At 71.0% G+C, this 57,374-nt stretch carries 48 protein-coding genes, 1 pseudogene and 1 riboswitch (2 of these 50 only partly in view); of the genes and pseudogenes, 15 read left to right on the forward strand and 34 right to left on the reverse strand.

What is annotated here, in order from left to right:
* Window positions 1-406: the 3' portion of a VOC family protein gene (locus ACIBVL_RS29495; protein WP_399101620.1), read on the forward strand. 398 nt of this gene lie to the left of the window's left edge; 406 of the gene's 804 nt are visible here — the last part of the coding sequence; the start codon falls outside the window, past its left edge; its stop codon occupies window positions 404-406.
* A 14-nt stretch (window positions 407-420) separates the two neighbouring features.
* Here the strand turns inward: ACIBVL_RS29495 and ACIBVL_RS29500 are convergent, their stop codons facing one another.
* The 4 genes from ACIBVL_RS29500 to ACIBVL_RS29515 all read right to left on the reverse strand — a co-directional run bounded on the left by ACIBVL_RS29500 (window position 421) and on the right by ACIBVL_RS29515 (window position 6,044).
* On the reverse strand, window positions 421-1,068 hold the full coding sequence (locus ACIBVL_RS29500; protein ID WP_399101622.1) for a thymidine kinase: 648 nt from the start codon (window positions 1,066-1,068) through the stop codon (window positions 421-423).
* A gap of 53 nt (window positions 1,069-1,121) precedes the next feature.
* On the reverse strand, window positions 1,122-2,309 hold the full coding sequence (locus tag ACIBVL_RS29505; RefSeq protein ID WP_399101624.1) for an alkaline phosphatase family protein: 1,188 nt from the start codon (window positions 2,307-2,309) through the stop codon (window positions 1,122-1,124).
* The gene (locus ACIBVL_RS29510) at window positions 2,309-2,905 is read right to left on the reverse strand and encodes a DUF5998 family protein (protein ID WP_399101626.1); all 597 of its coding nucleotides are present in this window, start codon (window positions 2,903-2,905) and stop codon (window positions 2,309-2,311) included. The genes ACIBVL_RS29505 and ACIBVL_RS29510 overlap by 1 nt, the downstream gene beginning before the upstream one ends.
* A 325-nt stretch (window positions 2,906-3,230) precedes the next feature.
* Entirely contained in the window at window positions 3,231-6,044 is a 2,814-nt protein-coding gene (locus tag ACIBVL_RS29515) for a GNAT family N-acetyltransferase (protein ID WP_399101628.1), read from the reverse strand.
* Window positions 6,045-6,222: 178 nt separating this feature from the next.
* On the opposite strand from ACIBVL_RS29515, the gene ACIBVL_RS29520 reads away from it, so the two are divergent.
* Window positions 6,223-6,504: an HPr family phosphocarrier protein gene (locus ACIBVL_RS29520; RefSeq protein ID WP_053655224.1), complete on the forward strand. Its 282-nt coding sequence runs from the start codon at window positions 6,223-6,225 to the stop codon at window positions 6,502-6,504.
* 217 nt (window positions 6,505-6,721) lie between these two features.
* On the opposite strand, the gene ACIBVL_RS29525 is transcribed toward ACIBVL_RS29520, so the two are convergent.
* The 4 genes from ACIBVL_RS29525 to ACIBVL_RS29540 all read right to left on the reverse strand — a co-directional run bounded on the left by ACIBVL_RS29525 (window position 6,722) and on the right by ACIBVL_RS29540 (window position 11,470).
* Window positions 6,722-7,417, reverse strand: a complete 696-nt coding sequence (locus ACIBVL_RS29525; RefSeq protein WP_399101631.1) for a GntR family transcriptional regulator — start codon at window positions 7,415-7,417, stop codon at window positions 6,722-6,724.
* A gap of 188 nt (window positions 7,418-7,605) precedes the next feature.
* Window positions 7,606-8,349: a M23 family metallopeptidase gene (locus ACIBVL_RS29530; protein WP_399101633.1), complete on the reverse strand. Its 744-nt coding sequence runs from the start codon at window positions 8,347-8,349 to the stop codon at window positions 7,606-7,608.
* Window positions 8,350-8,362: 13 nt separating this feature from the next.
* A riboswitch (cyclic di-AMP (ydaO/yuaA leader) is annotated at window positions 8,363-8,528 on the reverse strand.
* A gap of 213 nt (window positions 8,529-8,741) precedes the next feature.
* Window positions 8,742-10,130, reverse strand: a complete 1,389-nt coding sequence (locus ACIBVL_RS29535) for a M16 family metallopeptidase (RefSeq protein ID WP_399101635.1) — start codon at window positions 10,128-10,130, stop codon at window positions 8,742-8,744.
* Window positions 10,127-11,470: a M16 family metallopeptidase gene (locus ACIBVL_RS29540; RefSeq protein WP_399101637.1), complete on the reverse strand. Its 1,344-nt coding sequence runs from the start codon at window positions 11,468-11,470 to the stop codon at window positions 10,127-10,129. Before ACIBVL_RS29540 ends, ACIBVL_RS29535 begins: the two co-directional genes overlap by 4 nt.
* A gap of 342 nt (window positions 11,471-11,812) precedes the next feature.
* Between ACIBVL_RS29540 and ACIBVL_RS29545 the strand changes: the two genes are divergently transcribed.
* Window positions 11,813-14,269 carry a DNA topoisomerase (ATP-hydrolyzing) subunit A gene (locus tag ACIBVL_RS29545; protein WP_399101639.1) on the forward strand — a complete coding sequence of 819 codons (2,457 nt, stop codon included), beginning with the start codon at window positions 11,813-11,815 and terminating at the stop codon, window positions 14,267-14,269.
* A gap of 161 nt (window positions 14,270-14,430) precedes the next feature.
* On the opposite strand, the gene ACIBVL_RS29550 is transcribed toward ACIBVL_RS29545, so the two are convergent.
* A complete protein-coding gene (locus tag ACIBVL_RS29550) occupies window positions 14,431-15,504 on the reverse strand; it encodes a CobW family GTP-binding protein (protein ID WP_399101640.1) in 1,074 nt (357 codons plus the stop codon).
* 323 nt (window positions 15,505-15,827) lie between these two features.
* Here ACIBVL_RS29550 and ACIBVL_RS29555 point away from each other — a divergent pair, with 323 nt between their 5' ends.
* The 7 genes from ACIBVL_RS29555 (at window position 15,828) to ACIBVL_RS29585 (ending at window position 22,229) form a co-directional block, all read left to right on the forward strand.
* Complete coding sequence (locus tag ACIBVL_RS29555; RefSeq protein ID WP_399101642.1) at window positions 15,828-16,385, forward strand: DUF6082 family protein; 558 nt, start codon at window positions 15,828-15,830, stop codon at window positions 16,383-16,385.
* 268 nt (window positions 16,386-16,653) lie between these two features.
* Complete coding sequence (locus ACIBVL_RS29560; protein WP_399101644.1) at window positions 16,654-16,893, forward strand: hypothetical protein; 240 nt, start codon at window positions 16,654-16,656, stop codon at window positions 16,891-16,893.
* A gap of 26 nt (window positions 16,894-16,919) precedes the next feature.
* Window positions 16,920-17,063: a hypothetical protein gene (locus ACIBVL_RS29565; protein ID WP_399101646.1), complete on the forward strand. Its 144-nt coding sequence runs from the start codon at window positions 16,920-16,922 to the stop codon at window positions 17,061-17,063.
* A gap of 325 nt (window positions 17,064-17,388) precedes the next feature.
* Entirely contained in the window at window positions 17,389-18,654 is a 1,266-nt protein-coding gene (locus tag ACIBVL_RS29570) for a citrate synthase (RefSeq protein WP_399101648.1), read from the forward strand.
* Window positions 18,655-18,789: 135 nt separating this feature from the next.
* Window positions 18,790-19,731, forward strand: a complete 942-nt coding sequence (locus ACIBVL_RS29575; RefSeq protein ID WP_399101650.1) for a sucrase ferredoxin — start codon at window positions 18,790-18,792, stop codon at window positions 19,729-19,731.
* A gap of 150 nt (window positions 19,732-19,881) precedes the next feature.
* Window positions 19,882-21,552 (forward strand): ATP-binding protein, encoded by a 1,671-nt coding sequence (locus tag ACIBVL_RS29580; RefSeq protein WP_399101652.1) that lies wholly within the window; start codon window positions 19,882-19,884, stop codon window positions 21,550-21,552.
* Complete coding sequence (locus ACIBVL_RS29585; RefSeq protein WP_399101655.1) at window positions 21,549-22,229, forward strand: response regulator; 681 nt, start codon at window positions 21,549-21,551, stop codon at window positions 22,227-22,229. The genes ACIBVL_RS29580 and ACIBVL_RS29585 overlap by 4 nt, the downstream gene beginning before the upstream one ends.
* Before the next feature lie 21 nt (window positions 22,230-22,250).
* On the opposite strand, the gene ACIBVL_RS29590 is transcribed toward ACIBVL_RS29585, so the two are convergent.
* Genes ACIBVL_RS29590 through ACIBVL_RS29600 form a run of 3 tightly spaced genes read right to left on the reverse strand, consistent with a single transcriptional unit; the run spans window position 22,251 to window position 25,032 of the window.
* Window positions 22,251-23,306: an ABC transporter substrate-binding protein gene (locus ACIBVL_RS29590; RefSeq protein ID WP_399101657.1), complete on the reverse strand. Its 1,056-nt coding sequence runs from the start codon at window positions 23,304-23,306 to the stop codon at window positions 22,251-22,253.
* A 57-nt stretch (window positions 23,307-23,363) separates the two neighbouring features.
* Window positions 23,364-24,227, reverse strand: a complete 864-nt coding sequence (locus ACIBVL_RS29595; RefSeq protein ID WP_399101659.1) for an ABC transporter permease — start codon at window positions 24,225-24,227, stop codon at window positions 23,364-23,366.
* Window positions 24,217-25,032, reverse strand: a complete 816-nt coding sequence (locus tag ACIBVL_RS29600; protein WP_399101661.1) for an ABC transporter ATP-binding protein — start codon at window positions 25,030-25,032, stop codon at window positions 24,217-24,219. Before ACIBVL_RS29600 ends, ACIBVL_RS29595 begins: the two co-directional genes overlap by 11 nt.
* 161 nt (window positions 25,033-25,193) lie before the next feature.
* On the opposite strand from ACIBVL_RS29600, the gene ACIBVL_RS29605 reads away from it, so the two are divergent.
* Window positions 25,194-25,886: a response regulator gene (locus ACIBVL_RS29605; RefSeq protein ID WP_399101663.1), complete on the forward strand. Its 693-nt coding sequence runs from the start codon at window positions 25,194-25,196 to the stop codon at window positions 25,884-25,886.
* A gap of 91 nt (window positions 25,887-25,977) precedes the next feature.
* Here the strand turns inward: ACIBVL_RS29605 and ACIBVL_RS29610 are convergent, their stop codons facing one another.
* The 6 genes from ACIBVL_RS29610 to ACIBVL_RS29635 all read right to left on the reverse strand — a co-directional run bounded on the left by ACIBVL_RS29610 (window position 25,978) and on the right by ACIBVL_RS29635 (window position 32,903).
* Window positions 25,978-27,570: a cation acetate symporter gene (locus tag ACIBVL_RS29610; RefSeq protein ID WP_399101665.1), complete on the reverse strand. Its 1,593-nt coding sequence runs from the start codon at window positions 27,568-27,570 to the stop codon at window positions 25,978-25,980.
* The gene (locus tag ACIBVL_RS29615) at window positions 27,567-28,127 is read right to left on the reverse strand and encodes a DUF485 domain-containing protein (RefSeq protein WP_399101667.1); all 561 of its coding nucleotides are present in this window, start codon (window positions 28,125-28,127) and stop codon (window positions 27,567-27,569) included. Before ACIBVL_RS29615 ends, ACIBVL_RS29610 begins: the two co-directional genes overlap by 4 nt.
* A 47-nt stretch (window positions 28,128-28,174) precedes the next feature.
* A complete protein-coding gene (locus ACIBVL_RS29620; RefSeq protein ID WP_399101669.1) occupies window positions 28,175-28,891 on the reverse strand; it encodes a response regulator in 717 nt (238 codons plus the stop codon).
* The gene (locus ACIBVL_RS29625) at window positions 28,888-30,036 is read right to left on the reverse strand and encodes a sensor histidine kinase (protein ID WP_399101671.1); all 1,149 of its coding nucleotides are present in this window, start codon (window positions 30,034-30,036) and stop codon (window positions 28,888-28,890) included. Before ACIBVL_RS29625 ends, ACIBVL_RS29620 begins: the two co-directional genes overlap by 4 nt.
* Window positions 30,033-30,554, reverse strand: coding sequence for a DUF1453 domain-containing protein (locus ACIBVL_RS29630; RefSeq protein WP_399101674.1), 522 nt, complete (start codon window positions 30,552-30,554; stop codon window positions 30,033-30,035). Before ACIBVL_RS29630 ends, ACIBVL_RS29625 begins: the two co-directional genes overlap by 4 nt.
* Before the next feature lie 225 nt (window positions 30,555-30,779).
* Complete coding sequence (locus tag ACIBVL_RS29635; RefSeq protein WP_399101676.1) at window positions 30,780-32,903, reverse strand: type IIA DNA topoisomerase subunit B; 2,124 nt, start codon at window positions 32,901-32,903, stop codon at window positions 30,780-30,782.
* A 443-nt stretch (window positions 32,904-33,346) separates the two neighbouring features.
* Between ACIBVL_RS29635 and ACIBVL_RS29640 the strand changes: the two genes are divergently transcribed.
* Complete coding sequence (locus ACIBVL_RS29640; RefSeq protein ID WP_399101678.1) at window positions 33,347-33,577, forward strand: hypothetical protein; 231 nt, start codon at window positions 33,347-33,349, stop codon at window positions 33,575-33,577.
* Between the two features lie 139 nt (window positions 33,578-33,716).
* Here ACIBVL_RS29640 and ACIBVL_RS29645 read toward each other — a convergent pair whose 3' ends face one another.
* The 8 genes from ACIBVL_RS29645 to ACIBVL_RS29680 all read right to left on the reverse strand — a co-directional run bounded on the left by ACIBVL_RS29645 (window position 33,717) and on the right by ACIBVL_RS29680 (window position 47,510).
* On the reverse strand, window positions 33,717-34,571 hold the full coding sequence (locus ACIBVL_RS29645) for a S1 family serine peptidase (RefSeq protein ID WP_399101680.1): 855 nt from the start codon (window positions 34,569-34,571) through the stop codon (window positions 33,717-33,719).
* A gap of 146 nt (window positions 34,572-34,717) precedes the next feature.
* Complete coding sequence (locus tag ACIBVL_RS29650) at window positions 34,718-36,268, reverse strand: RNA polymerase sigma factor (RefSeq protein ID WP_399101682.1); 1,551 nt, start codon at window positions 36,266-36,268, stop codon at window positions 34,718-34,720.
* Window positions 36,269-36,697: 429 nt separating this feature from the next.
* Window positions 36,698-37,585, reverse strand: coding sequence for a FadR/GntR family transcriptional regulator (locus tag ACIBVL_RS29655; RefSeq protein ID WP_399101684.1), 888 nt, complete (start codon window positions 37,583-37,585; stop codon window positions 36,698-36,700).
* 162 nt (window positions 37,586-37,747) lie between these two features.
* Entirely contained in the window at window positions 37,748-40,246 is a 2,499-nt protein-coding gene (locus tag ACIBVL_RS29660; RefSeq protein ID WP_399101686.1) for an ATP-binding cassette domain-containing protein, read from the reverse strand.
* A gap of 143 nt (window positions 40,247-40,389) precedes the next feature.
* Window positions 40,390-41,148, reverse strand: coding sequence for an NUDIX domain-containing protein (locus tag ACIBVL_RS29665; RefSeq protein ID WP_399101688.1), 759 nt, complete (start codon window positions 41,146-41,148; stop codon window positions 40,390-40,392).
* A 131-nt stretch (window positions 41,149-41,279) separates the two neighbouring features.
* Window positions 41,280-43,199 carry a glycogen debranching N-terminal domain-containing protein gene (locus ACIBVL_RS29670; RefSeq protein ID WP_399101834.1) on the reverse strand — a complete coding sequence of 640 codons (1,920 nt, stop codon included), beginning with the start codon at window positions 43,197-43,199 and terminating at the stop codon, window positions 41,280-41,282.
* Window positions 43,200-43,510: 311 nt separating this feature from the next.
* On the reverse strand, window positions 43,511-45,151 hold the full coding sequence (locus tag ACIBVL_RS29675) for a DUF4192 domain-containing protein (protein WP_399101690.1): 1,641 nt from the start codon (window positions 45,149-45,151) through the stop codon (window positions 43,511-43,513).
* A gap of 199 nt (window positions 45,152-45,350) precedes the next feature.
* On the reverse strand, window positions 45,351-47,510 hold the full coding sequence (locus tag ACIBVL_RS29680) for a DEAD/DEAH box helicase (RefSeq protein WP_399101692.1): 2,160 nt from the start codon (window positions 47,508-47,510) through the stop codon (window positions 45,351-45,353).
* Between the two features lie 466 nt (window positions 47,511-47,976).
* Between ACIBVL_RS29680 and ACIBVL_RS29685 the strand changes: the two genes are divergently transcribed.
* A complete protein-coding gene (locus ACIBVL_RS29685; protein ID WP_399101694.1) occupies window positions 47,977-48,597 on the forward strand; it encodes a hypothetical protein in 621 nt (206 codons plus the stop codon).
* A 643-nt stretch (window positions 48,598-49,240) separates the two neighbouring features.
* Here ACIBVL_RS29685 and ACIBVL_RS29690 read toward each other — a convergent pair.
* The 3 genes from ACIBVL_RS29690 to ACIBVL_RS29700 all read right to left on the reverse strand — a co-directional run bounded on the left by ACIBVL_RS29690 (window position 49,241) and on the right by ACIBVL_RS29700 (window position 51,354).
* Window positions 49,241-49,867: a hypothetical protein gene (locus ACIBVL_RS29690; RefSeq protein WP_399101696.1), complete on the reverse strand. Its 627-nt coding sequence runs from the start codon at window positions 49,865-49,867 to the stop codon at window positions 49,241-49,243.
* Window positions 49,868-49,935: 68 nt separating this feature from the next.
* Window positions 49,936-50,637: a ribonuclease HII gene (locus ACIBVL_RS29695; RefSeq protein ID WP_399101698.1), complete on the reverse strand. Its 702-nt coding sequence runs from the start codon at window positions 50,635-50,637 to the stop codon at window positions 49,936-49,938.
* Window positions 50,638-50,730: 93 nt separating this feature from the next.
* Window positions 50,731-51,354, reverse strand: a complete 624-nt coding sequence (locus ACIBVL_RS29700) for a TetR/AcrR family transcriptional regulator (protein ID WP_399101701.1) — start codon at window positions 51,352-51,354, stop codon at window positions 50,731-50,733.
* Window positions 51,355-51,541: 187 nt separating this feature from the next.
* Between ACIBVL_RS29700 and ACIBVL_RS29705 the strand changes: the two genes are divergently transcribed.
* Entirely contained in the window at window positions 51,542-53,089 is a 1,548-nt protein-coding gene (locus ACIBVL_RS29705; protein ID WP_399101703.1) for an MFS transporter, read from the forward strand.
* Window positions 53,090-53,445: 356 nt separating this feature from the next.
* Here ACIBVL_RS29705 and ACIBVL_RS29710 read toward each other — a convergent pair whose 3' ends face one another.
* The 4 genes and pseudogenes from ACIBVL_RS29710 to ACIBVL_RS29725 form a co-directional block, all read right to left on the reverse strand.
* Window positions 53,446-54,351, reverse strand: coding sequence for an ADP-ribosylglycohydrolase family protein (locus ACIBVL_RS29710; RefSeq protein ID WP_399101706.1), 906 nt, complete (start codon window positions 54,349-54,351; stop codon window positions 53,446-53,448).
* Window positions 54,352-54,756: 405 nt separating this feature from the next.
* A pseudogene (locus ACIBVL_RS29715) lies at window positions 54,757-54,999 on the reverse strand (helix-turn-helix domain-containing protein); the annotation flags it as partial.
* 197 nt (window positions 55,000-55,196) lie between these two features.
* Window positions 55,197-55,856 carry a histidine phosphatase family protein gene (locus ACIBVL_RS29720; protein ID WP_399101708.1) on the reverse strand — a complete coding sequence of 220 codons (660 nt, stop codon included), beginning with the start codon at window positions 55,854-55,856 and terminating at the stop codon, window positions 55,197-55,199.
* Window positions 55,857-55,987: 131 nt separating this feature from the next.
* Window positions 55,988-56,593, reverse strand: a complete 606-nt coding sequence (locus ACIBVL_RS29725) for a YdbC family protein (protein WP_399101710.1) — start codon at window positions 56,591-56,593, stop codon at window positions 55,988-55,990.
* Window positions 56,594-56,746: 153 nt separating this feature from the next.
* On the opposite strand from ACIBVL_RS29725, the gene ACIBVL_RS29730 reads away from it, so the two are divergent.
* Window positions 56,747-57,280 (forward strand): TerD family protein, encoded by a 534-nt coding sequence (locus ACIBVL_RS29730; RefSeq protein WP_399101712.1) that lies wholly within the window; start codon window positions 56,747-56,749, stop codon window positions 57,278-57,280.
* 81 nt (window positions 57,281-57,361) lie between these two features.
* Here the strand turns inward: ACIBVL_RS29730 and ACIBVL_RS29735 are convergent, their stop codons facing one another.
* Window positions 57,362-57,374 carry the final stretch of a vitamin B12-dependent ribonucleotide reductase gene (locus ACIBVL_RS29735; protein WP_399101714.1) on the reverse strand. Its footprint extends 2,882 nt past the window's final position, so 13 of the gene's 2,895 nt are visible here — the last part of the coding sequence; its start codon lies beyond the right edge, outside the window; the stop codon is at window positions 57,362-57,364.

Consider the following 57,374-nt stretch of genomic DNA (forward strand, 5'->3'; position numbering starts at 1 on the left):
CTGGCAGGCGGCGGCCCACCGCGGCACGACCATCACCGGGGTGCCCGGCACGCCCGCCTGGAACGAGCTGCTGACCTACGAGACCGCGAGCGTCGGCAAGTTCTACGAGACCGTGTTCGGCTACGCGCAGGAGGCGGAGGCGTCCGCCGACTTCGACTACGTGACGCTGCGCATCGGAGGGCGACCCGTCGCCGGCATCCATGGTGTGGGTGCCGCGCTGTCCCGGGACCGGGGACCGCACTGGGTGACGTACTTCGAGGTGGCCGACGCGGACGCCGCGCTCACCCTTCTCACCGACCTCGGCGGGCACGTCCTCGCACCGGTCCGCGACAGCGCACACGGCCGCGTGGCCACGGTGTCCGATCCCGAGGGCGCCCGCTTCGCCCTGATCCAGGGACCTCGCTGAGGGGCGGACGGGCTTCAGGCCTGCTGCACCGGCAGCACGTCCGGCGACAGGGCCGCGGCCCGGGCCGACGCGGCCGTCATCCGGCGCCGGTGGTGGCGGCGGCACAGGACCTCGTAGCCGATGGTGTCCGCCTGGTCGACGTCGCCGACGACGACCTGGGCGCCCTCGACGACCATGACGCCGCCCACCGTGCGAGCGTTGTGCGTGGCGCGGGCGCCGCACCAGCACAGTGCCTCGACCTGGAGGACCTCGACGCGGTCGGCGAGTTCGACGAGCCGCTGGGAGCCGGGGAACAGCTTGGAACGGAAGTCGGTGGTGATACCGAAGGCGTAGACGTCGATGCCGAGGTCGTCGACCACGCGCGCGAGCTGGTCGATCTGCTCCTCGGCGAGGAACTGCGCCTCGTCCGCGATCACATAGTCCGCGCGGCCGCCCTGCGAGAGGTGGTCGACGAGATACCCGTACAGGTCCTGGCCGTCCTCGACCTCGACCGCGTCGGTGACCAGGCCGAGCCGGGAGGACAGCTTGCCCTCCCCCGCGCGGTCGTCGCGGGTGAAGATCATGCCCTGCAGGCCCCGTGCGGAGCGGTTGTGCTCGATCTGCAGAGCCAGCGTCGACTTCCCGCAGTCCATCGTTCCGGAGAAGAACACCAGCTCGGGCATGGTGAGTTGAGCACCTTTCGGTGAAAAGGGAAGGACGGGAGCGGGACGTGGCTTCAGGAGCGTACTTCGAGCAGCGGGACCAGCTGCTCGGCAGGGGTCATCGAGCCGTGGTTGCCGACCATGGCCGACTCCTTGGGCTCCCGCTCGGAGGCGATGATCAGGACGTCGTCCCGGGCGGCCGCGATCACGTCGCCGAGACGGTCGTACACCCGCTCGTCGATCCGTGGCCCGAACCAGCCGGCCGCGATCGCCTCGTCCCGCGAGGCCACCCAGAACTGCTCGCCGAGCACCTCGCGCCAGCAGGTCAGCACGTCGCTCTCGGCGCCCGGTACGGCGTAGACGTGGCGGGCGCGGCCCTCGCCGCCCAGCAGGGCGACCCCGGCACGCAGTTCCCAGTCCTCGTCGAAGTCGATGCGGTGCTGCTCGTCGAAGGGCACGTCGACCATGCCGTGGTCGGCGGTGACGTAGAGCGCGCTGCGCGGAGGCAGTTGTTCGGCCAGTCGCTGGACCAGCCGGTCGACGTACATGAGCTGGCCGCGCCAGGTGTCGGAGGCGACGCCGTAGCGGTGGCCCGCGCCGTCCAGTTCGGAGTAGTACGTGTAGACCAGGGAGCGGTCGCCGGCGGCGAGCTGCTCGGCGGCGAGGTCCATGCGCTCCTCGCCGGTCAGCCGCCCGTGGAACGTTCCGCCGCTGAGCGCGACCTTCGTCAGCGGGGTGTTCTGGAAGGTGGGCGAGGTCACCTGCGCGGCGTGCACGCCGGCCGCGTCGGCGAGCTGGAAGACCGTGGGGTACGGCTGCCAGGGGGCCGGCGGGGCCCAGGGTTGCCAGCGGAGCTGGTTCATGAGCTGGCCGGTGGCGGGGTTGCGCACGGTGTAGCCGGGCAGCCCGTGGGCGCCCGGCGGGAGGCCGGTGCCGACGGAGGCGAGGGAGGTCGCGGTGGTCGCCGGGTAGCCGGCGGTGAGCGGGCGTCCGCTGCCGCCGCGCGAGCTGCCGAGGAGCGAGTGCAGGTACGGCGCCTCGTCGGGGTGGGCGCCGATCTGCTCCCAGCCGAGGCCGTCGATCAGGAAGACGCAGTTGCGGTCGGCCGGGGTCAGCTCCGGGATCGCGGCGGTCATGCCGGGTACGCCGAGGCCGGCTGCCAGGGTGGGCAGCAGGTCGGCGAGGGAGCCGGAGCCGTACTCGGGGACGGGGGCGGAGGAGACGGCCAACGGCTCCACGTGGTCCCAGGCGGGCTGTGCCATCAGCGGTTGGGGTCCGCGGTCGCCTCGGAGAGCGACTGCGCGAAGGCGAGCGCCTGGCGCACCGTCTCCGGACCGTCGCCCGCCTCGCTGACGCGCAGGCTGAGGTCGTCCGCCGTCGAGCTGCCCGTGTAGCCGTGGTCGGCGTCGCAGTTGGGGTCGCCGCAGGCGGCCGGCTCCAGGTCGATACGGGAGACGGCGCCCCAGCCGATGGTCAGCACCACCTCGCGCGGCAGCGTGCCCGGCGTGTACGACTCCGGGTTGGCGACCACGCGGCTGACGACGACCGAGGAGATCCGGCCGAGCTTCACGGACTCCGTGGAGGTCGTGGCGTACGGCGTCGGGGAGGTGGTGTCGGCGGCCTGCTCGTCGGTGTGGCTGACGATGAAGCGGTTGCCGGTGAGGATCAGCACGGTCACGTGCCGGCGCACCTCGTTCTGGTCGAACGTGGTCTCCTGGTGGACCAGGTACGACCGGATGGGCTCGCCGCCCACGGCGGCCTCCACCGCCTCGGCCACGAGGGCCGGGTAGTAGCCGCTGCGCTCGATCGCCGCGCGCAGCCCCTGGGTCGTCGTACTGGTCTTGGCCATGCCGTCCATCCTACGGGGACCGGCTGACTGCGAGGCACCGCTCGCGGGCGCTTCCGTACGGCGGGGGCGCCCCCGGCTTCTCCCCTCACCGCTGGTCCGGAGGAGTGCCCAGGGAGCGAGCCGCACGCCGGGCGGCTCGAAGCCGACGGCGAGGGGCGGTCCGCCGAGGTGGCGGCCCGGCCGCGGCAGCTCGGGGCCGTGGGGGTACGTGAGCTCGCGGCCCGGCCGCCGGCCGGAACTGCCGGGCGCTCCCGGGCGGTCATGTCCCAGTCGCACCAGGCCCCCGCGGGGAGGCGGCAGGGGGCCGCTGCCTCACGACCGTCCTCGGCCGTCCTCAGTACGCCGGGAGCGTGCGGGGGCCGAGGTCGTCGCGGGCCGGTGGCGGGGCGAGGCGGACCGAGGCGCCGAGGACGCTCAGGCCGTGCGGGGCGACGACCACCGGTTCCAGGGTGACGGCGACGACCTCGGGGTGGTCGTCGACCAGGCGGGAGACGCGCAGGAGGAGCTCTTCCAGGGCGGGGGTGTCGACGGGGGTGGAGCCGCGCCAGCCGAAGAGGAGCGGGGCGGTCCGGATCGAGCGGATCAGGGAGGTGGCGTCGCGGTCGGTGACCGGGACCAGGCGGTGTGCCATGTCGCCGAGCAGCTGGGAGGCCGCTCCGGCGAGTCCGAAGGACAGCACGGCGCCGGCCGCCGGGTCGATGACCGCGCGGACGACGGTGTCGACCCCGCGCGGGGCCATCGCCTGGACGACCGGGCGGACCTCCTCGGGCTTCCCGAACAGCTCGGTCAACTCGGCGTACGACCGGCGCAGTTGCTCCTCGTCGGCGAGGTCGAGGCGTACGCCTCCCAGATCGGCGCGGTGGCGCAGGTGCGGGGCGGTGGCCTTGAGGGCGACGGGGTAGCCGAGGACGGCGGCCGCGCGTGCCGCCTCGTCGGGGGTGGGCGCGGGGATGGCCCGGCGGGTGCGGATGCCGTAGTGGCCGAGCAGCTCGCAGGTCTCCTCGGTGCCGAGGGTGAGGCCCTGGCCCCGGGAGAGCAGCCCGTCGATCAGCCGGGCGGCGGCCTTCTCGTCGATGTCCTCGTACGCGGGCACCTTGCCGGGGTCGGCGGCCTCGCGCCGCCACCGCGCGTAGTGCACCGCTTCGGCGAGGGCGCGGACGGCGCGTTCGGCGGCGGGGTAGGCCGGGATGAGGTGGGCGCCCTCGGGGGCCGCGACGGCGGCCTGCGCCGGCGTCCGGCCGTCGGGTGCCGCGCCACGCGCGCGTGCGGCGGCCTCGGCGCGCGGTGCGGTGCTCGTCGCGGCGGACAGCGCCGCCGCCAGTCCGCCGAGCTCGACGTGGACGACGAGCACCGGCTTGGCGGGGGCCGCCGCGGCGGCCGAGCGCAGCGCCTCCGCGAGCTGCGCGTCACTCGGCGAGGTCTCGCCGATGGCCGGTATCGCCGTCACCACCACCGCGTCGCACGTCTCGTCGGCCAGCGCCCGCGCCAGGGCCGCGTGGAAGTCCTCCGCCGTCGCCTCCGTCGTCAGGTCCAGCGGCGGGAGCGGCCGCAGTCCCTCGGAGAGGCACGCGTCGTACGTCAGCAGCCCCAGCGACTCGGAGTTGCCGAGGATCGCCACACGTGGTCCGGTCGGCAGGGGCTGGCGGGCGAGCAGCAGGCCCGCGTCGACCAGTTCGGTGATGGTGTCGACGCGGATCACGCCGGCCTGGCGCAGCAGCGCCGACACCGTGGCGTGCGGGAGCCGGGTCGCGCGGACGGCGTGCCCCTGCGGGGCGGAGCCGGAGCCCTGGACGACCACCAGGGGCTTGGCCGCCGCCGTGCGCCGCGCGAGGCGGGTGAACTTGCGCGGGTTGCCGATGGATTCCAGGTACATCAGGGCGACGTCGGTGTCCGGGTCGTCGTACCAGTACTGCAGGACGTCGTTGCCGGAGACGTCCGCGCGGTTGCCGGAGGAGACGAAGGTGGACACGCCGGTGACGCCGGTGACGCCGCCGCCGCGCCGGTGCAGACGGGAGAGCAGCGCGATGCCGATGGCGCCGGACTGGGCGAACAGACCGATGCGGCCGGGGCGTGGCATCTCCGGGGCCAGCGAGGCGTTGAGCCGCACCTGCGGTGAGGTGTTGATGACGCCGAAGGCGTTGGGGCCGATGATGCGCATGCCGTACGCACGCGCGTGCCGCACGAGTGCGCGCTGGCGCTCGCGGCCGTCGGGGCCGCTCTCGGCGTATCCGGCGGAGAGGACGACGAGTCCCTGGACGCCGTGTTCGCCGCACTCGGTGACGACCTCGGGCACGTGCTCGGCGGGGACGGCGACGATCGCGAGGTCGACGGGCTCGGCGATGTCGCGCACGGAGCGGTGGGCGGGGATCCCGTCGATCTCCTTCAGGTCCTCGGGGAACGCCCGGTTCACGGCGTGGAGAGGTCCGGTGAAGCCGGCTTCCCGGAGGTTGCCGAGGACGCTGCGGCCGACGCCGCCGGGGGCGCGGCCGGTGCCGACGACGGCGACGGAGCCGGGCGCCAGCAGTCGCCGTACGGAGTGGGACTCGGCGCGCTGTTCCCGCGCGCGCTGCACGGCCAGGGAGCGTTCGGTGGGTTCGAGGTCGAACTCCAGGCGGACGACGCCGTCCTCGAAGCTGCGCTGCTGGGTGTAGCCGGCGTCCGTGAAGACCTTGATCATCTTGGTGTTGGCGGGGAGCACCTCGGCGGCGAAACGGCGGATGCCGCGCTCGCGTGCGACGGCCGCGATGTGTTCGAGGAGCGCGGAGGCGACGCCGCGCCCCTGGTGGGCGTCCTGGACGAGGAAGGCGACCTCGGCCTCGTCGGCGGGCGCGGAGGCGGCCATGCCGTCGGCGCCAATGCGGTCATAGCGTACGGTTGCGATGAACTCGCCGCCGACCGTGGCCGCGAGTCCCACCCGGTCCACAAAGTCGTGGTGCGTGAAGCGGTGGACGTCCTTGGCGGACAGTCGCGGGTAGGGCGCGAAGAAGCGGTAGTACTTCGACTCGTCCGAGACCTGCTCGTAGAAGCTGACCAGGCGCTCGGCGTCATCAACGGTGATGGGGCGGATGCGCGCGGTGCCGCCGTCGCGCAGCACCACGTCGGCCTCCCAGTGGGCGGGGTACTCGTGCCGGTCCGAGGCGCTCTGCATGGGGCCCAGAGTACGGCTCGCGTACGACAACGGCGCGAGGCAGTCTGTGGAGGACGGAAGCCGGATCGAGGCCGCGATCAGGCGACCGCACGAGGGACGGGACGTATGACCCGTTCCTCCCACGCTTCACGTGTGGAACACTGGTCTAGACAACATGAGAACCGAAGGGCAGCAACACATGGCTGAGCGCCGCGTCAACGTCGGCTGGGCCGAGGGCCTCCACGCCCGCCCCGCCTCCATCTTCGTCCGAGCCGCCACGGCCGCAGGCGTCCCGGTGACGATCGCCAAGGCAGACGGCAATCCCGTCAACGCGGCCTCCATGCTGGCCGTCCTCGGCCTCGGCGCCCAGGGCGGCGAGGAGATCGTCCTCGCCTCCGACGCCGAGGGCGCGGACGTCGCCCTCGACCGGCTGGCGAAGCTGGTCGCCGAGGGTCTCGAGGAACTCCCCGAGACCGTCTGAGTCACACGCGAAGCCGCGTCGCCCTCCCGGGCGGCGCGGCTTCGCCATTTTTCGCACGGACTTTCGCAGCGGCTCCACGGGAATTACCGGCGGCATAACCGGAAATCCGCCTCCGGGCACACGAAGAGCGCACCACCGGAAATTCGCGGCGCGCGAGCGTAAGGGCAGCGGAAATATCTCTCCGCCGAATATCCCTTCTTTGTATACGGCCCCCGTGTTAATGCCGCAGACCCGTCATGTTTACGGGAGGTTGCGAAGTCCTCACGCGGTCGACGCGCTCCGCGCCGCCGGAGAAACGCAACCGGTGAGCGGCCGTCGCACGCTCGGTGTGCAGCGCCGTGACCGTCCGGGCGCGCTCCTGGTCGCCGCGCGCCACCGCGTCCACGATCGCGCCGTGCTCGGCCCAGGACTCCACGGGGTTGGCCGGCGCCTCCACCGTGTACATCCAGGCGATCTTGTGGCGCAGCTGGGTGAGCATCGACGTCAGGGCGTGGCTTCCGGAGGCCTGGGCGAGCGTCTCGTGGAACCAGCCGCCCAGGGAGCGCAGATCCTCACTGCTGCCCCTCCTGGCCCGCTCCTGGCCCAGCCGGACGAGGCCGCGCAGCACCTTGAGATGGGCCTCGGTGCGCCGCTGCGCGGCCCGGGCGGCGCCGAGCGGCTCCAGGAGCATGCGCATCTCCAGCAGGTCGGCGGCCTCCTGCTCGGTCGGTTCCGCGACGCAGGCGCCCGCGTGGCGCCGGGTGACGACGAAGCCCTCGGCCTCCAGAGTGCGCAGCGCCTCCCGGACGGGGACACGGGAAACGCCGTAGCGGCGGGCGAGGAGTTCCTCGGTGAGGCGGCTGCCGCGCTCGTAGACACCCGCGACGATGTCGTCCCGGATGGCCGTGCACACCGAGTGCGCCGGAATACGCATGACCGACCTCCGCCTTAATCCCCGTGAAACGTCGACGATTGACGTGTAGTCCGTGACTCTATTGCAATGAGCCGGAATTTCCGACGGCGGACCGGAATCCGGGGATATTTTTTGGCCAGCGGGGCGTCCGAAACGGCGAAAGCCCCGGCCGAGTGGGCCGGGGCTGGACGATCTGTCGCCGTGTGTCGTCAGACGTTCACGCCGTGCTTGCGGAGGTAGGCGACCGGGTCGATGTCCGAGCCGTACTCCGCGGTGGTGCGCGCCTCGAAGTGCAGATGCGCGCCGGTGACGTTGCCGGTCGCGCCGGACAGGCCGATCTGCTGGCCGGGGGTGACCTTCTGGCCCACCGAGACGCCGATGGACGACAGGTGGCCGTACTGGGTGTACGTGCCGTCGTTCATCTTGATGACGATCTGGTTGCCGTACGACCCGCCCCAGCCGGCCTCCACGACGGTGCCCAGGCCGACCGCGTGCACGGTGGTGCCGCTGGCGGCGTGGAAGTCGATGCCGGTGTGGCTGCCGGAGGACCACAGGGAACTGCTGGCCTGGTAGCCGGTGGAGACGTACGAGCCGGTGATCGGCAGCACGAAGGCGTTCAGCCGCTTGCGCTCCGCCTCCCGGGCGGCACGCACGCGTGCCTCGCGCTCCTCCACGGCCTTCTTGGCGGCCGCCTCGCGAGCGGCCTCCTCGAAGGCGGCCTTCTTCTGCACGGCGACCTGGTCGTCGATCTGCTCGGCGACGGCCTCGCCGGCGGTGACGACCGGGATCAGCCCGGTCTGCTCGGGAGTCGGCTCGGCGGCGAAGGCCGGGGCGGAGGCGACGGTGGCCATGACACCGGTGGTGGTGAGCGCCGCGACACCCACCGCGCGGGTGGTGGTGCGCTGCATACGGCTCGCGCGACGGTGCTTCCCGGTGGCGTAGGTGAACGCCATGAAGTTGGGCGGTCCTTTCCTTCCCTCTCGCCTACCGGGTTAGCTGACGGGTTCGGAGCAGGAAGGTCTCCTACGGGCCCCCTCGCGGCATGCGCGGGCGTCCGATTCACCCCAGGGACTTCACATGGGTCCCCGGCTCCCCTGGCTCGCGCCGTACGGGGACTCGGCGATGACTGTCCGGTGCCGCGGGTGCGGCGCACTGCCTGACGAACAGCCCGCATGAAGCTATGCGGGGCGGCCTTCAATCCTCAAACGGATCGCGGTTTTTGTAGCGCATCCCACAGGGCAGACAGGCAACCTCCGCCCCAATTCGGACATCTGGAGGCCCTGGTGACGGTTCCGTCCACCAGGGCCCCCACGCGTGCGTGCCGTTGGGCGCGACTGCTCGACGTCTACTCCGCGGGTACGACCTTGACCTCGCCGATGCCGAGCGCCTCGACCGCCTCCTTGATCTGTGCGGCGTCACCGACGAGGACGGTCACCAGACGGTCCACCGGGAAGGCGCTCACGGCCGCCGCGGTGGCCTCGACGGTGCCTGTCGCGGCGAGCTGCTGGTACAGCGTCGCCTGGTAGTCGTCGGGCAGGTACTGCTCCACCTGGTCGGCCAGCGTGCTGGCGACGGCCGCCGCGGTCTCGTACTTCAGCGGCGCCACCCCGACCAGATTCTGCACCGCGACATCGCGCTCGGCGTCGGTCAGGCCCCCCGCGGCGAGGGTGCGCAGCACCTTCCACAGGTCGTCCAGGGCGGGGCCGGTGTTCGGGGTGTCGACGGAACCGCTGATGGCGAGCATCGCGGCACCGGAGCCGTCCGGGGCGGACCTGAGGACCTGCCCGAACGCGCGCACCCCGTAGGTGTAGCCCTTCTCCTCGCGCAGGACGCGGTCCAGGCGGGAGGTGAGGGTGCCGCCGAGGCAGTACGTGCCGAGCACCTGGGCGGCCCACACGCGCGCGTGCCGATCGGCGCCGATACGGCCGATGAGCAGCTGCGTCTGGACGGCGCCGGGGCGGTCCACGATGACGACACGGCCGGTGTCGTCGGCGGTCACCGGCGGCACGGGCCGCGGCTGGCCCGGGGTGCCCGTCCAGGCGCCCAGGGTGTCGCCGAGGAGCGCGGCCAGGTCGACGCCGGTGAGGTCGCCGACGACCACGACGGTGGCCGTGGCGGGCCGGACGTGCTTCTCGTAGAAGGCCTGTACGGCCGCGGAGTCGATCTTCTCGACCGTCTCGGCGGTGCCCTGGCGCGGGCGCGACATGCGCGCGGCCGCCGGGAACAGCTCCTTGGAGAGCTCCTTGGCGGCACGGCGGGAGGGGTTGGCCAGCTCGTGCGGGATCTCGTCCAGGCGGTTGCGGACCAGGCGCTCGACCTCGCTCTCGGCGAACGCCGGCGCGCGCAGGGCGTCGGCGACCAGTCCGAGCGCCTTGGGCAGGCGGGAGGCGGGCACCTCCAGGCTGAGGCGGACGCCGGGGTGGTCGGCGTGCGCGTCGAGGGTGGCGCCGCAGCGCTCCAGCTCGGCGGCGAACTCCTCGGCGGAGTGCTTGTCGGTGCCCTCGGAGAAGGCACGCGCCATGATCGTGGCGACGCCGTCCAGGCCGGCCGGTTCGGCGTCCAGGGGCGCGTCCAGGAGGACCTCGACGGCGACGACCTGCTGGCCGGGGCGGTGGCAGTGCAGGACGGTCAGGCCGTTGTCCAGCGTGCCGCGCTCGGGCGCCGGGAACGCCCACGGCTTGGCCTCGCCCGCCCGGGGCTGGGGGTGGAAGTCCATCGTGGCGAGCTCGGTCACTGGGCCGCCTCCTCGTTCTCGTCCTGGTCGGCGGGGGCTTCGGGGGCGGTGGGCTCGTAGACGAGCACCGCGCGGTTGTCGGGGCGCAGGCGGGCCTTGGCGACCTCCCGCACCTCCTCGGGCGTGACGTCCAGCACGCGCTGGACGGCGGTGAGGGCGAGCTGCGGGTCGCCGAACAGGACGGCGAACCGGCACAGTTCGTCCGCGCGGCCGGCGACGGTGCCGAGCCGGTCGAGCCACTCGCGCTCCAACTGGGCCTGGGCCCGCTCCATTTCCTCGGCGGTCGGGCCCTCCTCGGCGAACCGGGCGAGCTCCTCGTCGATGGCGGCCTCGATCACGGGCACCTCGACGTCGCCGGAGGTCTTGACGTCAAGCCAGCCGAGGGAGGGCGCCCCGGCGAGCCGCAGCAGGCCGAAGCCGGCCGCGACGGCCGTACGGTCGCGGCGCACCAGCCGGTTGTAGAGGCGGGAGGACTCGCCGCCGCCCAGGACGGTGAGCGCCAGGTCGACGGCGTCGCACGCGCGCGTGCCGTCCTGCGGCAGACGGTAGGCGGCCATCAGCGCGCGGGCCGGGACCTCCTCCTCGACGACCTCGCGCAGCTGCTCGCCGATGATGTCCGGCAGCGAGCCGTCGCGCGGCTCGGGCTTGCCGTCGTGGCCCGGGATGGAGCCGAAGTACTTCTCGATCCAGGCGAGCGTCTGCTCCGGGTCGATGTCGCCGACGACCGAGAGGACCGCGTTGTTGGGCGCGTAGTACGTCCGGAAGAACGCGCGCGCGTCCTCCAGGGTCGCCGCGTCCAGGTCGGCCATCGAGCCGATCGGCGTGTGGTGGTAGGGGTGACCGTCCGGGTAGGCGAGGGAGGTCAGCTTCTCGAACGCGGTGCCGTACGGCACGTTGTCGTAGCGCTGGCGGCGCTCGTTCTTCACGACGTCGCGCTGGTTCTCCATGGACTCGTCGTCCAGGGCGGCCAGCAGGGAGCCCATGCGGTCGGCCTCCAGCCAGAGGGCGAGCTCCAGCTGGTGGGCGGGCATGGTCTCGAAGTAGTTGGTGCGCTCGAAGCTGGTGGTGCCGTTGAGGGAGCCGCCGGCGCCCTGGACCAGCTCGAAGTGGCCGTTGCCCTTGACCTGGGCGGAGCCCTGGAACATGAGGTGCTCGAAAAGGTGAGCCAGGCCGGTACGGCCCTTGACTTCGTGGCGCGAGCCGACGTCGTACCAGAGGCACACCGCCGCGACCGGGGTCAGGTGGTCCTCGGAGAGCACCACGCGCAGGCCGTTGGCCAGGCGGTGCTCGGTCGCTGTCAGGCCCCCGGAGCCTGCCTGGGCTGTGGCCGTGTGACCCATGGGCATGTACGTCCTTCCGATCGCGGACGCGGTCGTGGAAACCGCGCGTTTCCTGCCGGTCCTGTCACTGTATGCAAGCGTGCGGTCGGTCGGCGAAGTTCCCGGAGGTCGTACGCCGAGAGCGAGAAACCGTGACAGGGAGCGCCCGGCGGGGATGGCGTACCCTGCGGGCAATCATGAGAGGGCCGTCCCCTGTCACCGGGCCGGGCAGCCCTCACCGACCGCCGGCCCGCGCCGGGTCCGGTGGGCGGTACCGGGTCCTGAGCCCGCCTTGTCAGTGCCACGGTCCACAATGGACCGCGTCAGATCCCGTCAACACGCTTCAGCAAGGAGCCGGCAGCGATGGCCCGCCGCAGCACGAAGACCCCGCCGCCCGACGACTCGTACGAGGAGCGGATCCTCGACATCGACGTCGTCGACGAGATGCAGGGCTCCTTCCTCGAGTACGCGTACTCGGTCATCTACTCCCGAGCCCTGCCGGACGCCCGCGACGGCCTCAAGCCGGTGCACCGCCGCATCGTCTACCAGATGAACGAGATGGGGCTGCGCCCCGACCGCGGCTATGTGAAGTGCGCACGCGTGGTCGGCGAGGTCATGGGCAAGCTGCACCCGCACGGCGACGCGTCGATCTACGACGCCCTGGTGCGCATGGCCCAGCCCTTCTCCATGCGCGTGCCCCTCGTCGACGGCCACGGCAACTTCGGCTCCCTGGGCAACGACGACCCGCCGGCCGCCATGCGGTACACCGAGTGCCGCCAGGCCGAGGCGACGAGCCTGATGACGGAGTCGATCGACGAGGACACCGTCGACTTCGCGCCGAACTACGACGGCCAGGAGCAGGAGCCGGTGGCGCTGCCGGCCGCCTTCCCGAACCTGCTGGTCAACGGCGCGTCGGGCATCGCCGTCGGTATGGCCACGAACATGCCGCCGCACAACCTGGGCGAGGTCATCGCGGCCGCCCGCCACCTGATCCGCTACCCGAACGCGGATCTGGAAGCCCTGATGAAGCACGTCCCGGGCCCCGACCTGCCCACCGGCGGCCGGATCGTCGGCCTCTCCGGCATCCGGGACGCCTACGAGACGGGCCGGGGCACCTTCAAGATCCGCGCCACGGTGTCGGTGGAGACCGTGACGGCCCGCCGCAAGGGCCTGGTCATCACCGAACTGCCCTTCACGGTCGGCCCCGAGAAGGTCATCGCCAAGATCAAGGACCTGGTCGGCTCGAAGAAGATCCAGGGCATCGCCGACGTCAAGGACCTCACCGACCGCGCGCACGGCCTGCGCCTGGTCATCGAGATCAAGAACGGCTTCGTGCCGGAGGCGGTCCTGGAGCAGCTGTACAAGCTGACGCCCATGGAGGAGTCCTTCGGCATCAACAACGTGGCGCTGGTCGACGGCCAGCCGCTGACGCTGGGCCTGAAGGAACTTCTGGAGGTCTACCTGGACCACCGCTTCACGGTGGTCCGCCGGCGCAGCGAGTTCCGCCGCGGCAAGCGCCGCGACCGGCTGCACCTGGTGGAGGGCCTGCTCACCGCCCTCGTCGACATCGACGAGGTCATCCGGCTGATCCGCTCCAGCGAGAACAGCGCGGAGGCGAAGCAGCGCCTGATGGAGCGTTTCTCGCTCTCGGAGATCCAGACCCAGTACATCCTCGACACGCCGCTGCGCCGCCTCACCAAGTTCGACCGCATCGAACTGGAGGCGGAGAAGGAGCGGCTCAACGCGGAGATCGCGGAGCTGACCCGGATCCTGGACTCGGACGCGGAGCTGCGCAAGCTGGTCTCCGCCGAACTGGCCGCGGTGGCCAAGAAGTTCGGCACCGAGCGCCGTACGGTCCTGCTGGAGTCCTCGGGCTCCCCGGCCCCCACCGTCCCGCTGCAGGTCGCGGACGACCCCTGCCGGGTCCTGCTGTCCTCCACCGGCCTGCTGGCGCGCACGGCGAACGGCGAGCCCTTCGCCGAGGACGAGGACGGCAAGCGCGCCAAGCACGACGTGATCATCTCGGCGGTGCCCGCCACCGCGCGCGGGGAGATCGGCGCGGTCACCTCGACGGGACGGCTGCTGCGGATCAACGTCGTCGACCTGCCGCAGCTCCCGGACACGGCGTCGGCGCCGAACCTCTCGGGCGGTGCGCCACTGTCGGAGTTCGTCTCCCTGGAGGGCGACGAGACACTGGTCTGCCTGACCACGCTCGACGAGTCGTCGCCGGGTCTGGCGCTCGGCACGGAACAGGGTGTGGTCAAGCGCGTGGTGCCCGACTACCCGTCCAACAAGGACGAGTTGGAGGTCATCACCCTCAAGGAGGGTGACCGGATCGTCGGCGCGGTCGAGCTGCGCACCGGTGAGGAGGATTTGGTCTTCATCACCGACGACGCCCAGCTGCTGCGCTACCAGGCCGCGCAGGTGCGCCCGCAGGGCCGTCCGGCGGGCGGCATGACGGGCGTCAAGCTCGCCGACGGCGCGAAGGTGATCTCGTTCACGGCCGTGGACCCTGCCGCGGACGCGGTGGTCTTCACGGTGGCGGGCTCGCGCGGCACGCTGGACGACTCGGTCCAGACGACGGCCAAGCTGACCCCGTTCGACCAGTACCCGCGCAAGGGCCGCGCCACCGGCGGGGTGCGCTGCCAGCGGTTCCTGAAGGGCGAGGACTGCCTGTCCTTCGCCTGGGCGGGCCCCGTCCCGGCGAAGGCCGCGCAGAAGAACGGCATGCCGGCCGAGCTCCCCGAGATCGACCCGCGCCGCGACGGCTCGGGCGTCTCGCTGGCGAAGACGGTGGGCGTGGTGGCGGGGCCGGTCTAGGGCCTGTCCGGCGGATCATGCCGCAGACGCGGGGCTTGGCACGCCCATCTGCGGCGTTGTCGTCGGTTGCCGACGCTCCGCGTCGACGCCCGAGTGGGGGGCACCCCCTCCGGGGGAGCGTGCCGGGCGTCGCGACGGGGTGAACGTTGCCTGCCGCGGCACTAGTAGGGCTCGGTCACTCCCCCGGGATCCATGGCGTCTTCCGGATCCTGTACGTAGCGCAGGACGCCCCACATGCCGTGCTCGTCGGCGTGGGGGGCGTCGCTCGTGCAGGCCTGGAGTTCCTTGCCGAGGCCTTCCGCGTCGATGTCGGAGCCGATGAGGACGAGCTGGGTGAGGCGGTTCTGGGCGGTTTCCCAGGGTTCCGGGTAGAAGCGCAGAAAACGGCCGACGGCGTGCACGGCGTACCGGTTGGCGGGATCGTGCGGGCCGAAGTCGACGTATCCCTTGATCCTGTACAGACCTTCGGGCCGGCTGTCGAGGAACGCCATCAACCGACGTGGGTCCATGGGGGTTCCGGAGGTGAAGGAGCAGCTGTCGTAGGCGGTGTGCAGGTGGTCGGCGTGCGCAAAGTGCCCGTCGTGCTCGTACAGGTCGTCGAAGGACAGCTGCCCGAGGCGCTCCTCGCTCGGCTTGCAGTCGAAGAGGAACTCGGGGTCGATCCGGCCGTGGGAGGCGGGCACGACCGCGGCGCGGTCGACGAGCGACCGGACGAGCGCGAGGACCCGCTCGCCGTCGGCGGCTCGGTCGAGCTTGTTCACCACGACCAGGTCGGCGAGGGCGAGGTGCCGGTCGATCTCGGGGTGCCTGGTACGGGTCTCGGCGAACTCGGCGGCGTCGACGACCTCGACGAGCCCGCCGTACACGATCCCCGGGTGCTCGCTGGCCAGGACCATGCGCACCAGCTCCTGGGGTTCGGCGAGGCCGCTGGCCTCGATGACGACGACATCGAGGCCGACGTCGGGACGCGCCAGCCGTTCGAGGTAGACGTCCAGCTCGCTGGTGTCGACGGCGCAGCACAGACAGCCGTTGCCGAGGGAGACGGTCGAGTCGCCGAGTGCGCCGGCCACGGCCATGGCGTCGATCTCGATGGCACCGAAGTCGTTGACGATCGCGCCGATCCGGCTGCCTCCGCTGCGGTGGAGGAGGTGGTTGAGGAGGGTCGTCTTTCCGGAGCCGAGGAATCCGGCGAGGACGACGACCGGAATCTGCTGCGGACCGCGGCTCTGCGTCACCGTGCGACCTCTCTGACACCTGCGCGTACTCCGGCTCACGACCCCGGAGCGCGGACGACGACTGAACGCGCCCCAGGATACGAGCCGGCCGAATCACCGCGAAGTGAACGATTGTTAGCAGCAGTTGCGGGGCAGACGTCTGGCAAGGCGCTCTGGCGTGCGACCCTCGCTTCCCTCCGTGCGCCTCCCCTCCGCCTCCTCCGCCGATCAGAGCCGCTCGGCACTCTGGGAGACGGCAAGCGCCGCCCACCGCTCGCCGGTCCCCGTCACGCCACCCGCACCCCGACGACCGGCGCACGGCCGCCCGACCGGGGGTATGTGACATGGCGACACGGAAGTTTGGGGTACGCGGACTGCGTGCAGCCGCAGCGGCGGCCGTCGGTATGGCCGCGGGCGCCGTCGTCACCATGGCGGCACAGCGCCACACGCTGGACGCACTGCGTATACGGCTGGAGCGCCTGGAACAGACCGCCCACTCCCAGAAGCACACCAACCTGGCCAACCAGCAGCGGCTGCACTGGGAACTGCTGAGCAAAGCCATCGACGACCCCGAACTGGCGGAAGTACTGGACCTCTTCGAAGCGCCGGTGTCCACCAAGCAGCGGCGTCAGTACATCTATGCCAACGCCCTGTACACGAACGCGCTCTTTTATTACCGGATCGGCAATATCTCCCGCGAAGAGTTCTTCGGTTACATCCGGGGCATTCTGCAGAATCCCGTCGTACGGGAGTACTGGTACGCCACCAAGCATCAGCGGGCCACCATTGCCGACGGCTCGGACGAGGCGGAACTCGGGCGCATGGTGGACGAACTCCTGACGCAACTCGAAGAGTCGGACACCGAGGAATGGTGGGTGGTCGGGGAGCCCCCGAGCACATAGGCGCACGGAGGCGCCTCCGGGCGCGCCGACGACCGAGGGCTCGCGTTCCCCGCCGCACACCCCCTTCCGCCGAATCACACCCACGGCCCATAACGAACAGGTCAAGTCGGGAGTTGAGTGGGGTGCCAGGGAGTTGACTCGCGCTTGATCGCGTAGAGGACCCCACCAAGACCGTCGCCTACGCCGCCGGATGACGAGCGCACCCCACAGGGCCCGCCTTGCACCGCGCAGTCGTCGTGCGCAAGCCATTGGACCAAGGGAAACAACAGTGAGTCAGATCATCCGTCGGATCGGTGCATCTCCGCGCGCCCGGGGAAGCGTAAGTGGAGCGAATTGCCCCGATATCTTCGAACTTGCCGACGGGAATTTCGCCGTCATCGGTACGGACGCCACGGATTCACTGGAACCCGACCTTCCCGCCGACGCCTCTCGCGCCGACTACGAACGCATCGTCGTCATCACCCGCGAGACACTCATCCGCGCAAAGGCCGATATCCCGGAAGCCTGAGCGATGCCATGTCCCGGAGCTCTGACATGGCGACCCTCGTCGGCACGACGGGCAGTGCGACCGCCGTGAACACCGGCGTCGTCGGCATGGGGAGCACCCGGAAGTCCCTGCCTCCGGACCGGCTCCCCGTGGAGCGCGCTGCGTACCGGCAGGCCGACGCATCGGGGTGACGCACGCGCTCTCAGGTCCGGCGCCTTCTGAGGTGCCGGACCTTGTACGTCCCCCAGGCCGCCGCAGAGTGGGCAGGGCCCGAGCACCGCGGCCCCGAGGACGGGTCGGCCGGCCGCCGGGGGAATCACCGTACCCAGCAGCAGGAGCCCGGCCGGTCGGCGGCGGAATCACCGCCCTCAGAAGCTGGAGCCCGGCCGGTCGGCGGCCGGGCTCCAGCACAGCGCCGTGCAGCGGCCCGCACATGGCGCGGCAGCGTGCTCCGCCCGTCCACCGGCCAGGGTCCAGCGGACAGCAGAGCCCCTTCCTGCGGATACGGTGACCCCCATGCGCGAGCACGAACCCGCCCCCGGCCACGCGGAACGACGGCTGAGCACCAAGGAGGCCGCCGAACTGCTCGGCGTGAAACCCGAGACCGTGTACGCGTACGTCAGCCGTGGCCGGCTGAGCAGCAGGCGCGCGCCCGGCGGCCGGGGCAGCACGCTCGACGCCAAGGAGGTCGAGGCGCTCGCGCGGCGCAACAGACGGGAGAGCGCCGGAAGTCCGGGGTCCGGGGGCGAGCTGTCCGTGCGCACCCGCCTCACGTTCATCGACGGGCACCGGTACTACTTCCGGGGCGTCGACGCGACCGAACTGGCCGCCCGGCACTCGTACGAAGAGGTCGCGGAGTGGCTGTGGACCGGCCGGATGCGCCCCGGAACCACGTTCACCGCGCCGGCCTCCTCCGTCGAGGCCGCCCGCCGCGCGGTCGACGCGCTGCCCGAACACAGTGGCCCCATCGACCGGTTGCGGGTCGCCGCCGTCGCCGCCGCGATCGCCGACCCCCTGCGGTTCGACCTGACCGAGGAGGCCGTACTCGGCACCGCGCGCATCCTGATCCCCACCCTGGTCGCCGCCCTGCCGCCCCAGCGGGCCGACCACCGCGACGAGGGCTCCCTGGCGCAGCGTCTGTGGGGGCGGCTCAGCGGACATCCCGCCGGGAAGGTTCAGCTGCGGGTTCTGGACGCGGCGCTCGCCCTGCTCGTCGACCACGACCTGGCCGCCTCGACACTCGCGGTGCGGGTCGCCGCCTCGGCCCGCGCGCACGCCTACGCGGCCGTCTCCGCCGGGCTCGGCGTCATCGAGGGGCCCCTGCACGGCGCCGCGAGCGGGCTCGCCCACCGGCTGCTGGAGGAGGTGCTCGACCTGGGCGACGCGGCCCCCGTGATCGCCCAGGAGCTGCGGGCCGGCCGCCGCATCCCGGGCCTCGGCCACCGGCTCTACCCCGGCGAGGACCCACGCGCGCGTGCTTTGTTCGCCCTCCTGGAGGAGATCCCCGAGGCCGCGCCCGCCCTCGCCGCGGCCCGCGACATCGTGGCCACGACCGCCCGTCGCGCCCCGCTGCACGCCAACGTGGACCTGGCGCTCGCCGTTCTCACCGCCTCCTTCGGCATGGAGCCCTCGGCGGGCGAGACGATCTTCGCCGTCGCCCGGACGGCGGGGTGGATCGCACACGCCCTCGAGGAGTACGGCGAGCGGCCCCTGCGGATGCGGCCCAGCGGGCACTACGTGGGACCGAAGCCGCCGCAGCGCCTCCCCGATCGGGCCACCTGAGACGCACCCGGCGGCCGGAGCACCGCACGGAACCCGGCCGACGGCGGCGCACACGCCTGGAGCCGGGGAGCCCACAGCGATCCACAAGCCCCCTCGAGAGGTGTGGGGCGTGCAAGTCAGGTTAGGCTCACCTCTGTGAGTACGTGCGCGACCGACTCGCGGAATCTCGGCGAGCCCATGCCCGGAACCGCGGCCACCGCCTCGACCTGGCTGCTGCTGGAGCAGCCCGGTCCCTGGGGTGCCAAGGCGCTCACTTCGAGCCACCTGGACCCCGTACTGGGCCGTGCCCTGGAGGCCGCCGCCCAGGACACGGGCGTACGCATCGCGCTCATCCGACGCCCGGGCCGGCACGCCGACCCAGGTATGCCACCACCGGTACGGCACGTGTACGCCGCCCACACCACCCCGGGGAACGTCTGGCTGCGCACCGCCACGACCACCGACCCCGGGCGGCTGCTCGACCTCGACTTCGCCGCACTCGGCCGCGGCGACCACCGCACCTTCGACGCCGCGCTGCGGGGCGGACCGCACACCGGTGATCCGCTCGCCCTCGTCTGCACCAACGGCAAGCGCGACCGCTGCTGCGCCCTCCTGGGCCGTCCGCTCGCCGCCGAACTGGCCTCCTCGGGGGTGCGGGGTGTCTGGGAGGTCACTCATCTGGGCGGTCATCGCTTCTCCCCCACGGTCCTCGTCCTGCCGCACGGCTATGTGTACGGCCGCGCCGAGGCCCACACCGTCAAGGAGGTCCTGCACGGCGTCCAGGAGGGGCGGGTCGTCGTGGACGGGTGTCGTGGACGCTCGGCCTGGGAGCGGCCCGGCCAGGCGGCGGAGCTGGCCGTGCGAGCGGCGACCGGCGAGGACAGGGCGGAGGCCCTCGACGTCGTCCTCACCACCGGCGGCGCACCGCGCTGGGAGGTGACCGTCGCGCACACCGACGGACGGCACTGGCGGGTCGTCGTGGCCCAGAGCGCCTCCCAGCCACCCCGCGCGGAGAGCTGCGGAGCGTCGGTCCTCGGTTCACCCGCGCGGATGGACGTGGTGGCGGTGCACGAACTGGCGGTGGCGGTGGCCGGCTGAGACGGCCGCGACCACGGTCCGAACCGCGCCCCGCGCGGGCCCGGCTGAACCGTTTCCTCTTGAGGCGAACCGTTTCCTCTTGAGTCGGTCAAGAGATCCACACCACACACCCCTACGGCTCCGCCGTTCCGCCCACGTACCGTCTTGGGTATGAGCCCCTCCTCCCCCGCCCGCCGCCTGCGCCTCGGCATGCCGAGGCGCATGTTCTCGCAGGTGCTGTTGATGCAGCTGGCGATCGCCGCGGGAGTCGTGGTGCTCGCGACCGGGCTGTTCCTCGCCCCGCTCAGCCACCAGCTGGACGACCAGGCGATGCGCCGCGCCCTCGCCATCGCCCAGACCACGGCGGCGGTGCCGCAGATCGCCGAGGACCTGCAGAACACGCCGCCCTCGGTCGACGGGCCGGTGCAGCGGGAGGCGGAGCGGATCCGCAAGGCCAGCGGCGCGGAGTACGTCGTCGTCATGGACCTCCACGGCACGCGCTGGTCGCACCCGGAGCCCAAGGAGATCGGCGGCCATGTCTCGACGTCTCCGGACAAGGCCCTGGCCGGCCAGGACGTCATGGAGATAGACAGCGGCACCCTGGGCCGCTCGGCCCGCGGCAAGGTGCCCCTGCGCGACAGCCACGACCAGATCATCGGGGCGGTCTCGGTCGGCATCGAGTACGACAGCGTGCGGGCCCGTCTGATCCACGCGATCCCCGGCCTGTTCGCGTACGCGGGCGGCGCGCTCGCGGTGGGCGCGCTGGCCGCCTGGCTGATCTCCCGCCGGGTCCAGCGGCAGACCCGTGATCTCGCCTTCTCCGACATCTCGGCGCTGCTCGCGGAGCGCGAGGCGATGCTGCACGGTATCCGGGAGGGCGTCGTCGCGCTGGACCGGACCGGCAGGGTCCGGCTGCTCAACGACGAGGCCCAGCGGCTCCTGGGCATCGGCGACGAGGTGGTGGGCCGCTCGCCCGACGAGGCGCTCGGCGAGGGGCGTACGGCGGACGTGCTGGCCGGCCGGGTGACCGGCACCGACCTGATCGCCGTACGCGGACAGCGCGTCCTGGTCGTCAACCGCATGCCCACCGACGACGGCGGCGCCGTGGCCACCCTGCGCGACCGCACCGAACTGGAGCAGCTGGGCCGGGAACTGGACTCCACGCGCGGTCTCATCGACGCGCTGCGCGCCCAGGACCACGAGCACGCCAACCGCATGCACACGCTCCTCGGCCTGCTCGAACTGGAGATGTACGACGACGCCGTCGACTTCGTCGGGGAGGTGGTCGGCGACCACCGGGCCACCGCCGAGCAGGTGACCGAGAAGATCGAGGACCCGCTGCTCGCCGCCCTGCTGGTCGGCAAGGCGACCGTCGCGGCCGAGCGCGGCGTGGCTCTCTGGGTCTCGGACGGCACCCGGCTCCCGGACCGCCTGGTCGATCCGCGCGGGCTGGTCACGGTCGTCGGCAATCTGGTGGACAACGCGCTCGACGCCGTCGCCGGCACACCGCACGCGCGCGTGGAGGTCGAACTGCGCGCCGAGGGGCGCACCGCCGTCCTGCGGGTACGGGACACAGGACCCGGAATCCCCGCCGAGCAGCGCGAACTGGTCTTCACCGAGGGCTGGTCGACGAAGAAGCCACCCGCGCACGGGCAGCGCGGCATCGGACTCTCGCTGGTCCGCAGACTCGCCGAGCGGCAGGGCGGCAGCGCCACCGTCGGCGAGGCGGCCGACGGGGGCGCCGAGTTCACCGTCGTCCTGCCCGAGGCACTGGCCGGCCCCGACCTGGAACCCGCCCTGGCCGCACCGGCGCAGGGCACTGCCGAGGAGGAGACGCGATGATCGAGGTCCTGGTCGTGGACGACGACACCAGGGTCGCCCAGGTCAACGCCGCCTACGTCGAGAAGGTGCCCGGCTTCCACGTCGCCGGCGAGGCCCACAACGCGGCCGAGGCGCTGCGCCGGCTGGAGCTGCCGCCTCGTCCGGACCTGGTGCTGCTGGACCACTACCTGCCCGACGAGACGGGCCTGGAGGTCGTCCAGGAGATGCGCCGACGCGGCCACCAGACCGACGTGATCATGGTGACGGCGGCGCGGGACGTCTCGACGGTGCAGGCCGCGATGCGGCAGGGCGCCCTCCAGTACCTGGTGAAGCCGTTCAACTTCGCCGGTCTGCGCGCCAAGCTGGAGGCGTACGCCGAGCTGCGCCGCACGCTCGACAGCGGCGGCGAGGCCGAACAGGCCGACGTCGACCGTATCTTCGGCGCGCTGTCCACCCCGTCGGAGTCCGGGCTGCCCAAGGGGCACTCCCCCACCACCGCCGAACTGGTCCGCCAGTCCCTGATGAGCGCCGAAGGACCCCTGTCGGCCCAGGAGATCGCCGACCGGACGGGGGTGAGCCGCCAGACCGCCCAGCGCTATCTGAAGCTTCTGGAGCGCACGGGGCGGGCCCGGCTGACCCTGAAGTACGGCGACGCGGGCCGCCCGGAACACCGTTATGTGTGGGCGACCCGCGCCTGAGGGCACGGCACGGTCCGACCGTCAGCCGGCGGCCTTCTCGACGAACTCCGTCGTGTAGGTCTTGCTCAGGTCGACGTCGGCGTTCTGGATGTTCGGGTTGAACGCCTTGAGGACCTTCTCGACGGTCTCGGGGCCGTCCTTCGGCATCACGCCGTCCCTGGTGAACATCGGCAGCGTGCTCTTGATGGCCACCGCGTACAGCGTCTTGTTGCCCTGCGAGTAGTCGGCCGGCATCTTGTCGGCGATCTCGCTGGCGCTGTGGGTGGACATCCACTTGAGCGTCTTGACGAATGCATTGGCCAACTTCTGGACGGTGTCCTTGTGACTGTTGACCCAGTCCGTCTGCATGTACAGGCTTGACGACGGGTACGGCCCGCCGAGCGCCTCCTCCGAGCCCTGCGGGGTGCGCATGTCGATGAGGACCTTGCCGGCCTTCTTGTCCAGAATGTTCGCGACGGTCGGGTCGGTCGTCATGCCCGCGTCGATCGCGCCCTTCTCGAGCGCCGAGATGAAGGTCGGGCCCGCGCCGACGGCGACCGGAGTGAACTCGCTGACCTTCACGCCGTTCTTGACGGCGAGGTACTTGGTGAGGAAGTCGGTCGAGGCGCCGAGTCCGGTGACACCGAGCTTCTTGCCCTTGAAGTCCTTGGGCGAGGTGATGTCGCCCTCCGCCTTGGTGGAGACGACCTCCACCTCGCCGGGCGCCTGCGAGAACTGCACGACGGACTCGACCGCCTTGCCCTTCACCTGCAGGTCGAGGGTGTGGTCGTAGAAGCCGACGGCGCCCTGGACCTGGCCGGAGACGAGCGCCGTCTCGGCCTGCACGCCGGCCGGCTCGCTCAGCATCTCGACGTCGAGGCCCTCGGCGTCGAAGTAGCCGAGCCGCTGGGTGAGCATCGCGGGCAGGTAGATGACCTTGTCCAGGCCACCGACCATGATCTTGACCTTCGTCCCCTTTCCGTCCCCGCCGGAGCCGGTGGACGTGGTGCTCGCCGCGTCGTTGGCACAGGCGGTGAGTGAGGAGAGGGCGAGCAGGCCGACGGCGGCGAGGGCTGTGTGTCTGGCGGAGAAGCGCATGACGGGTTCACGTCCTTGTGAGAGGGGTGGTGCGGGGGGAGGGGAAAGCGGCGCGGGTCAGCTCTCGGAGCCCGAGGGCCTCCAGCGGAAGATGCGGCGCTCGGCGAAGGTCAGCAGGCCCTCGGCGACGAGGGCGACGGCGGCGAGGATGACCATCGCCGCGTACACGCCGGCCGCGTTGAAGGTGCCCTGGGATTGCGCGACGAGCAGGCCGATGCCCTTGGTGGCGCCGATGTACTCACCGACGATGGCGCCGATGAGGGCGAAGCCGAAGCTGACGTGCAGGCTGGTGAAGATCCAGGAGGTGGCCGACGGGACGACGACCTGAAGCGTCACCCTGCGGTCGCTCGCTCCCAGGATGCGGGCGTTGGCGACGAGGTTGCGGTCGACCTCGCGAGCGCCCTGGAAGGCGTTGAAGAAGACCGGGAAGAACACCAGGACGACGGCCGAGGCGACCTTGGACGCGGGGCCGAGTCCGAACCAGATCACGAAGATCGGCGCCAGGACGATACGGGGTATCGAGTTGAGCACCTTGATGTATGGACCAAGGACATCGGCCAGGAAGGCGATCCGCCCGAGCGCGATACCGCACACGACACCGGCGATCACACCGATGACCCAGCCGAGCAGTGCCTCGTAGAGCGTGTACCAGATCTGCTCGCCCAGGGAGCCGAGCGACGTCCCGTGCGTGATCCAGGTCCAGATCTGGTCCCAGATCTTGGAGGGCATCGAGAAGTTGAACGGGTCGATGACCTTGGCCCGGGAGAGCACTTCCCACAGGGCGAGGACGGCCACCAGCAGGAGGACGCGGGAGGCCCCGACGACGATCTTGCGTCTGCGGGCGGCACGCGCGCGTGAGTGCGCGCGGTCCGGCGCCTTGGCCGTGTCGACGACGGGTGTGCTGAGGACGTCAGGCGACATGGGCGGCACCTCTTTCGCGGGTGATGCGGACCTCTTCGCCGAGGGACGACCAGATCTCGCGGTAGATCTCGATGAACCGCGGCTCCAGACGCACCGACTCGACCTTGCGCGGCCGCGGCAGGTCGATGTCGAAGACCTGCTTCACCGTGGCGGGGCCCGCGGTCATGACCACGACCTTGTCGGCCAGCGCGATGGACTCCTCCAGGTCGTGGGTGACGAAGACGACCGAGGCGCCCGTGCCCTCCCACAGCTCCAGGAGCTCGTCCGACATCAGCGCCCGGGTCTGCACGTCGAGCGCCGAGAACGGCTCGTCCATGAGCAGGATCTCGGGGTCGTTGACGAAGGTGGCGGCGAGGGCCACGCGTTTGCGCTGGCCACCGGAGAGCTGGTGCGGATAGCGGTCCTCGAAGGCGGCGAGCCCGACCCGGGCCAGCCACTCACGCGCCTTCTGCTTCGCCTCCGCCTTGGGCACGCCCCGGAAGCGGGGGCCCGCCATGACGTTGGACAGGACCGTACGCCACGGGAACGTCGCGTCCTGCTGGAAGACGAAGCCGACCTTGTCGCCGACGCCGCGCACCGGCTGCCCGGCGACCAGCACATCGCCCCGGGTGGGCTCTTCCAGGCCGCTGACCAGCGTCAGTGTGGTCGACTTGCCGCAGCCGGTGGGCCCGACGACGGCCACGAACTCACCGCGCCCGACGGTGAGGTCGAGGTCCCGGACGGCTGTGTGCAGGCCCCCCGACGGGGTCCTGAAGACCTTGCTCGCGCCCCGCAGCTCGATGGCGGGGCTGGTGTGTGCGCTCATGCCCCGGGACGGTAGATGTGAGCCGGGACACGGCATCAGCCTTGTGAGCGCATGCGCTTCTTTTGCTTGCAAGAGGCTGTTGTGCTCGTTTTGCGCGCGCTACAACAGCGGAGCCGAAACACGGGCGTAATGCCCGTAAGGCCTTGACGGAGAGAGGCCCGATGATTGACGTCCTGGTCGTGGACGACGACTTCCGCGTCGCCGAGATAAACGCCAAGTACGTGGGAAAGGTTCCCGGCTTCCGGGTGGCCGCCCGCGCGCACAGCGCCGCGCAGGCGCTGGCCGCCGTGCAGCGCGGAACCATCGACCTGGTCCTGCTCGACCACTACCTGCCCGACGGCACGGGCCTCGACCTCGTCCACCGTATGCGGGAACAGGGCCACGGCACCGACGTCATCATGATCACGGCGGCCGGCGACGTCAGCACCGTGCAGACCGCGATGCGCCTGGGCGCCCTGCACTACCTGGTGAAACCGTTCACCTTCGCCGCGCTGCGCACCCGCCTCGACTCCTACGCCGCCCTGCGGCGCACGGTGGACCGGGTCGGTGGCCGGGGCATCGCCGGCCAGGAACAGGTCGACCGGATCTTCGGCGCACTGCGCACCACCCCGGCGCCGTCGTCCCCCGGTCTGCCGACCGGCCACTCGGAACCGACCACAGACCTGATCTGCGCCGTCCTGCACCGCGCCGACCACCCGCTCTCCGCCCACGAGGTGGCGGCCGAGACCGGCCTGAGCCGCTCCACCGCCCAGCGCTACCTCCGCCACCTGGAACAGGCCGGCCGCCTGCGCCTCTCCCTCAAGTACGGCGACACCGGCCGCCCGGAACACCGCTACGCCTGGGTGACGCCCTAGCCGTCCGTCGGCAACCGACGCCGTACGACGGTGAAGGCCGATGCCGTACGACCGTGAAGCCGACGCCGTACGACCGTGAAGGCGCCGAGCGCTAAACGGCCCCCGCCCCCGTCAGCGAGCGCACCTCGGTCTCCGCGTGCTTGGCCTCGTCCGCGTCCTCCGCCGAGGTCACCGTGCCCAGCCAGCCCGCGAGGAAACCCAGGGGGATCGAGATCAGACCGGGGTTCTGCAGCGCGAAGTACTGGAAGTCCACGCCCGGAAAGAGCGACTCGGGGCTGCCCGACACCACCGGCGACAGCGCCACGAGCGCCAGCGCCGGCACCAGCCCGCCGTAGACGGCCCACACCGCCCCCCGTGTGGTGAAGCTCCGCCAGAACAGCGAGTACAGCAGGACCGGCAGATTCGCGGACGCCGCGACGGCGAACGCCAGTCCCACCAGGAAGGCGACATTGAGATCGCGGGCCAGCAGCCCGAGGGCGATCGCGACCACGCCGATACCGACGGCGGCGATCCGCGCCACCGCCACCTCACTGCCGGGTTTCCCCTGCCTCCGGCGCAACGAGGCGTACAGGTCGTGCGCCACCGACGCCGAGGAGGCGAGTGTGATGCCGGCGACGACCGCGAGGATCGTGGCAAAGGCGATCGCCGCCACGATCGCGAACAGAACGGTGCCGCCCGTGGAGTCGGCTCCGCCGCCGAGGTCGAGCGCCAACAACGGAACCGCCGTGTTCCCGGCCGCGTTCGAACCGCGCAGGGTCTCCGGGCCGACGATCGCCGCGGCACCGAAACCGAGGACGATCGTCATCAGGTAAAAGCCGCCGATGAGCCCGATCGACCAGACGGTGGACCGCCGGGCGGCCCGCGCGGTCGGCACGGTGTAGAAGCGGGACAGGATGTGCGGCAGCCCGGCCGTACCCAGCACGAGCGCCAGCGCCAGGCTCATGAAGTCGAGGCGGGCGGTCCAGTCCCCGCCGTACTTCAGTCCGGGCGCCAGGAACGCGGCACCGTGTCCGCTGCGCTCGGCCGCGGTCAGCAGCAGCCGGTCGAAGTCACCGTGGAAGCGCACCAGGACGAGCACCGTGAGCACCACTGTGCCGCAGAGCAGGAGAACCGCCTTGACGATCTGGATCCATGTGGTGGCCCGCATCCCTCCCAGCGACACGTAGATCACCATGAGCGCTCCCACCCCGATGACGGCCCACGTCTGCGCCGCCTCGCCGGTGTTCCCGAGCAGCAGCGCCACCAGGCTGCCCGCGCCCACCATCTGCGGCACCAGGTAGAGAACGGACACGGTGACCGAGGAGGTTCCCGCCGCGATCCGCACCGGCCGCTCCCTCATCCGCGCCGCGACCACGTCGGCGAGCGTGAACCGTCCGCAGTTGCGCACCAATTCGGCGACGAGGAACAACACCACCAGCCAGGCCACGAGAAAGCCGACCCCGTACAGCAGCCCGTCGTAGCCGAAGAGCGCGATGAGCCCTGAGACGCCGAGGAAGGAGGCGGCCGACATGTAGTCGCCCGCGATGGCAAAGCCATTCTCCATCGGGGAGAACAGCCGTCCTCCGGCGTAGAACTCCTCCTCCGACCCTTGCCGGTCACGGCTCACCCAGGTCGTGATCCCCAACGTGACCGCGACGAATGCGCTGAACAGCAGCAGGGACAAAGTCTGGTGATGGCCGTTCACGAGACACCGCCCCCAGCGCCACGCGTCAGCTCCTGGGTGTCCCAGCGCAGTTCGAGCGCCGCCCGGTCCCGACGCAGGCGTGCGTGCCGGGCGTAGGCCCAGGTGAGCAGGAACGTGCTGAGGAACTGGCCGAGCCCCGCGAGCAACGCCACGTTCACCGCGCCCACCACCGGTCGCGCCATGAATCCGGGCGCGGACGTCGCGGCCACGACATACCCCACGTACCAGAGGAAGAAGCCCGCGACCGCCGGCCCGACGAACCGTCGGTAACGACTGCGCACCTCCTGGAAAGCCGCGCTGCGCTGCACCTCGAGGTAGACCTGGGCCGCCGCCGTGGCCCCGTCCTGCCCCTCCCGACGGGCGGCGGGCACCTCGGCCATGGGCGGTCCCGGAGTACCGGGCTCACCCCAGCCCGACGCGAGCGCGTCGTGCCACGGGTCCTCGTAGCGCACCTCTCCGGGCACCTCGGCGTACTCCGCGCCCCGGCCCGCGCGAAGCTCGCCCGATCTCTCAGGACCGTCCCCGCCGCCGCGGGCACCACCGTTACTTGACTGCATGCCCAAGGATGGACAGAACGGGAAGATCCCTGACTCTTCTTCCCCGTCTACTTCACCCCATCAGGTGATGAATGACCCATTCCTCCCGTCGGTGGCCGTACCAGCCCCTTTCCGTACGCGTAACGCACCGCCTGCGCACGGTCCTTCAGCCCTGTCTTGGTGAACATGTTGTTGATGTGGGTCTTCACCGTCGCCGTGGACACCTGGAGTCGACGGGCGATTTCCTGGTTGCTGAGTCCCTCGGCGATCAGCATCAGCACCTCCGTCTCCCGTGCGGTCAGGCCGTCCGGTGGAGCCGCGGACGCGGCCGGCTCCGGCTCGGGTGCCGACAGGCGCTCCAGCAACCGCCGCTGAACGCTCGGCGACAGCCCAGCGTCCCCGGACAGGACGCTCTGCACGGCCCGCACGATCTCGTCCCCGTCGGCGTCCTTGGTGAGATATCCCCGCGCCCCCGCTCGCAGCGCCGGGAACAGGGACTCGTCGTCCGCATACGTCGTGAGCACCACGACCTGCGTGCCGGGGTGCTCGGCCCGGATGCGCCGGGTCGCCTCCACTCCGTCGCAGCGCGGCATGCGCAGGTCCATCAACACCACGTCCGGGGCCAGTTCGGCGACGAGCCGTACCGCTTCGTCACCGTCCCCGGCCGCCCCCACGACCTCGACTCCCGGCAGCAGCCCGAGCAGCATCACGATGCCTTCCCGGACGACGGTCTGGTCGTCCGCGACCAGCACCCGGGCCGGCTTCCCCCCTGCCTCCTCCGTCATACCGGCACCTTCAGCGTCACCACGAACCCTTCCTCGTCCGGCCCGGCGTCCAACGACCCGCCCAGCAGCTCGGCGCGCTCCCGCATACCGAGCAGACCGTACCCGCCACCCGCCTCGGCGAGTTCACCAGGAGAGCCACCCGAGTCCCTCACATCGAGGGTCACTTCATGTGGGCCGTACTCCAGCCGCACGCGGACCTTCGCACCCGGAGCGTGTTTGCGGGCGTTCGTCAGAGCCTCCTGTGCGACTCTACGCACGGCCTGCGACGCCTCGGCCGGCAGCGCTCTGCGCTCACCTCCCACGGTGACCTCGGCGCCGTCGGCCGCGCGCACGAGGTCGGTCAGGAAGTCCTCGAGCGGGGTCATATCGCCGCGCAGGGCGGACAGCGCCTGCCGGGTCTCGTCGAGGCCGTCGCGGGCCATTCCCCGGGCCGCCACCACCCGTTCGAGGATCTGTTCGCGGTCCGCGCCTCTCTCGATCAGCAGTCTCGCCGCCTCCAGGTGCACAAGCTGCGCCGAGAGGCTGTGGGCCAGCACGTCATGGATCTCCCGGGCGATACGGGCCCGCTCCGCGAGCGCGGCCGACTCCGCCTCGGCGGCCCGCGCGGCCCGCTCCTGGGCGAGCAGCCGCTGGGCGTTGCCTCTGGCCTCGGCGTCCAGGCGCAGTGCGTATCCGGCGAGGATCATTCCCCCGATGGTGACGGCCGTGTTCACCCCGTCGCCGTTGACCGCGGCGAAGGCGGCGAGCCCGACAGACGCCACGGGCAGGGCGGCCCCAAGAGGCAGCCGCTCCAGCGCGGCGATGGCGCACCCGCACCAGAGGGCGACGGCAGGGACGTCGAATCCGGCGGCCTGGGACCCGGCCGCGAGCCCGAGCAGCAGCGCGATGACGGCCAGAGAGGGCCACAGCCGGTGCTCGAGCGTCGTCTGGAAGAAACCCCAGGCCAACGCGCCTGCCACAAGGATCCCGCCGATCCCGGCGACCGCGACCCATCCGTGGATGCGGCTGTCCTGGAAGGCGCTCCACAACAGCGCGCCGAAGAGCAGTGACCGGATGCCCCAGGCCAGCAGCCGCCTGGTCCGCGAGGTCTCCCTGCGGCCCAACGCCTCCCGGGAGGGCCATTGTGTCCAGGCGTTCTTCGTCACACGCGCTCCTTCCACGCCGACCGGGCCTGCTCACCGTATGCCGTGCCGTACTCGGGAGTTCGGTCGAGCGTCTGCGCGCGCCACGTCAGGATCCCGGAGCGGACGAGCAGGGTGCCCGCCAGCGCCAGCATCAGGGCGGAGCTGCCCTGCTGGACGCCCAGCATCGCGCCGAAGGCGTAGAGGCTCACGCGCAGACCGATGCCGACGATCCACACGGCCACGCCGGCCTTGGTGCTCTTGCTCCATACCGCGCCGTCCGGCTCCACCCATATACGGGTGGTCCAGGCCCAGCCGGCTCCCATGGCCAGGCCGACGAGCAGTTCGGCGCCCAGGAGCAGGGCCGACTCGGTGTGGTGATGAGTGTCGAGCAGGTCGGGCTCCCGCAGTGCCATGACGGCCAGGATTCCCGGCAGGACCCACCACCGACGGTCCGTGTCGAGTCGGCTCGCTCGGAACTGCCGCACGAGCACCAGCACGACCACGGCCGCGATCACCAGCACGTTGACCAGCCCGGACATCACAGCCTCCGTGTGCGGGGAGAGGATGCCGGCAGCGAGCGCTGCCGACGCCTTCGACGCTACGGAATCGCGCAGGTCAGGGGATCGGAGCCAGGGTGGATCATGGGTGGATTCCGGCGGCCCGGCAACTCCACCCACGGGTGGAGAGCCCCGTCCGGCGCCCCAACTGGTGGCAAGCCGACGGGGGCTCGATTCCGTCCGGAACCGAACCCCCGTGCGCAGTCGCTAAGCGTCGATGCGCGACCGGTCCAGCGTCGCCGCCGAGCTGGAGATGAACTCCTTGCGCGGCGCCACGTCGTTGCCCATGAGCAGGTCGAACACCTGCTCAGCGGCCTCCAGGTCGGTGAGGTTGATGCGGCGCAGGGTGCGGTGGCGCGGGTCCATCGTCGTCTCGGCCAGCTGGTCGGCGTCCATCTCGCCGAGACCCTTGTAGCGCTGGATGGAGTCCTTGTACCGGACGCCCTTGCTCTGGAACTCCATGAGCTTGTCCCGCAGCTCGCGGTCGGAGTAGGTGTACACGTACTTGTCCTGGCCCCGCTTGGGCTGGACGAGTTCGATGCGGTGCAGCGGCGGCACCGCGGCGAACACTCGGCCGGACTCGACCATGGGCCGCATGTAGCGGTGGAACAGGGTCAGCAGCAGGGTCCGGATGTGGGAGCCGTCCACATCGGCGTCGGTCATCATGATGATCTTGCCGTAGCGGGCCGCGTCGATGTCGAAGGTCCGCCCGGAGCCGGCTCCTATGACCTGGATGATCGCGCCGCACTCGGCGTTCTTCAGCATGTCGGTCACGGACGACTTCTGCACGTTGAGGATCTTGCCGCGGATCGGCAGCAGCGCCTGGAACTCGGAGTTCCGGGCCAGCTTCGCCGTACCGAGCGCGGAGTCGCCCTCGACGATGAAGAGTTCGCTGCGGTCGACGTCGTCGCTGCGGCAGTCGGCGAGCTTGGCCGGCAGCGAGGAGGACTCCAGGGCCGTCTTCCGGCGCTGCGCGTCCTTGTGCTGGCGGGCCGCGATACGCGTGCGGGCGGCGGCGACCGCCTTCTCCATGACCACCCGGGCCTGGGCCGCGGCATCACGCTTGGGGGAGGTCAGGAACGCCTTGAGCTCCTTGGAGATCACGGTGTTCACGATGCGCCGGGCCGCCGACGTGCCGAGGACCTCCTTGGTCTGGCCCTCGAACTGGGGCTCGGCGAGGCGGACGGTGACCACCGCGGTCAGGCCCTCCAGGGCGTCGTCCTTGACGATGTCGTCCTCGGCGACACGCAGCAGCTTCTTGGCGCGCAGGACCTCGTTCATCGTGCTGGCCACGGCCTGTTCGAAGCCGGCGACGTGAGTGCCGCCCTTGGGGGTGGCGATGATGTTCACGAACGACTTCAGGGTGGTGTCGTAGCCCGTGCCCCACCGCATCGCGACGTCGACGTCCAGCTCGCGGGTGACCTGGGTGGGGGTCATCTGCCCGTGCTCGTCGAGGACCGGGACGGTCTCCTTGAAGGTGCCCTGCCCGGAGAAACGGAGGACGTCGCAGACGGCCTTGTCCGTGGCCAGGTACTCGCAGAACTCGCTGATGCCGCCGTCGAAGCGGAAGGACTCCTCGCCCTTGCTGCCGCCCTCACCCAGGCCGAACTCGTCGCGGACGACGATGGTCAGGCCGGGCACCAGGAACGCGGTCTGACGGGCGCGCTGGTGGAGGTTCTCGAGGGAGAGTTTGGCGTCCTTGAGGAAGATCTGGCGGTCGGCCCAGTAACGCACACGCGTGCCGGTACGGGCCCTGGCGATCTTCTTGGTCTTGCGCAGGCCCCCCTTGGCCTCGAACTTGGCTTCGGGCCCGTCCGCGGCGAAGGCGCCCGGCACACCGCGCCGGAAGCTGATCGCGTGCGTGTGGCCGCTGCGGTCCACCTCGACGTCGAGGCGGGCCGAGAGGGCGTTCACGACAGATGCGCCGACACCGTGCAGACCGCCGGAGGCGGCGTAGGAGCCGCCTCCGAACTTGCCGCCGGCGTGCAGTTTGGTCATGACCACCTCGACGCCGGAGAGGCCGGTCTTGGGCTCGACGTCGACCGGGATGCCCCGGCCGTTGTCGCGCACCTCGACCGAGGCGTCGTCGTGGAGGATCACCTCGATGTGGTCGCAGTAGCCCCCGAGGGCTTCGTCGACCGAGTTGTCGATGATCTCCCACAGGCAGTGCATCAGACCACGGCTGTCGGTCGAGCCGATGTACATACCCGGGCGCTTCCGCACGGCCTCGAGCCCCTCGAGGACGAGCAGGTGCCGCGCGGTGTAGTTGGAACCGTCCCGGTCTGCTCCTGCCAGCAGCGCTGTGGACGGCACGGACGTCTCGGCGGTCACGCGGTTCGCTCCTCGCTGAATTTCAGGTGGGGCCCTTCTGGGTAAGGGCGCGGCTTCGTTAGCCGCCAAGAGGGTACCGAGGCCTGGTAGAGCCGTTGTAACGCCACCCTCGTATGGAACTCACACTAGTCCAGGGTCGCATGGGTGTTCGATCCCTCGTTGGAGTGAAGTACATATCACGTTCCCTTCGAGGCATGAACCATTTAGGCTCCGGGCACGTCCTCATGAACAAACCGGCAATCCAGCCGGGAGGACCGGATCATGACCGACAGCGCGAAACCGTAAGCACCACAGACACGCAATACGGCACATTCGCCGCCAAACCGGCAGCAGACGGCCACCTCGAAGATTTTTTTCGAGGAGACGCCACGAGCGGGAACGTTTTGGGGCTGGTTGGATGTTGACCCTGGTACGACAGCTCGTCGAGCTAGAGAAGAGGCGACGTGACTACTGTTCTGACCCCCGCGAGCCCGATGACGGCCGCTGACCGCTGCGACCGCTGCGGCGCACAGGCGTACGTGCGCGTCGTCTTGCTCAGCGGTGGAGAACTGCTCTTCTGCGCCCACCACGGCCGCAAGTTCGAGCCGGAACTCAAGAAGATCGCCGCTGAGATACAGGACGAGACGGAGCGGCTGACGACCGTTCCCGCAACCGCCTCCGAAGAAGAGCGCTGATCCTGCGCGTCCACGACGAGCCAGAACCGGCACAGGCCGGTGCGGGCGGCGGCCCCTGGAAACAGGGGCCGCCGCCCGTTCTCGTGGCTTCAGGGTCCGCAGAGCCCCATTCACGGTGGGGAGAGCCGCTCGAACGCCCTCAGGGGGCCGCGCTCGCCCCTTGCGGGGCGGCGGGCCGGCTCAACGTCCGGATGACGTCCGAGACGCGCGTGTAGACCCCTGGGCTTCCCGGCCGTCCACAGCCGCTGCCCCACGACACGAGTCCGATCAGACGGCCCTGTGCCACCAGCGGCCCCCCGCTGTCCCCCTGGCAGGCGTCCGGCCCGCCTCGCGCCTCTCCCGCGCACACCATGCTCCCGGAGCGATACGTGCCGTCGGAGGAGCCGGGGTAAGCCCGCTCACAGAGCTCGTCGGCCAGCACATGGACGCGAGCGGCCCGCAGCCGGTGGGGATAGGCCCCGAACCCCGTCGTGTCGCCCCAGCCGGTGATCACGGCGGCCGTTCCGGGCTCGTACGCGGCGTCGCCCGCGCCGGCCAGGCCGATGACCGATGCCGCCGGCATGGGCTCGGCAAGGGTGAGCACGGCGAAGTCGCCGGCGTTGCTGACACTGTCGTAGGCGGGGTTCACCCAGATCTCCTGTACGGCGATCTCCCGGCCCAGTTCCGAGTAGAGGTCTGTGCGGCCCGCGATGACCGTGAGGTCGCGTGCCTGGTGCGGCGACGCTCCCAGGACGTCCTCGGCCATGCAGTGGGCCGCCGTGAGCACCATGGTGGGGCCCACCACCACACCGCCGCAGAAGTGTCCCGACCGCATACGCCCGAACCGGTCACGGCTGGCCAGCGCGACCGTCCAAGGGCTCTGTGCGGCCTCGATGGGAAATCCCCCCAGAACGACGTCGGAGGCCGCAGGCGCGGCGGACAGCAACGGTATGGCCACCACCGCGGCCACAAGAGCCAACGGCCGGGCCACCGCCCGGACAAAGCGACGACGCATACACACTCCTCACTCCGAAGTGACCGATGAACACCCAGAGTGATTCAGTGCGCGGCGCCCCGCACCCGCGCACCCACGCCGAAGGCCCGGCTCCTAGGGAGGCCGGGCCTTCGGCGTACGATCACGACCTGGTCGTACGACCTGGTCTAGTCGAGGTAGTCGCGCAGGACCTGCGAACGCGACGGGTGGCGCAGCTTCGACATGGTCTTCGACTCGATCTGACGGATGCGCTCGCGCGTGACGCCGTACACCTTGCCGATCTCGTCGAGGGTCTTCGGCTGACCGTCGGTGAGACCGAAGCGCATCGAGACGACGCCCGCCTCGCGCTCGGACAGGGTGTCGAGGACCGAGTGCAGCTGCTCCTGCAGGAGCGTGAAGCTGACGGCGTCGGCCGGGACGACGGCCTCGGAGTCCTCGATGAGGTCACCGAACTCGCTGTCGCCGTCCTCGCCCAGCGGGGTGTGCAGCGAGATGGGCTCGCGGCCGTACTTCTGGACCTCGATGACCTTCTCGGGGGTCATGTCGAGTTCCTTGGCCAGCTCCTCCGGGGTGGGCTCGCGGCCCAGGTCCTGGAGCATCTGGCGCTGCACGCGCGCGAGCTTGTTGATGACCTCGACCATGTGCACCGGAATACGGATGGTGCGTGCCTGGTCGGCCATGGCGCGGGTGATCGCCTGACGGATCCACCAGGTGGCATACGTGGAGAACTTGTAGCCCTTGGTGTAGTCGAACTTCTCGACCGCGCGGATCAGACCGAGGTTGCCCTCCTGGATGAGGTCCAGGAAGAGCATGCCGCGGCCGGTGTAGCGCTTGGCCAGGGAGACCACCAGACGGAGGTTGGCCTCCAGGAGGTGGTTCTTGGCGCGGCGGCCGTCCTCGGCGATGATCTCCAGCTCGCGCTTGAGCTTCGGGGCGAGCTTGTCGGCGTTGGCCAGCTTGTCCTCGGCGAACAGACCGGCCTCGATGCGCTTGGCGAGCTCGACCTCCTGCTCGGCGTTGAGCAGCGGGACCTTGCCGATCTGCTTGAGGTAGTCCTTGACCGGGTCGGCGGTGGCACCGGCGGCGGCGACCTGCTGGGCGGGCGCGTCGTCCTCGTCCTCGTCGGACAGTACGAAGCCGGCGTTCTCGGTGCCCTCGGGCTCGTCGCCGGCCTTGGGGGCTTCCTCGAGGACCTCGTCCTCGATCAGCTCGACGTCGTCCTTCTTGGCAGTGGTCTTCTTGGCGGCCGCCGCGGTCTTCTTGGTGGCGACGGTCTTCTTCGCGGCCACCTTCTTGGCGGCCGTGGTCTTCTTCACAGCCGCCTTCTTGGCGGGGGTGGCTTCCTCTGCGGGGTCGTCCACAGCGGGCGCGGCCGGGGCAGGCGCGGTGGTGGCGGTGGCCTTCCTGGTGGTCACCGTCTTCGCCGCGACCGTCTTGGTGGCGGTGCGCTTGGCCGGACTCTTCGCTGCGACGCTCTTTCGGGTGCGCTTGGGCTCCGCGGCACTGACCATCAGCGTCACACCCTCTTCCTCGAGGATCTGGTTGAGGCTGCGCAGTACGTTCTTCCACTGAGTGGCCGGAATCTGGTCAGCTTCGAAGGCCCGACGCACATCGTCGCCGGCGATCTGCCCCTCAGCCTTTCCCCGCTCAATGAGCGCCATGACAGAGACGGACTCGGCGATCTCCGGCGGGAGCGTACGGGATGTGCTGGCCGACACGAACAACCTCTCGGAACGTTGGAAAACGGCTTCCGGCCCCGTCCGTGACGGACAGGAGCCGACCACCGGCCTGGGGGTGGGCCGACGGTGCGGGCGGGGGCCGGGAAGATGCACAGCGCCTTGAGCGGCGTCCGTATTCCCTCCTCGGCTGTCACCTCTTAGGTCATCGCGTTGTTTCCACAAGCGTTACGCCCAATCTTCGTGGCCCGAGTCACACCGCGTAAGCGCTCAAAAACGGTCAGACACGGACAGATGAGGTCACCTATAGGCGTACCCAGGCTGCCACGATCCACCCCAAGCCGTTTCGCACCGTCGGACCCCGCAGAACCTGTAGGGCTTCTGCGGGGTCCGAGGAAGGAGAGCGGGAAGCAGGCCGCGGATGACGCGGAAGGGGAGACATCCCCGGGCCGTACCACCCGCGGTGTGCGGTCAGTGCTCGCGCGGCGCCGGTACGACGCGCTCCACCTCGGGATGCACGGTGAGCAACTGGCGCATGGCAACCTCGGCCGCACCGCCGTCGCCCGCGGCAAGGGCGTCGACGATCCTGCCATGGTGCGCCAGCGACGCCTCGTTCGGCCTGTCACAGCCCGTGACCGGGCCGCCGGAGACCTGGAGGGCCGCCGACACGATCCCGGAGAGGTGCTCCAGCATGCGGTTGCCGGCGACCTGGATGAGCAGTGTGTGGAATTCCGTGTCGGCCCGGGAGTAGGTGAGCGCGTCACCCTGCGCCATGGCATGTCCCATGATCTCGACCATGTCGCCCAGCCGCTGCTGCACGTCGTCCCGCCCGTGCCCGGCGGCGAGGCGGGCGGCGAGCGGCTCGATCGTCCAGCGCAGTTCGCTCAGCTCGCGCCGCTGGTCGTCACGCTGTGGACCGAAGGCCCGCCACTCGATGATGTCCGGGTCGAGGAGGTTCCAGTCACTGACGGGACGCACGCGCGTGCCGACGTTCGGTCGGGCGCTGACCAGGCCCTTGGCCTCCAGGACGCGGAGCGACTCACGGACGACGGTGCGGGAGACCTCGAAGCGCTGGCCGATCTCCTCGGGCACCAGCGGCCGGTCGGCGCCCAGGTCACCCGAGACGATCATCTGGCCCAGCTGCTGGACGAGTTGGCCGTGCAGGCCGCGCCCGCGGCTGCCCGCGGCACGTCGGCCCACGCGGCCCAGCTCGGGGTCCGCGCCCTCCCAGACGGGTGCTCCCACGCGGTCGGCGGCGGGGGCCTCGGCGTAGGGGTAGCGGTCGAGTTCGCCCGGGCCGGCCAGACCGGAGTCGGTGGAGCGGGCGGCGGTCATCATGGTGTGCGCAAGGGTACTCACGGATCCTTTGTCGGCGCCGTCTCCAACTCCCTTGAGGTCTTTGGTGAAAAGCACACGAAAGGGTGATCGCTCACGCCGTCGCAATTGACGCCTTATCGGAAAGAAATGGGCTTTCTCGGGGGAGTTGCGCACACGCCACGACAGAATGGATACACACGGTGATCACCGGACCCTGCCCCGCAGGGCCGTGAGCAGATACGCGCACATCAGGGTGGCCAGCGACAACGCCAGTGCTCCGCCGACGGGTTGGGCGATCACGCGGGCCGCGGCGAACAGATAACGCTCTCCCCCGAAGGGCCACTGGACGAGCAGCACCTCGCGCAACCGCAGCGAGAACCCGGTGGCGGTCCGCACGGACCCGCTCTGCCCGGCCCTTTGTGCGACCGGTACGACGAGGACTGGTACGGCGAGCACGGCCGCGAGTCCGGCCGTGGTCGACCGGAAGACGCCCGCCGCCAGGACGCCGGCCCAGGCGCAGCCGACCACGAGCGCCAGCCAACTCGTGCTCAGCGCGAGCCAGTCCGCGGGAACCTTCGCGAACTCCCGTCCGTGGAGGAGATAGAGCACTTCTGCGTCGCAGCCCACCGTGAGGAAGGCCAGCATCAGTGCGGTGAGCCCGGCGACGAGGAGCTTGGCGCCGAGCAGCCCCAGCCTGCGGGGCACGGTGCCACGGTCCACGGCCAGCGCGGGGTGGCGGAACTCGTCCCCGAAGGCCAGCGCACCGAGCAGTCCCGCGCCGAGGGCCGCCGGCGGCAGCGGCAGCTCCACGGGCCACGCGGCCAGCAACCGCGCCTGCGAGGTGTGCCCCATACGAGCCAGGAGTACGGCGATGAGGGCGGAGGAGAGGAGTACGGCGGCGCCGGTGACGAAGCCGGTGCTGATTCCGGCGGCGCGGCGGAGTTCGTAGCGGAGGGGGCGGAGCGGGCTGGGGGCGGAGCGGACGGAGATGGGGGGTGGAAGGGCGGACAGGGCGTCGGGGGTGCGGGACGCGGAGCAGCGGAGGGAGTTGTCGGCCGAGGTGGGGATGTGTGAGGCCGCCGACGGCTGAAGGTCGTCTGTGGGGACGCCGTCGGGTGCGGCGACCGGCTCTGGGAAGGTCAGTTGCTCGCCCGCGGTCAGCGACGGAGGAAGGGGCCGGGCCGGGTGCGGCGGTTCGGCGAAGCTCAGCGCGTCACGGCGAGGAAGCGACTCGGTCGGAGGCTCGGACTCCTCGGCGGCGGGCTCAAGCGCCGCGTGCCCGAGGGGAATGGTGGTCGGGGGCTGCGGGACTGTGGCTGTCGTGGGCTCGAGGGTCGTGGAGTCCTGGTGCGTGGGCGCAAGGGCCATGGCGTCGTCGGAGGCGCCGTCGTCGGCCGTCGTCGCGGGCTCGGGGCGGGTGTCTTCGGCGGCCGGGGCGCCGTCGTGGGCCGACTCGAAGTCGGGGGCCGGCGCGTCTTCGGCAGGCGGCTCACCTTCGGCGAGGTGCTGCCCGCCGGAAAGCTGCAGGCCATCGGAAAGGTTCAGGCTGTCGGAAAGCCGCGGCCCGCCGGAAGAGGCGGGCTCGACCGGTGGGCATGGCGTGCGGGCAAGCCGTGGTGAATCGTCCCTCGTGGGGGCCGTGACGGCAGAAGTCGTGTCCGTCGGGACATCGCTCTCCGCCGGTGCGGTCTCGCCGTCGTCCGGGCACGAGGGACGTGGCTCGGGAACGCCGGCCTGGCCCGGCTCCCCGGCCCCGGCCAAGGGGACCGGCTCCGGGCTTCGCTCGGGCCCTGTCTGCCACGGAGCCCCGGTCCCCGCTCCTGCTCCCGGCCCCATGTCGCCCGTCTCGTCGGCGAGTTGATGGACGAGAATGCCGTGCCGGAACGCGGTCTCGCCGACCTCGGCGCATGTACTGCCGTACACGCAGAGCCGGTTGCCGTCCTCCTGGACGACCTCGACGGAGCGTTGTCCGGTGCGGGCTTCTCTGGTGAGCAGGGCGGCCAGGCGGGTGGCGTGCGGGCTGCGGACGGCCACGCGGGGGCGCAGCCGGGTACGGGCGAAGTCGGCGGCCTCCTGATCGGCGACGAGTCTGCCCTTGTCCAGGGTGACGACCCGGTCTGCGGTGTGGGCGGCCTCCTTTGGGTTGGCCGTGGTCATGAGAACCGTGCCGCCGTGGGCCGCGTGTGCGCGCAGCATGCCGTGCAGCCAACGGTTTTCGCGGCCGTTGAGCCCCTTTGTCGGCTCGTCGAGGACGAGGGTGTGCGGGTCCGCGAGGAGGGCGCAGGCCAGACCGAGCCGCCGGTCCATACCGAGGGAGAGGGTGCCGAGACGCTCGTCCCGCAGGCTGACCAGCCCGACCACCTCCAGAACTTCGTCGGCGCGCCGGACGGGGACGCCGGCGGCCGCGCACAGCATGCGCAGATGACCGCGGACGGTACGGGCCGGGTGCCCCGGCACATCGCCCAGGAGAACGCCGACCTCACGGGAGGGGTGGGCGATGCGGTGCAGGGGGCGGCCTCTGAAGTAGGTGAGGCCACGGCCCTGTTGGAGTTCGAGCATGAGTCTCAGCGCCGTGCTCTTGCCCGCGCCCGGCGCTCCGAGCAGCACGGTGACGCTGCCCGCACGCGCCTCGAAGGAGACGTCGTCGACGGCGGGCGGAAGCTCCTTGCGGGAGTCACTGGTCAGTCCGAAGGCCTGGATCACCTGTAGCAAGATAGCGTGCTATATCCGGTTTTACCGGGCACAGCACGGCGACGACGCAGGCGTGATCGACCCATCCGGCCCCGCTTCACCTCACCCGGGATACGACTCCCCTGAGCGGGTCGGGCAGTTGCGGTGGCGAGGCGTCACACCTCGGGCCGCAGCATCGGCGGGTTGAGCAGCGTCGCACCGCCGGCGCGGAAGAGCTGGGCTGGACGCCCGCCCTGACGTGTGGTGGTGCCGCCGGTGGGGACCAGGAAGCCGGGCGTGCCCGTCACCTTGCGGTGGAAGTTGCGCGGATCGAGGGCCACGCCCCACACCGCCTCATAGACCCGGCGCAGCTCGCCGACCGTGAACTCGGTGGGGCAGAACGCGGTCGCCAGGGAGGAGTACTCGATCTTGGAGCGGGCGCGTTCGACCCCGTCAGCGAGGATCTGGGCGTGGTCGAAGGCGAGAGGCGCGACGGGTTCGCCGTCACGGCCGTAGCCGCCCTGTTGCAGCAGTTCCTCGACCGGCGCCCAGCGCGCGTTGCTGGCGTCGCCACCCGCTCGCGGCGCGGGCAGGTCGGGGGCAAGCGCGAGATGGGCGACGCTGACGACGCGCATCCTGGGGTCCCGCTTGGGATCACCGTACGTGGCGAGCTGTTCCAGATGGGCGCCGTTGTCCTGGGCCGGGGTATCGGGATCGTGGGCGCGCAGTCCGGTCTCCTCGGCCAGCTCCCGCGCCGCGGCCTGGGATAGATCCTCGTCTGCCCGCACGAAGCCGCCGGGGAGCGCCCACCGCCCCTGGAACGGCGACTCGCCCCGGCGCACCGCCAACGCGCACAGGGCGTGGCGGCGCACGGTCAGCACGACCAGGTCCACTGTGACGGCGAAGGGCGGAAACGCTGACGGGTCGTAGGGCATGCGGCGATCATAGTCGTCTTCCTGACGATAAACACACCCTTCGCCGGACGCATCGGTGGCTGATCCACTGCGGTTCGGCACCGTGGCCACCGGGCGGCCCCGGCCCCCGGCAGGTTCCACGTCATACGAGGTCACACTCCCAATTGGAGTCCGTCGACCGCTTCCTCCACCAGGGCGAGGCCGAGCCGGCTGACCCGTACGGAGAAGGGGCCGCCCGCGACCCTCAGGCCGGTCAGGCCGATCTCGCCCAGAGGTGCGCTGCGCAGCGGGCGCAAGGTGATCGTCCCGGCCGGTGCGTCGGGCCGGATGCCGGCCGGAGCGGTCACCAACAGGACCCCCGCAGCGGCCGAGGTGGCGGCGGGGCGGCAGGCGGCCGGATGGGGCAGGGGAGCACTTCCTGCGGTGCGCTGCTCCCCGGCGTACATCTCCGGAAGGCGGTGTCCGAAGGCCTCGGCCGCCGCCAGTGCGCCGTGCAGCAGCGCCCCGGCTTCCTTGTCGAAACCGGCGGCCGCGAGGCCCGCGACGGCGATCGCCGTCTCATGGACCCGTACGGCGCCGCTGCGATGGCCGAAGGGGTTGTAACCGGCCTCCTTCGCGCCCAGGCCCCGCACTCCCCATCCCGAGTCCATGGCGGGGCTGCCGAGCAGTCGGGCCAGGCATTCGGTCTGCACTTTGTCGAGCAGACCGGGGGCCGACGCACCGCCTCCCAGCAGGCCGGTGTCGAGGAGGTGGACCGCTGTCGCGCCGAGGTGGGGCACCGGCCGCCCTTCGGGAGTGAGAGCGGCCGAGGGCCGGCCGCCACCCAGGTCGTCGAGCCAGAAATCCCTCCGGAAGACGGCGCGCAGTCTCCGTGCCCACTCCCGCAACTCCTCGGGGCCCGGTCTGCCGCAGGCGTCGAGCAGATCGGCGCCGATCAGTGCCGCCCGATGGGCGTGGGCCTGGGTCTGGCAGCGGACGGGCCCTCCGGACTGAGGGTCACGCAGGTAGGTCCCCTCCCCCACGGCGGCCCGCAGCCAGGTCAGGCAGCGCTCGGCGGTCGGCAGGAGTTCCTCGGTGTCCTGCTCGGACAGCCCCCAGCGGCGGGCCTCGGCGAGGAGGACCGGGAAGAGCAGGGTGGCCTCGGCCCCTGTGCAGCCCGGCGGCAGGTGGGGGCCCGCGTCCCGCCGCGGACCGGGGATCATGCCGTACCGCGGTCCCCGCTGTGAGACCTGGGTGCGGGCGAGGGTGCGCAACGTGCCCGCGGCGAGCCGGGTGCCGAGGGGCAGGGTCATGCGGGCCGCGGAGAGCGCTTCGGCCGGGGACAGGCCGCAGCGCCACGGTGCCCCCGCCGCGAGGTGGGTGTCGGCGGGATGGGCGGGGTCGCGCACCAGCAGGGCCTGGAGATCCTCGATGCTTGTGGCCAGGAGGGCCGGGACGCGTGGGTCGTCACTCGTCGCGCGGGCGGGTGCCAGGGGGCTCGTGGCCGCTCGGCCCACGGCCCGGACCGGCCCCGTACCCTCCAGGCGCACCTTGAGTTCCACGCAGACGCTGCCTCCGGGGGCCAGGTCGAAGTCCCAGCGCAGCAGTCCCGCGGAGGCGATCGCGTCGGCGGGCGGTGGGTCGGCGGTCACACACGAGGTTCCCACCGGGGACGACCAGCGCAGGCCGCAGTCACGGACGCTGGCGGGCAGTTCGGGGCCCACGGCGCCGGACGCGATCGCCCCGATGTCGGCCAGGTCCGCACCGAGGGCCACCTCGACCGGGAGGCGCAGCGGCCGCGCGGTGGCGCTGCGCACCGTGATCCGTTCCGTGCCGTCCGCGCTGCGGGTCCGCTCGACGACGACGTCCGGGTCCGGGCCGCCGTGCGGTGTGACGCGCAGGGTGCCGGTGAAGCGTGCCTGGTCGGCGGAGGCCATCCGCGCCTGCACCACGAGCGGTTCGCGTCCGGCCACTCGCACCTGGCAGCGCGACAGAATGCGTCGGCCCGCGCGGTAGAAGCCCTCCAGTCCGCGCCCGGTGAGTTGTCCCTGGTCGGTCGAGATGGCGAGGCCCGGCAGGGCGACGCAGATCATCGCCGTGTGGGCGGGCGGCAGGTCTCCGGAGCGTCGCGGTGCCGTCGGCGTGGAGGGTGCCGCGGCTCCTCCTTCGAGGCTGGTGCGTTCGTCGGCAGCGGAGGGCGGAGTCGGCTGGTGCATGCGGTGACTTCCTCTGCTCTCTGTACGCCTCGGACGGGTCGAGGCCGGGTGAGGGGCTCCGGCGGTGCGGGTGCGCTGTGGCGGCACGACCCGTGCAGGTGTTCCGCCACTCAGGTGAACGGGGCGTGTCTCCCCCAGGTCACGCCCTTCAGGGACGGCCCCACCGAATGGCGGTGGGGCCGGGCGTTTCACTCCGTGCCGTGGACGTCGTCGCCGTCGGGCCGCACTGCTTCGGAGTGGGTGCGGTTCCGTGGAAAGGGCTTCCCGGTGGTGCGCGGGCGTGATCCGCCCCGGCTTGCGGCGGCGGGTCGCGTGGTGGGACGGGGGCGGCGCGGCCGGCCGCCGGACGTCGGCGCGTGTTTCGGCATGGCGTCCGAGACGTCGGTGCCGCCTGAGGAGCCGGCGGGGTCGTGCGCCCTCCGCCTGTGCGGCTCGGATTCCGCGCGCCCCTCGCCTTCCTTGCGGGCCTCACGTGCCTCGCGTTCGGCCCGCAGGCAGCGGCGTACCGACTCCGGGTCGAGACCCTCGTTGCAGGCCTGGTGCAGGAGGCGGGCGAAGAGATAGCCGGGGTCCGCGCCGAGGGCCATGGCGAGGGCCTCCCGGGCCTCGAGTTCGTCGCCGCTGGACCAGGCGACCCAGCCGGCGAGGGTGAGCGGGGCCGCCGCGTGTTCGCCGTAGGGACCCACACAGCGGCGGGCCAACGCCCGCCAGAGGCGCAGTGCGGGCGCCGCCTCCTCGCCCTCCATCCACTCCGCCGCGCGGTCGCGCGTCACACGGTCCTGCAGGCCGAGGATGAGAGCCGCGGCTTCGTCGCATCCGAGCAGTTCGTCGTCCCGGCGGTCGGCGAGGACGGTGCCGGACACGACGGGTGCCTCGGCGAAGCGCCGCATGGCCCGGTCGGCCAGTGCGACCGTCTCCTCCGCGACCACGGCGCGGCCGGTCTCGTCGGTGATCCTCGGGACCAGCGCCATACTGGCGGTGTCCAGAGCCACTTCCTGCGCCAGTACGACGCCCGTCTCCAGGGGCTGCAGCCGGGCCCGAAGCTCGCGCAAAGTACCCCGGACCTGGATTCCGGCATAGGTCGCGGCCGCGGCCAGCACGGAGGTGCCGGGCAGCCCCATGGGCGTCCCTTCGGCCGGGCAGCAGCCGGGGCGTGCGCAGCAGTACGACCAGAAACGTCCGTCGGAGATGCACAGCGCCTCGATGACCGGGGCGTCGAGCTTTCCGCAGGCGAGGCGGAGGGATTGGGCCAGCGGCCGCAGTCGTTCCATGACTTGGCGACCGGTCTCGCCCTTCGCCGGGTCCTGGCAGAGGTAGGCCACCATCTGCGCGGGGCGGGTGCCTCGGCGTTCGCTTCCCTTCACGAGGCCCTCCGCCAGCTGCCGGGCTACGGCAGCCCAGTCGTCGGGGTGCGCGGGAAGCCCGAGCCTGGCCCGGCCGCCGAACCGGCCCCGCCCGTCCCGGTCGCTCAGGGCGACCAGGACGATGCTGTCCTCCGGCCGGTATCCGAGCAGGTAGGGCAGGGCGTCGGCGAGTTCGCCCGGGGTGCGCAGAGTGACCTGATGGGCGGCGGAGTCCGCGCCGTACGCGGTGTTCGCGTCGTACGGGGTGTGGCTGATGTACGCCATGGGTGCGTCGTACGGGTGGTCACCACCGTAGGCTGACGCATCGCTGTACGCCGTCGCGGCGCCGTACTCGGGCGCCTCGCCGCGGGCCGTCGGGGCGCCGGGGGCGTGGTGGCCGTCGTGGGACGCGGGTGCGCCGAGCTCGTCGCGTCCCGGGATGTCGCCGTTTTCGGAGGAGCCGGTCGCTTCGCTGTGATTCGTCATGCGCCGACGATCTCGCGGATCACAAGGTTCCGCTTTGACCTGTGGATAAGTCCGACCAGGGACACGTCAAGCAAGGAGGGACGGATACTGACCGGACCCCGTTTGTCAGTGCCCTCCTGTTGCATGGGAGGCACGCAGCAGCGCGCCGCGGCGTCGCTGCCCAGTCCCAGTCGGTTTTCCCGCCCCGGACCGGGGCGACTCAGCCTGCCGCGGCCAGGACCAGGGGAAGTACCCGTTCGCTTCCTGCCTGGCGGAGCAGGCGGGCGGAGACTGCGAGGGTCCAGCCGGATTCGGTGTAGTCGTCCACGAGCAGGACGGGGCCGGGAGAGCGGGTGAGGGCAGTGGCGAGATCCTCGGAGACGGTGAAGGCGCCGGACAGTGCCCTGAGGCGTTGGGCGGAGTTGCTGCGCCGTGCCGCGTGCGCACCGCTCGGCCCGGTATACGTCAGGGCGCCCAGGAAGGGGAGACGGCCGATGCTCGCGATTCCCTGGGCGAGGGAATCGACGAGTTGCGGGCGGGTCAAGGACGGGACGGCTACGACTCCCACCGGCCGCGCGGAGGCGTCCGGGGTGTTCGCCGCCCAGCCGCCCGGGGAACGCGCCCAGTCGGCGAGGACCGCCACCGCGGCTCGCAGCACGTCGTCGGGAACCGGACCGTCGGGCGCGTTCTCCGCCAGCAGGGGGCGCAGCCGATTGCCCCAGCCGATGTCCGAGAGCCGCCCCAGGGCGCGCCCGGTGGAGCACTGCTCACCGGCCGGGATACGGCCCTTGAGGTTGATACCCAGTGCCGGCATCCCGGTCGGCCACATCCGGCGGGGCTCGACCTCCACGCCCGGGCGGTCCAGTTCCTTCACCGCCCCTGTCAGCGTCTCCGCCGACACGGAGGAATCGACCCAGGCGCCGACACAGTTGTCGCAACGGCCGCACGGCATCGCCCCCTCGTCGTCCAGCTGCCGCCTCAGGAACTCCATCCGGCAATGGGACGTGCTCACGTAGTCACGCATCGCCTGCTGCTCGGCCGCCCGCTGCCGAGCGACCCGGGCGTACCGGTCGGAGTCGTAGACCCACGGTTCGCCGGTGGAGATCCAGCCTCCCTTCACCCGCTTGACCGCCCCGTCGACATCGAGCACCTTCAGCATCGTCTCCAGACGGGTACGCCGAAGATCCACCACGGCCTCGAGGGCCGGCACGGACAGCGGACGTCCCGCCCCGGCGAGGGCCGAAAGGGTCTGCCGGACCTGCGTCTCGGGCGGGAAGGCGGTGTCGGCGAAGTAACGCCAGATGGCTTCGTCCTCCCGGCCCGGCAGCAGCAGCACATCCGCATGATCGACACCGCGTCCCGCACGGCCGACTTGCTGGTAGTAGGCGATCGGCGAGGACGGTGAACCGAGATGGACCACGAAGCCCAAGTCCGGCTTGTCGAAGCCCATGCCCAACGCGGAGGTCGCCACGAGCGCCTTGACCCGGTTCTCCTGCAGGTCGACCTCGGCCTGCAGTCGGTCCGCGTTCTCCGTGCGCCCTGTGTAGGGGGCCACCTTGAAGCCGCGCTGCCGCAGGAAGGCGGTGGCCTCCTCCGCTGCGGCGACGGTGAGGGTGTAGATGATCCCCGAACCCGGCAGCTCGTCCAGGTGCTCGGCGAGCCAGGCCAGGCGGTGCGCGGCGTCCGGCAGTTGGACCACCCCCAGCCTCAGGCTCTCCCTCTCCAGCGGGCCGCGCAGCACCAGAGCCTCACCGGCCCCCGTACCCAACTGCTCGGCCACATCGGCGGTCACCCGCGCGTTGGCCGTCGCCGTGGTAGCCAGCACCGGCACACCGGCCGACAGTTCGGCCAGCATCGCCCGCAGTCGGCGGTAGTCCGGGCGGAAGTCGTGGCCCCAGTCGGAGATGCAGTGCGCCTCGTCGACCACCAGCAGACCGGTCGTGGCCGCGAGTTCGGGCAGCACCTGTTCGCGAAAGTCGACAGCGTTGAGGCGTTCCGGGCTGACGAGGAGGACGTCGGTCTCGCCGCGCTCGACCTCCTCGTGGATGGTGTCCCATTCCTCCGGATTGGCCGAGTTGATCGTGCGGGCCCGGATACCCGCTCGCGCCGCCGACTCGACCTGGTTGCGCATCAGCGCCAGCAGCGGAGAGACGATCACCGTCGGGCCGGAGCCGCGGCGGCGCAGCAGAGCGGTGGCGACGAAGTACACCGCCGACTTGCCCCAGCCGGTGCGCTGCACCACCAGGGCACGCCGACGCTCCTTCACCAGAGCCGCCACCGCCTGCCACTGGTCCTCCCGCAGTCGCGCCGGACCGCCAGGGGCGCCGACGAGCTCGGCAAGGATGGCATCGGCTTCAGCGCGGAACTCCAGGTCGTCCATACCCCCATGCAACCCGATCGCACGGACACCAGGCCACCTCACTCTGTGTGACGGCTGGAGCACGAACAGCCCGCCAGTGACGTCGCCGCGCGATCCGACGGGCGAACAGGGGGCGGGGCGGCCGCGCCTGATCCACTCGCCTGGCAGCTGCACTCAGGCCCGGCCCTCCTCGTGGACGCTCCCCTCTGGTACTGCCTGTACAAGGCCGATCACAGACACGGTGCGGAGGGGGCGCGTACCGCCGACCCGCGCGTCCGCCCATGCATCACTGGGTAGGGATATATGACACACACCGCCCTATAACGGTCGGTGGCCCCAATTGCTCGTTGCCGCATCCAAGTTCGACAGGAAGAATTGAGGTCCGCTCCCCGCACGGCCCGCCCGTAGTCCGGTTGGGCTTTGCTGCGGCGTGCGCTCCCCCGAATCCGACCCGCCCGCAGTGTGGGCCGTAGCCGAAGGGAGGATCGTGACCTTCGGATTCGCTCCGTCTTCGGCAGCATCGTTGTCGTCGTCCACGTCCGCCGCTTCCGCCAGCCGCTTGCTCGAGCCCGCGGAATGGTCCGCGGCCGGCATCCCTCTGCTGCGCAACCCGCGCGAAGTGGTCAGCGGGCTGCACTCACGGCACCGGCCCGGGCCGGCCACCGCGATCGTGGCCGTGCTCGATCAGGACGAACGGGTGCGGGCCAGCGCGTCGTTCACCCGGCGCCAGGCACCGGCCGACGGCTGGATGTTCCGCAACGCGCTGCTCGCCCAACTGCGCCGGGTCATACCGCACGACCTGCGGCGGCGCACACCGGTACGGACCGCGGTGCTGCTCTACTGCCGTGAGGGCGACGCGCGTTGGACGGAGGAGGACGGGGCGTGGATGTGGGGCCTGCGTGACGCCTGCACGCTGCACGGACTGCGCTGCGGGGCATACATCACGCTGACCCGGGACGGCTGGCAGGTGCTCGGGGAGGGACGCGGGGGTCGTCGCCCGAACACGGATTCCGCCCCGGAGCCCTTCGGCCTGTCCGAGGCCCCGCCGCCGCTGCCGCGGACCGGCGGCGCCGTCTCGGAGGTTCTTCGTCGCGCGGCCGCCCGCTGAACGAGGTCGGCGGCCCCGGAGTCGGCTCGGCGAGCTCGTCGCGCCTTACGGCAGTCAGACAGCCGAGTCCAAGACCTGAACAGCGGGTGTGTGGGCCTCCAGGGATGACGCGCATCGTCGCGTTGGCACTGGACCGCCCGCGACGATACGGACATGCGCCATGGGTGGGGTAAGAGCTCCGAGCAAAAGTGGAGTCCGATCAGCTCGCGGCGTCCGGTGCGTGCGATCGCAAGGCGCCGGAAGCCCCTCGTAGCGGAACTGCTAGGGGCTTTCGGCAACGCGGCGAGCGTGCGTGCCAGACGCCGCGAGCCGGACTCCGCTTTTGTTCGGAGCTCTGCGCCGCCGGACGAGGGCGCTCGTGCTCGTGGCTGCTCACCCGCCCGTCGAGCGGGCCCGCCCCCTGGCACGGAGCAGCACCTCGCGTCCCCCGGCCGTCGGCTGCCCCGGAGCCGCGCGGGGCGGGCTGTCCGACGCCGACTCCTGGGGAACGGCGGGGCGGCCGGCGCCGGTAGGCCGGATTCCGGGCACGCTGATGCACGCATGCCGATACGTCCGTCGTCCGCGCACACGGAAACACACCGTGGAGGTGCCGCAGCCGCGACACCTCCAGGCGCCCGGGGGCTCCTGGCTTACCGGGGTCGGCTCAGACGCCCGCGCCCAGCACCGCGTTGATCTGCTGCGGGTCGCCGCAGACGATCAGCAGGGCGCCGGCCCGAGCACGGGCCAAGGGCAGGGTGGCGGCGGCACTGTCCGGACCGCCGTTGACCGCGACCACGACGACGGGGCGCAGGGCTGCCCGGTCCGCGGCGGCGGCATCGGCGTAGAAGACGTCGTCCCCGGCGTCGTGCTGCGCCCAGTAGGACGCCTCGCCGAAGGACAGTTCATGGGCGGTCCAGGGGTGCTGCTCGCCGGTGGTGACCACCAGGATGTCCCCCGGGGCGCGCCCCGAGTCCAGGAGCAGGTCCACGGCCTCCTCAGCGGCGTCCAGTGCGCCCTCGGCCGAGGCCGGGATCAACTGGAGCTGGGGAGTCGCCTGGGCGGGTGTGGGAGCGGCCGGGGCCGAGGGCCCGGGCTTGGGGGCGACGTCACGCGGGGCGTGCTGCACCGGCGGCGCGGGCCGGAGGGGGCCGGGACGACCGGGACGCGACGGAGCCGCGGGACGGGGGCCGGGTACGGGTCGAGGGGTCGGCGCTGTGCGGCCGCTGGCCGGAGTGGCGCGGGGACCCTGGGCACTCTCGTGAATCTGAGGCTCCTCGGGAATGAGAGGCATGAGCTGTTATTTATCAAACGTTGGTGCGGCTCGCGCCAGCGGGTGGCACATCAGTGCGAGCGGAATCGTCAGAAGTCGAAGCCGAGCTGACCCTCGATCTCCGGAACGCTTCCGTCCGCCCAACTGCGGGCCTTCTTGAGATGCCGCCACTGGGGCAGCGCATCAAGATACGCCCACGACAACCGGTGGTACGGGGTGGGGCCCCGCTCCTCCAGCGCGGCCCTGTGCACGGGCGACGGATACCCGGCATTGTCCGCAAAACCGAAGTCTGCATGGTCGAGACCCAGTTCGGCCATCATTTTGTCGCGCTGAACCTTGGCGATCACCGAGGCCGCCGCGACCGCCACGCACGAACGGTCTCCCTTGATCACCGTGCGGACCCTCCACGGGGCGCCGAGGTAGTCGTGCTTCCCGTCGAGTATCACGGCGTCGGGGCGGACCGGCAGCGCCTCCAGCGCCCGCCCGGCGGCGAGCCGTAGGGCGGCGGTCATCCCCCGGTCATCGATCTCCTCGGGAGAGGCGTGCCCCAGCGCGTAAGACGTCACCCACGTTCGGAGCACCTCGGCCAGCTCGGTGCGCCGCTTCAGCGTGAGCAACTTCGAGTCGGTGAGACCTACGGGTGGGCGACGCAGTCCGGTGACGGCCGCGCAGACGGTGACGGGACCGGCCCACGCACCGCGGCCCACCTCGTCGACACCGGCAATGACCTTCGCTCCGGTCGTGGCGCGGAGTGAGCGCTCGACGGTGTGGGTGGGGGGTTCGTACGGCATGGCGCCCTTAGCGTACGCCGCCGAGATCCCCTCGCGACACCCCGGCCTCGCACGACCGCCCACCGGCCGCCGGCAACCCCGCCCCGGCCGCCGTCAGGAGGCGTCCGGCCGCAGCAACGGCAGCATGAACTGGTCGATCATCTCTTCGAGATCCCGATCGTTCCATTCGCTTGCGCACATCTTGGTTCGGTACATCATCATGGCCGGAATGGCATCGAACACGTAACTGTTCGCCGCCCCGGATCGCACCTCCCCTCGCTCGATTCCACGGGCGATGACCTCATGCAGCAGTCGCACCGTCGGCTCCACGACCCCGCCCACGATCAGGGTATGGAATCGCTCCACCTGAATCGGATCGCATTCGTGAATGATCGATCGCAGTGCGAGGCCGGGGCGGGAGAACATCGCGTCGCGCGCCTCACGGCAGAGCGCCACCAGGTCCTCGCGCACACTGCCGAGGTCGGGAGCCGCGTCCAGCCGGGGCAGTCCGGCACAGAGGGCGTCCGCGACGAGGTCCTCCTTGGACGGCCAGCGGCGGTAGACGGCTGCCTTTCCGGTCTGGGCTCCGGCAGCGACGCCCTCCATCGTGAGGCCGTTCCAACCGACGGTGCCCAACTGATCCAGCGCAGCATCGAGAATCGCGCGTTCGAGTACGGCGCCGCGCCGACGAGGGGAGGCCGCCCGGGCGGGGGCGGCCGTCCAGCGCGAAGTAACCATCTGAGTGTCTCCAGCGAGCAGAGGAAGCGGGGAGTTCGGGGAGGAGCGAGGCACCGCGCGGCAACAGCGGGGGACGTGCCGACACGCAGCCCGGAAAGTGAACGCTTGCGTTCACTACAGGAGACTCACTACCGTTGTCGCGACAGTGAACGCGAGCGTTCACTAACGCAGTCGTGGGGGACCCATAGTGACAACCTCTCAGTTGATTCAAAATCAGAAGCCAGGTGCGGCCCGCCGTGAGGGGCATCCCGGCATCGCACTCACCGTGATCGCCGCCTGCCAACTCATGGTGGTACTCGACGCGACGATTGTGAACATCGCACTCCCGCACATTCAAGACGCGCTCAAGTTCAGCACCACCGACCTCACCTGGGTGGTCAGCGCCTACACACTCACCTTCGGCGGTCTGCTGCTGCTCGGCGCCCGGGCAGGTGACATCCTGGGCCGACGCCGGGCGTTCATGACCGGCATCCTGCTCTTCACCTTCGCCTCGCTGCTGGGCGGGCTGGCCCAGGAGCCCTGGCAGCTGCTGGCGGCCCGGGCCCTGCAGGGCATGGGAGGCGCCATAGCGTCGCCCACCTCCCTGGCGCTCATCACCACCACGTTTCCCGAAGGCCCGGAACGCAACCGGGCCTTCGGCGTCTTCGCCGCCGTCTCCGCGGGAGGCGGCGCCATCGGTCTGCTCGCGGGCGGCATGCTCACGGAATGGCTCGACTGGCGCTGGGTGCTGTTCGTCAACGTGCCCATCGGCGTGCTCATCGCCGCCCTCGCACCGCTCTACATCAGCGAGTCCGAACGGCACCCCGGACGCTTCGACATCGCGGGCGCCGTGACCTCGACGGCGGGCATGGCATCTCTGGTCTACGCGTTCATCCGGGCCGCCGAGGAAGGCTGGCGGGACGGCCTGACGCTCGGGGCGTTCGCCGCCGCCCTGGTCCTGCTGATCGCCTTCGTGTTCACGGAGATGCGGGCCAAGGAGCCGATCACCCCGCTGAAGATGTTCGCCGACCGCAACCGCTCCGGCACGTACGTGATCATGCTGAGCCTGGCCGCGGCGATGTTCGGCATGTTCTTCTACATCGTCCTCTTCGTACAGAACGTGCTGGACTACAGCCCCATCAAGGCCGGTCTCGCCTTCCTGCCCGTCACCGCCGCGATCGGGGTCGGCGCCGGTCTGTCGCAGCGCTTCCTGCCCGTCCTGGGACCCAAGCCCTTCATGCTCGCGGGGTCCACACTGGTGGTGGTCGGCCTGTCCTGGCAGACCCTCATCAGCCCTGACAGCTCCTACGCGGGCGGCGTGCTCGGCCCGATGCTGGTGTTCGGCTTCGGTATGGGCCTGAACTTCGTGACGGTCACGGTCACCGCGGTCTCCGGCGTCGCCCCGCACGAGGCGGGCGCCGCGTCCGGTCTGCTCAATGCCACTCAACAGGTGGGAGGTTCGCTCGGACTGGCCATCCTGACCACCGTCTTCGGCTCGGCCAGCAAGGACGAGGCGGAGAAGCAGATGCCGAAGTTCCTGACGGACGGTTCGGCCGAGCAGAAGGCCGAGTTCGCCAAGACGCACCAGCTGCCCGCCCCTTGGAGCCACGACGTCCTCGCCCAGGGCATCTCCACGGCCTTCGTGCCGGCCGCCGCGATGGCCGCCCTCGCCCTGCTCACGGCCCTGTTCGTGATCCGGGTTCGCAAGAGCGATCTGGACGCCCTCGCCGGGACGGCGGGTCCCATGGCCGGCTGAAGAGCGCGGATGGCCGGGATCCGCGCCGAGACCAACCGGCCGGCACGCCGACTCGGCCATCCGCACCCAGCCGGACGGCACCACCCGTACGGCGAGAACTGTCGGCACTGCCCGCACCGCTGCCGACAGCACGGACAAGACGAACCGCATGACGACCCCCCTGCGTCGATCTCCGTCACCCGCCCGCGCCCACGCGCCCACGCGCACATCGCACAGCGGATACCCGAACAACGCTGATCGGTTACGCAGAGTTCCCGTCGATCACGAAGAGTATCCGGTGGTCGGCACTCCACCGGGGCTCAACGCGACACTCCCGCTTCAGAAGGCAGCGAGCGCAAGGACGCCGCAGCCCCCAGTCACCTGGCCCCGGCCATCCACGCCGGCAACGCCTCCACCTGGTCCGCCCACGCGGCCGGAGGCGACCCGGCCTTCCCGGAGGCCAGGACTCCGCCCACGATGGCGCAGTTGGTGTCGACATCCCCGCCGACCTGTGCGGTCGTCCAGAACGCCTCCTCGTAGCCGCCGAGAGCGCGAGCGGCCGACCAGAGCGCGAAGGGAACGGTGTCATGGGCCGACGTACGCCGTCCGCAGCCCAGCACGGCCGCGACGGTCGCCGCGTCGCCGTAGTCGAGCATGTCGCGGGCACGCCGCAGGCCTGCGCCCACGGCGCTCTTCGGCACCAGGGCGATGACGCCGTCCAGCAGGGCGTCGGCGCTGGGCGGGCCGTCGGGTGCGCCGGCCAACGCCGCGGCCGCGGCGACGGCCATGGCCCCGACCACAGCCTCCCGGTGCTGGTGGGTGGGGTAGGCGGAGATCTCCGCCTGGTGGGTCGCCTGCTCGGGGTCGTCCGCGTACCAGGCGCCCAGCGGGGCGATCCGCATCGCGGCGCCGTTGCCCCAGGACCCCTGCCCGTTGAACAGGTTGGCCGACAGTTCGCGCCAGTCGCCGCCTTCCCTGATCAGTCTCAGCAGCCGGTTGACCGCGGGGCCGTAGCCGCGGTCGAAGTCGTGGTGCTCCGCGAAGGAGCGGGCCAGGGCGTCCTGGTCGATGCGGTGGTGGGTGGCGAGGACGGTGACGACGGAGCAGGCCATCTCCGTGTCGTCGGTCCACTGCCAGGGGCCGGGGGGCAACTCGCGGCGCTTCAGCAGCGGATAGTTCGCCGGCACGAAGAACTGTGAACCCAGCGCGTCACCCACCGCGAGGCCGCGCAGACTGGTGAGGGCGCGCTGCAGGCGCCCGTCGAAACAGGAATCGGCGGTCATCGTTCCGCCACTCTAATTCCCACCACAGGATCCATCACCACCGAAACGGATCTGCTGGTCCCGTCCGAGTCCCAGGACCGCGACGTCTTCTGAAGTGGTGCTGAATTTCCCGGGACTCTGCGTCCAGCTCGGTGCCCGAGCACTCGCCGGGACGGGAGATGATGCACCGGTTCACCGACGCCGACGGCCCCTGGGCTTACGCCGGCTCCTCGCCTATCACGAGAGCCTCCGGTGTGGGCCCTCTCCTCGCTCGACGGCTCCCCCCCCCTGCTCCCGCACCTGGCGGACTGTGGGCTCCGCCCGCCTACGCCGGCGGCACTGGAACGGGTTCGCTCCGTGCTGGCCGGGCTCGGCGTGCAGGAGTACGCGACAGTGAAGGTCAGCGACTGATCACGCTGCGACTTGTCGTCCGCCCGGGTCCAGGCAGGCCAGGCCGATCTCGTTGAACCGGTGGATCACGTCGCGGACGCTGTCCTCGTCGGCCTGCACCAGTTGCGCGATCACCGGCACCCGGTTTCCGCCGGCCGAGGCCAGACGCATCATCGCGCGCCTGTACCGCACCGAACTGGTGCTGCCCCGGCGCACGATCTGCTGCAGCTTCTGCCCCTCCTGGTCGGTCAACCTGCGCACACGGACAGGATCAGCCACCACACCCCCAACAGTCGGACGGACGTCACCGCACAGCCAACCGCCGGAACAGCCAACCCGGCGAACCTTCCCGGTCAGAGCACTAGGGCGTGGTCCGTCACGGCCGGCGGCCGATGTCGCCCCGACGAACCGCCAAGTCCCCGGGAATCCAAGGGGATCGCCGCAATACCTCAAGACCAAGGCTGTGCCTGTGCCGCCTATCCGGTGATGCCGTAGGGCTCCGGATCTCGCCAGCGGTCGAAGGGCCGGTCAAGCGTGTACTTGCCGTCGTCCCCGAGAACGAGCATGCGCATCTCGGCGTTCCCCGGATTCGACAGCGACTCGAATTCGGCGACCGTCCAGTGGAACCAACGCATGCAGAACAGGCGCATGGCGAGGCCGTGGGTCACGATGAGTACGTTCGGCGGATGGTCGGGGGCCTCGAAGCTGCGGAACAGGCTCTCCAGGAAGCCGCCGACCCGGTCGTACACATCGGCTCCGCTCTCGCCCTGCGCGAAGCGGTAGAAGAAGTGGCCGTAGGCGTCCCGGTAGGCCTTCTGCAGCCGTACGTCGTCACGGTCCTGCCAGTTCCCCCAGTCCTGCTCGCGCAGTCGCGGCTCCTCACGCACCCGGATGACGTCGGGTTCGAGGTGGAAGGCCCGGAGGGTCTCGTGGGTGCGCCGATAGGGGCTGACGTACACGCTGACCCGCTCCCGGCCGAACACCTCCCGCAGCCGCTTCCCGGTCTCCTCGGCCTGCCGCCGGCCCCGCTCGGTGAGGGCCAGTGCATGATCGGGTTCACGTTCGTAGACGGTGTCATCAACATTGCCCGTTGACTCCCCGTGCCGGACAAGGACGATGCGCCGTGGTCGTGCCATGCCAAAACCCTAGATCGGTTTGCGGCAGATCGAATACTCGTACGGCGCCCATACGGCGTAGGTCACACGGATTCCGCACCGGAAGGCACCCGCCGGCACACGATCAACAGGCCGGGGCCGCGGGGCTCAAGTCAAACCGTCCAGGTCGTCTCGAGTTCCACGATGTCCCCGGTGAGGGCGGAGATGTCCGCCTCCGTCTGGGCGCGCAGCGCGAGCCGCTCCACGCGTTCCGTGCGGTATTTTCCGTGCTCGGCCTCGGAACGCCACATCGACAGGACCAGGAACTCGTGACCTGGTGCCTCGGCGAACAGTCCGCGGATCATACCGGGCGAGCCGGCCATGGCGGGGTTCCACACCTTCTCCTGCATCAGCGTGAAGTGCTCCGCGCGCTCCTCGTGGACCCGGCACAGGGCCACCCGCAGTAGGTCGGCGTCGGTGAAACGGGGCTCGAAACCGGTTTTCACGTCGAAGCGGTAGTCGAACAGGCGCACCTGGGCGTCCTTGAACGTGCCCGACTGGGCCGCGGCGAGCCGGTCGTGGGAACGCGCCATGAAGGAGTCGTAGAAGGCACGGCTCTCCCAGAAGGCGAAGACATGCGCGACGGAGGGCCGTCCCCTGCTCCAGCCCCCGCCCTGTCCCCGGAATCCCGGCTCCCCCAGAAGCCCCGCCCACTTTCGCTGCCCCCGCTCGAAACCGCGGCGGTCCACCACGGTGCAGCGAATCCACTTGACCAGCACCGCGCCATCGTAAGGCCACCGGGCGTGGCGCCGGTCACTCTCTGGCGCAGACCAGTCATGCCGACGGCCACGCGCGCGTGGCAGGATGGACAACCGACCCTGGTGTTCGGGCAGTTCGGGGCGAGGACAGATGGTGAACGGGGAGGGAAGTCCGTGAGCGGCATCAACAAGGGGATCCGCAAGATCGAGATGGCGCTGAAGTGGGACCCGAGTCCGGCGGGGCAGCCGCCCACCGATCTGGACATCGTGGCCGCGACCTACCTCGCGAGCGATCCGCACGGGGCGCCCGCCTATGTGGTGCACTTCGACAGCCGCTCGCCCGACGGCACGATTTATCTCAACCGGGACAGCAAGGACGGCAAGGGCTTCGGCTGGGACGAGGTCATGACGCTCGAGCTCGACCGGCTGGACGCGCGGTACGCGCGCGTGGTCGTCGGTGTCGTCATCCAGCAGCAACCCGCGCACCGGACCTTCGTCAGCGTCCTCAACCCCGCCTTCCGGATACGGGAGGGCTACACCGTCCTGGAGGAGGACGACTTCGGCGGTGTGCTCGGGGCGACGGCTGCGAAGATCGCGGAGTTCGTGCGCGAGACGTCCGACGGGTGGTCCTTCCACTCGGGTGTCGAGGGGTTCGAGGACGACCCGGTGGCGTTCACCGGTGTGATGGGCCGACTGCGCGCGTCCTGAGAAACGCCGAGGGCGGTGAAGCCGGAGACCGGCTCCACCGCCCCATGTCGGATCAATCCGACCTGGCAGGCGCGGCTGGGATCAGCTGCAGCCG

This window comes from Streptomyces sp. NPDC049687 (assembly GCF_044465285.1).
Taxonomy (GTDB): Bacteria; Actinomycetota; Actinomycetes; order Streptomycetales; family Streptomycetaceae; genus Streptomyces.

Coding starts and splice junctions, on each gene's coding strand:
- ACIBVL_RS29500 (WP_399101622.1), bottom strand. CDS start 1,068: ATGCCCGAGCTGGTGTTCTTCTCCGGAACGATGGACTGCGGGAAGTCG.
- ACIBVL_RS29505 (WP_399101624.1), bottom strand. CDS start 2,309: ATGGCACAGCCCGCCTGGGACCACGTGGAGCCGTTGGCCGTCTCCTCC.
- ACIBVL_RS29510 (WP_399101626.1), bottom strand. CDS start 2,905: ATGGACGGCATGGCCAAGACCAGTACGACGACCCAGGGGCTGCGCGCG.
- ACIBVL_RS29515 (WP_399101628.1), bottom strand. CDS start 6,044: ATGCAGAGCGCCTCGGACCGGCACGAGTACCCCGCCCACTGGGAGGCC.
- ACIBVL_RS29520 (WP_053655224.1), top strand. CDS start 6,223: ATGGCTGAGCGCCGCGTCAACGTCGGCTGGGCCGAGGGCCTCCACGCC.
- ACIBVL_RS29525 (WP_399101631.1), bottom strand. CDS start 7,417: ATGCGTATTCCGGCGCACTCGGTGTGCACGGCCATCCGGGACGACATC.
- ACIBVL_RS29530 (WP_399101633.1), bottom strand. CDS start 8,349: ATGGCGTTCACCTACGCCACCGGGAAGCACCGTCGCGCGAGCCGTATG.
- ACIBVL_RS29540 (WP_399101637.1), bottom strand. CDS start 11,470: ATGGGTCACACGGCCACAGCCCAGGCAGGCTCCGGGGGCCTGACAGCG.
- ACIBVL_RS29545 (WP_399101639.1), top strand. CDS start 11,813: ATGGCCCGCCGCAGCACGAAGACCCCGCCGCCCGACGACTCGTACGAG.
- ACIBVL_RS29555 (WP_399101642.1), top strand. CDS start 15,828: ATGGCGACACGGAAGTTTGGGGTACGCGGACTGCGTGCAGCCGCAGCG.
- ACIBVL_RS29565 (WP_399101646.1), top strand. CDS start 16,920: ATGGCGACCCTCGTCGGCACGACGGGCAGTGCGACCGCCGTGAACACC.
- ACIBVL_RS29570 (WP_399101648.1), top strand. CDS start 17,389: ATGCGCGAGCACGAACCCGCCCCCGGCCACGCGGAACGACGGCTGAGC.
- ACIBVL_RS29580 (WP_399101652.1), top strand. CDS start 19,882: ATGAGCCCCTCCTCCCCCGCCCGCCGCCTGCGCCTCGGCATGCCGAGG.
- ACIBVL_RS29585 (WP_399101655.1), top strand. CDS start 21,549: ATGATCGAGGTCCTGGTCGTGGACGACGACACCAGGGTCGCCCAGGTC.
- ACIBVL_RS29590 (WP_399101657.1), bottom strand. CDS start 23,306: ATGCGCTTCTCCGCCAGACACACAGCCCTCGCCGCCGTCGGCCTGCTC.
- ACIBVL_RS29595 (WP_399101659.1), bottom strand. CDS start 24,227: ATGTCGCCTGACGTCCTCAGCACACCCGTCGTCGACACGGCCAAGGCG.
- ACIBVL_RS29600 (WP_399101661.1), bottom strand. CDS start 25,032: ATGAGCGCACACACCAGCCCCGCCATCGAGCTGCGGGGCGCGAGCAAG.
- ACIBVL_RS29605 (WP_399101663.1), top strand. CDS start 25,194: ATGATTGACGTCCTGGTCGTGGACGACGACTTCCGCGTCGCCGAGATA.
- ACIBVL_RS29615 (WP_399101667.1), bottom strand. CDS start 28,127: ATGCAGTCAAGTAACGGTGGTGCCCGCGGCGGCGGGGACGGTCCTGAG.
- ACIBVL_RS29620 (WP_399101669.1), bottom strand. CDS start 28,891: ATGACGGAGGAGGCAGGGGGGAAGCCGGCCCGGGTGCTGGTCGCGGAC.
- ACIBVL_RS29630 (WP_399101674.1), bottom strand. CDS start 30,554: ATGTCCGGGCTGGTCAACGTGCTGGTGATCGCGGCCGTGGTCGTGCTG.
- ACIBVL_RS29645 (WP_399101680.1), bottom strand. CDS start 34,571: ATGCGTCGTCGCTTTGTCCGGGCGGTGGCCCGGCCGTTGGCTCTTGTG.
- ACIBVL_RS29665 (WP_399101688.1), bottom strand. CDS start 41,148: ATGCCCTACGACCCGTCAGCGTTTCCGCCCTTCGCCGTCACAGTGGAC.
- ACIBVL_RS29670 (WP_399101834.1), bottom strand. CDS start 43,199: ATGATCTGCGTCGCCCTGCCGGGCCTCGCCATCTCGACCGACCAGGGA.
- ACIBVL_RS29675 (WP_399101690.1), bottom strand. CDS start 45,151: ATGACGAATCACAGCGAAGCGACCGGCTCCTCCGAAAACGGCGACATC.
- ACIBVL_RS29680 (WP_399101692.1), bottom strand. CDS start 47,510: ATGGACGACCTGGAGTTCCGCGCTGAAGCCGATGCCATCCTTGCCGAG.
- ACIBVL_RS29690 (WP_399101696.1), bottom strand. CDS start 49,867: ATGCCTCTCATTCCCGAGGAGCCTCAGATTCACGAGAGTGCCCAGGGT.
- ACIBVL_RS29695 (WP_399101698.1), bottom strand. CDS start 50,637: ATGCCGTACGAACCCCCCACCCACACCGTCGAGCGCTCACTCCGCGCC.
- ACIBVL_RS29700 (WP_399101701.1), bottom strand. CDS start 51,354: ATGGTTACTTCGCGCTGGACGGCCGCCCCCGCCCGGGCGGCCTCCCCT.
- ACIBVL_RS29710 (WP_399101706.1), bottom strand. CDS start 54,351: ATGACCGCCGATTCCTGTTTCGACGGGCGCCTGCAGCGCGCCCTCACC.
- ACIBVL_RS29720 (WP_399101708.1), bottom strand. CDS start 55,856: ATGGCACGACCACGGCGCATCGTCCTTGTCCGGCACGGGGAGTCAACG.